This window comes from Rhodococcus coprophilus NBRC 100603 (assembly GCF_001895045.1).
Taxonomy (GTDB): domain Bacteria; phylum Actinomycetota; class Actinomycetes; order Mycobacteriales; family Mycobacteriaceae; genus Rhodococcus; species Rhodococcus coprophilus.
This window is the reverse complement of sequence record NZ_BDAM01000001.1, coordinates 229408-285089: the sequence shown is the minus strand read 5'-3', so window position 1 is coordinate 285089 and position 55682 is coordinate 229408. Positions and strand designations below refer to the sequence as shown.

At 67.2% G+C, this 55682-nt stretch carries 49 protein-coding genes, 2 tRNA genes and 2 pseudogenes (2 of these 53 only partly in view); 22 read left to right on the top strand and 31 right to left on the bottom strand.

Going from position 1 to position 55682, the window contains the following annotated elements; translation table 11 throughout:
- Window positions 1-1344 carry the 5' portion of an SDR family NAD(P)-dependent oxidoreductase gene (locus tag RDCOP1_RS01235; protein WP_072698250.1) on the bottom strand. It extends 129 nt beyond the left edge of the window, so 1344 of the gene's 1473 nt are visible here — the first part of the coding sequence; the start codon lies at window positions 1342-1344; its stop codon lies beyond the left edge, outside the window.
- Window positions 1345-1430: 86 nt separating this feature from the next.
- Here RDCOP1_RS01235 and RDCOP1_RS01230 point away from each other — a divergent pair, with 86 nt between their 5' ends.
- Window positions 1431-1673 (top strand): PLDc N-terminal domain-containing protein, encoded by a 243-nt coding sequence (locus tag RDCOP1_RS01230; RefSeq protein ID WP_072698249.1) that lies wholly within the window; start codon window positions 1431-1433, stop codon window positions 1671-1673.
- 96 nt (window positions 1674-1769) lie between these two features.
- Here the strand turns inward: RDCOP1_RS01230 and RDCOP1_RS01225 are convergent, their stop codons facing one another.
- Window positions 1770-2177 carry a YdeI/OmpD-associated family protein gene (locus RDCOP1_RS01225; protein WP_072698248.1) on the bottom strand — a complete coding sequence of 136 codons (408 nt, stop codon included), beginning with the start codon at window positions 2175-2177 and terminating at the stop codon, window positions 1770-1772.
- A 1-nt stretch (window position 2178) separates the two neighbouring features.
- Window positions 2179-2598, bottom strand: coding sequence for a VOC family protein (locus RDCOP1_RS01220; RefSeq protein ID WP_072698247.1), 420 nt, complete (start codon window positions 2596-2598; stop codon window positions 2179-2181).
- Window positions 2599-2691: 93 nt separating this feature from the next.
- Between RDCOP1_RS01220 and RDCOP1_RS01215 the strand changes: the two genes are divergently transcribed.
- On the top strand, window positions 2692-3636 hold the full coding sequence (locus RDCOP1_RS01215; RefSeq protein ID WP_072698246.1) for a helix-turn-helix transcriptional regulator: 945 nt from the start codon (window positions 2692-2694) through the stop codon (window positions 3634-3636).
- A 28-nt stretch (window positions 3637-3664) separates the two neighbouring features.
- Here the strand turns inward: RDCOP1_RS01215 and RDCOP1_RS01210 are convergent, their stop codons facing one another.
- From RDCOP1_RS01210 to RDCOP1_RS01190, 4 genes and pseudogenes are all read right to left on the bottom strand, one after another.
- A complete protein-coding gene (locus tag RDCOP1_RS01210) occupies window positions 3665-4078 on the bottom strand; it encodes a lipopolysaccharide assembly protein LapA domain-containing protein (RefSeq protein WP_084722360.1) in 414 nt (137 codons plus the stop codon).
- A 28-nt stretch (window positions 4079-4106) separates the two neighbouring features.
- Window positions 4107-4922 (bottom strand): annotated as a pseudogene (locus RDCOP1_RS01205) (aminoglycoside 6-adenylyltransferase).
- A 153-nt stretch (window positions 4923-5075) separates the two neighbouring features.
- A tRNA-Leu gene (locus tag RDCOP1_RS01195) sits at window positions 5076-5161 on the bottom strand.
- A 212-nt stretch (window positions 5162-5373) separates the two neighbouring features.
- Window positions 5374-5459, bottom strand: a tRNA-Leu gene (locus tag RDCOP1_RS01190).
- Between the two features lie 118 nt (window positions 5460-5577).
- Between RDCOP1_RS01190 and RDCOP1_RS01185 the strand changes: the two genes are divergently transcribed.
- Both RDCOP1_RS01185 and RDCOP1_RS01180 read left to right on the top strand, forming a co-directional pair.
- Window positions 5578-6930, top strand: a complete 1353-nt coding sequence (locus RDCOP1_RS01185; protein WP_072698243.1) for a M20/M25/M40 family metallo-hydrolase — start codon at window positions 5578-5580, stop codon at window positions 6928-6930.
- Window positions 6931-6962: 32 nt separating this feature from the next.
- A complete protein-coding gene (locus tag RDCOP1_RS01180) occupies window positions 6963-7505 on the top strand; it encodes a YbhB/YbcL family Raf kinase inhibitor-like protein (protein WP_072698242.1) in 543 nt (180 codons plus the stop codon).
- A 73-nt stretch (window positions 7506-7578) separates the two neighbouring features.
- Here the strand turns inward: RDCOP1_RS01180 and RDCOP1_RS01175 are convergent, their stop codons facing one another.
- The 8 genes from RDCOP1_RS01175 to RDCOP1_RS01140 form a co-directional block, all read right to left on the bottom strand.
- Window positions 7579-8652: a quinone-dependent dihydroorotate dehydrogenase gene (locus tag RDCOP1_RS01175; RefSeq protein ID WP_072698810.1), complete on the bottom strand. Its 1074-nt coding sequence runs from the start codon at window positions 8650-8652 to the stop codon at window positions 7579-7581.
- A gap of 40 nt (window positions 8653-8692) precedes the next feature.
- Window positions 8693-8947 (bottom strand): DUF5703 family protein, encoded by a 255-nt coding sequence (locus RDCOP1_RS01170; protein ID WP_072698241.1) that lies wholly within the window; start codon window positions 8945-8947, stop codon window positions 8693-8695.
- Window positions 8948-8949: 2 nt separating this feature from the next.
- On the bottom strand, window positions 8950-9951 hold the full coding sequence (locus tag RDCOP1_RS01165; RefSeq protein WP_072698240.1) for an NHL repeat-containing protein: 1002 nt from the start codon (window positions 9949-9951) through the stop codon (window positions 8950-8952).
- 182 nt (window positions 9952-10133) lie between these two features.
- Window positions 10134-10991: a heme ABC transporter ATP-binding protein gene (locus tag RDCOP1_RS01160; protein WP_072698239.1), complete on the bottom strand. Its 858-nt coding sequence runs from the start codon at window positions 10989-10991 to the stop codon at window positions 10134-10136.
- The gene (locus RDCOP1_RS01155; RefSeq protein ID WP_072698809.1) at window positions 10988-12034 is read right to left on the bottom strand and encodes a FecCD family ABC transporter permease; all 1047 of its coding nucleotides are present in this window, start codon (window positions 12032-12034) and stop codon (window positions 10988-10990) included. Before RDCOP1_RS01155 ends, RDCOP1_RS01160 begins: the two co-directional genes overlap by 4 nt.
- 62 nt (window positions 12035-12096) lie before the next feature.
- On the bottom strand, window positions 12097-13122 hold the full coding sequence (locus RDCOP1_RS01150; RefSeq protein WP_072698238.1) for a heme/hemin ABC transporter substrate-binding protein: 1026 nt from the start codon (window positions 13120-13122) through the stop codon (window positions 12097-12099).
- Window positions 13123-13125: 3 nt separating this feature from the next.
- Entirely contained in the window at window positions 13126-13791 is a 666-nt protein-coding gene (locus RDCOP1_RS01145; RefSeq protein WP_072698237.1) for a biliverdin-producing heme oxygenase, read from the bottom strand.
- Window positions 13792-13881: 90 nt separating this feature from the next.
- Window positions 13882-14820: an aldo/keto reductase gene (locus tag RDCOP1_RS01140; RefSeq protein WP_072698236.1), complete on the bottom strand. Its 939-nt coding sequence runs from the start codon at window positions 14818-14820 to the stop codon at window positions 13882-13884.
- A 193-nt stretch (window positions 14821-15013) separates the two neighbouring features.
- Here RDCOP1_RS01140 and RDCOP1_RS01135 point away from each other — a divergent pair, with 193 nt between their 5' ends.
- From RDCOP1_RS01135 to RDCOP1_RS01110, 6 genes are all read left to right on the top strand, one after another.
- Window positions 15014-15859 (top strand): undecaprenyl-diphosphate phosphatase, encoded by an 846-nt coding sequence (locus RDCOP1_RS01135; protein WP_174555759.1) that lies wholly within the window; start codon window positions 15014-15016, stop codon window positions 15857-15859.
- A gap of 64 nt (window positions 15860-15923) precedes the next feature.
- Window positions 15924-16652, top strand: a complete 729-nt coding sequence (locus RDCOP1_RS01130) for a histidine phosphatase family protein (RefSeq protein WP_072698235.1) — start codon at window positions 15924-15926, stop codon at window positions 16650-16652.
- 45 nt (window positions 16653-16697) lie between these two features.
- Complete coding sequence (locus RDCOP1_RS01125) at window positions 16698-17285, top strand: DUF3090 domain-containing protein (protein WP_072698234.1); 588 nt, start codon at window positions 16698-16700, stop codon at window positions 17283-17285.
- Window positions 17286-17289: 4 nt separating this feature from the next.
- A complete protein-coding gene (locus RDCOP1_RS01120) occupies window positions 17290-18096 on the top strand; it encodes an SCO1664 family protein (RefSeq protein ID WP_072698807.1) in 807 nt (268 codons plus the stop codon).
- Between the two features lie 60 nt (window positions 18097-18156).
- The gene (gene mshC, locus RDCOP1_RS01115; protein ID WP_072698233.1) at window positions 18157-19398 is read left to right on the top strand and encodes a cysteine--1-D-myo-inosityl 2-amino-2-deoxy-alpha-D-glucopyranoside ligase; all 1242 of its coding nucleotides are present in this window, start codon (window positions 18157-18159) and stop codon (window positions 19396-19398) included.
- A gap of 43 nt (window positions 19399-19441) precedes the next feature.
- A complete protein-coding gene (locus RDCOP1_RS01110) occupies window positions 19442-19948 on the top strand; it encodes a metallophosphoesterase family protein (RefSeq protein ID WP_072698806.1) in 507 nt (168 codons plus the stop codon).
- 17 nt (window positions 19949-19965) lie between these two features.
- Here the strand turns inward: RDCOP1_RS01110 and RDCOP1_RS01105 are convergent, their stop codons facing one another.
- Window positions 19966-20508 (bottom strand): TetR family transcriptional regulator, encoded by a 543-nt coding sequence (locus tag RDCOP1_RS01105; RefSeq protein WP_072698232.1) that lies wholly within the window; start codon window positions 20506-20508, stop codon window positions 19966-19968.
- 86 nt (window positions 20509-20594) lie between these two features.
- Here RDCOP1_RS01105 and RDCOP1_RS01100 point away from each other — a divergent pair, with 86 nt between their 5' ends.
- The gene (locus RDCOP1_RS01100; protein WP_072698231.1) at window positions 20595-22157 is read left to right on the top strand and encodes an MFS transporter; all 1563 of its coding nucleotides are present in this window, start codon (window positions 20595-20597) and stop codon (window positions 22155-22157) included.
- A 128-nt stretch (window positions 22158-22285) separates the two neighbouring features.
- Window positions 22286-23176: an alpha/beta fold hydrolase gene (locus RDCOP1_RS01095; protein WP_072698230.1), complete on the top strand. Its 891-nt coding sequence runs from the start codon at window positions 22286-22288 to the stop codon at window positions 23174-23176.
- A 15-nt stretch (window positions 23177-23191) separates the two neighbouring features.
- Here RDCOP1_RS01095 and RDCOP1_RS01090 read toward each other — a convergent pair.
- Window positions 23192-23395 (bottom strand): annotated as a pseudogene (locus tag RDCOP1_RS01090) (carboxymuconolactone decarboxylase family protein); the annotation flags it as partial.
- A 79-nt stretch (window positions 23396-23474) separates the two neighbouring features.
- On the opposite strand from RDCOP1_RS01090, the gene RDCOP1_RS01085 reads away from it, so the two are divergent.
- Window positions 23475-24218: a VIT1/CCC1 transporter family protein gene (locus RDCOP1_RS01085; RefSeq protein ID WP_072698229.1), complete on the top strand. Its 744-nt coding sequence runs from the start codon at window positions 23475-23477 to the stop codon at window positions 24216-24218.
- Between the two features lie 151 nt (window positions 24219-24369).
- Here the strand turns inward: RDCOP1_RS01085 and RDCOP1_RS01080 are convergent, their stop codons facing one another.
- Together RDCOP1_RS01080 and lplAB are read right to left on the bottom strand one after the other, a co-directional pair.
- Complete coding sequence (locus tag RDCOP1_RS01080; RefSeq protein WP_072698228.1) at window positions 24370-25215, bottom strand: glycoside hydrolase family 19 protein; 846 nt, start codon at window positions 25213-25215, stop codon at window positions 24370-24372.
- A gap of 1158 nt (window positions 25216-26373) precedes the next feature.
- On the bottom strand, window positions 26374-27423 hold the full coding sequence (gene lplAB, locus RDCOP1_RS01075; RefSeq protein ID WP_072698227.1) for a lipoate-protein ligase LplAB: 1050 nt from the start codon (window positions 27421-27423) through the stop codon (window positions 26374-26376).
- Between the two features lie 1325 nt (window positions 27424-28748).
- Between lplAB and RDCOP1_RS01070 the strand changes: the two genes are divergently transcribed.
- A complete protein-coding gene (locus tag RDCOP1_RS01070; protein ID WP_072698226.1) occupies window positions 28749-30257 on the top strand; it encodes a protein adenylyltransferase SelO in 1509 nt (502 codons plus the stop codon).
- A gap of 18 nt (window positions 30258-30275) precedes the next feature.
- Here the strand turns inward: RDCOP1_RS01070 and RDCOP1_RS01065 are convergent, their stop codons facing one another.
- Together RDCOP1_RS01065 and RDCOP1_RS01060 are read right to left on the bottom strand one after the other, a co-directional pair.
- Window positions 30276-30479 (bottom strand): zinc-ribbon domain-containing protein, encoded by a 204-nt coding sequence (locus tag RDCOP1_RS01065; protein ID WP_072698225.1) that lies wholly within the window; start codon window positions 30477-30479, stop codon window positions 30276-30278.
- Window positions 30480-30498: 19 nt separating this feature from the next.
- Entirely contained in the window at window positions 30499-31146 is a 648-nt protein-coding gene (locus tag RDCOP1_RS01060; protein WP_072698224.1) for a dihydrofolate reductase family protein, read from the bottom strand.
- A 123-nt stretch (window positions 31147-31269) separates the two neighbouring features.
- Between RDCOP1_RS01060 and RDCOP1_RS01055 the strand changes: the two genes are divergently transcribed.
- Window positions 31270-31827 carry a dihydrofolate reductase family protein gene (locus RDCOP1_RS01055; RefSeq protein ID WP_072698223.1) on the top strand — a complete coding sequence of 186 codons (558 nt, stop codon included), beginning with the start codon at window positions 31270-31272 and terminating at the stop codon, window positions 31825-31827.
- 453 nt (window positions 31828-32280) lie between these two features.
- Here the strand turns inward: RDCOP1_RS01055 and RDCOP1_RS01050 are convergent, their stop codons facing one another.
- Entirely contained in the window at window positions 32281-32619 is a 339-nt protein-coding gene (locus RDCOP1_RS01050; RefSeq protein ID WP_231922943.1) for a type II toxin-antitoxin system Phd/YefM family antitoxin, read from the bottom strand.
- Window positions 32620-33473: 854 nt separating this feature from the next.
- On the opposite strand from RDCOP1_RS01050, the gene RDCOP1_RS01045 reads away from it, so the two are divergent.
- Entirely contained in the window at window positions 33474-34073 is a 600-nt protein-coding gene (locus RDCOP1_RS01045) for a restriction endonuclease (protein WP_072698221.1), read from the top strand.
- 705 nt (window positions 34074-34778) lie between these two features.
- Here the strand turns inward: RDCOP1_RS01045 and RDCOP1_RS01040 are convergent.
- From RDCOP1_RS01040 to RDCOP1_RS01025, 4 genes are all read right to left on the bottom strand, one after another.
- Window positions 34779-35063, bottom strand: coding sequence for a hypothetical protein (locus tag RDCOP1_RS01040; protein WP_072698220.1), 285 nt, complete (start codon window positions 35061-35063; stop codon window positions 34779-34781).
- Between the two features lie 335 nt (window positions 35064-35398).
- Complete coding sequence (locus RDCOP1_RS01035) at window positions 35399-39559, bottom strand: TIGR02680 family protein (protein WP_072698219.1); 4161 nt, start codon at window positions 39557-39559, stop codon at window positions 35399-35401.
- Window positions 39552-40934: a DUF2398 family protein gene (locus RDCOP1_RS01030; RefSeq protein WP_072698218.1), complete on the bottom strand. Its 1383-nt coding sequence runs from the start codon at window positions 40932-40934 to the stop codon at window positions 39552-39554. The genes RDCOP1_RS01035 and RDCOP1_RS01030 overlap by 8 nt, the downstream gene beginning before the upstream one ends.
- Entirely contained in the window at window positions 40931-42400 is a 1470-nt protein-coding gene (locus RDCOP1_RS01025; protein ID WP_072698805.1) for a TIGR02677 family protein, read from the bottom strand. Before RDCOP1_RS01025 ends, RDCOP1_RS01030 begins: the two co-directional genes overlap by 4 nt.
- Window positions 42401-42556: 156 nt before the next feature.
- On the opposite strand from RDCOP1_RS01025, the gene RDCOP1_RS01020 reads away from it, so the two are divergent.
- A complete protein-coding gene (locus RDCOP1_RS01020) occupies window positions 42557-43009 on the top strand; it encodes a hypothetical protein (RefSeq protein ID WP_072698217.1) in 453 nt (150 codons plus the stop codon).
- 66 nt (window positions 43010-43075) lie between these two features.
- On the opposite strand, the gene otsB is transcribed toward RDCOP1_RS01020, so the two are convergent.
- Window positions 43076-46726, bottom strand: coding sequence for a trehalose-phosphatase (gene otsB / locus RDCOP1_RS01015; RefSeq protein WP_072698804.1), 3651 nt, complete (start codon window positions 46724-46726; stop codon window positions 43076-43078).
- 255 nt (window positions 46727-46981) lie between these two features.
- Between otsB and RDCOP1_RS01010 the strand changes: the two genes are divergently transcribed.
- On the top strand, window positions 46982-47260 hold the full coding sequence (locus tag RDCOP1_RS01010) for a hypothetical protein (protein ID WP_072698216.1): 279 nt from the start codon (window positions 46982-46984) through the stop codon (window positions 47258-47260).
- Window positions 47261-47375: 115 nt separating this feature from the next.
- Window positions 47376-47879: a class F sortase gene (locus RDCOP1_RS01005; protein WP_231922941.1), complete on the top strand. Its 504-nt coding sequence runs from the start codon at window positions 47376-47378 to the stop codon at window positions 47877-47879.
- Window positions 47880-47960: 81 nt separating this feature from the next.
- Here RDCOP1_RS01005 and RDCOP1_RS01000 read toward each other — a convergent pair whose 3' ends face one another.
- The 3 genes from RDCOP1_RS01000 to RDCOP1_RS00990 all read right to left on the bottom strand — a co-directional run bounded on the left by RDCOP1_RS01000 (window position 47961) and on the right by RDCOP1_RS00990 (window position 51787).
- Window positions 47961-49064: a coiled-coil domain-containing protein gene (locus RDCOP1_RS01000; protein ID WP_174555749.1), complete on the bottom strand. Its 1104-nt coding sequence runs from the start codon at window positions 49062-49064 to the stop codon at window positions 47961-47963.
- 807 nt (window positions 49065-49871) lie between these two features.
- Window positions 49872-51017 carry a sensor histidine kinase gene (locus RDCOP1_RS00995; RefSeq protein WP_072698215.1) on the bottom strand — a complete coding sequence of 382 codons (1146 nt, stop codon included), beginning with the start codon at window positions 51015-51017 and terminating at the stop codon, window positions 49872-49874.
- Window positions 51014-51787, bottom strand: coding sequence for a winged helix-turn-helix domain-containing protein (locus RDCOP1_RS00990; protein ID WP_174555757.1), 774 nt, complete (start codon window positions 51785-51787; stop codon window positions 51014-51016). Before RDCOP1_RS00990 ends, RDCOP1_RS00995 begins: the two co-directional genes overlap by 4 nt.
- Before the next feature lie 136 nt (window positions 51788-51923).
- Between RDCOP1_RS00990 and RDCOP1_RS00985 the strand changes: the two genes are divergently transcribed.
- The 3 genes from RDCOP1_RS00985 (at window position 51924) to RDCOP1_RS00975 (ending at window position 55280) form a co-directional block, all read left to right on the top strand.
- Window positions 51924-52205 carry an SHOCT domain-containing protein gene (locus tag RDCOP1_RS00985; protein WP_072698214.1) on the top strand — a complete coding sequence of 94 codons (282 nt, stop codon included), beginning with the start codon at window positions 51924-51926 and terminating at the stop codon, window positions 52203-52205.
- A 156-nt stretch (window positions 52206-52361) separates the two neighbouring features.
- Window positions 52362-53066 (top strand): DUF305 domain-containing protein, encoded by a 705-nt coding sequence (locus tag RDCOP1_RS00980; RefSeq protein ID WP_072698213.1) that lies wholly within the window; start codon window positions 52362-52364, stop codon window positions 53064-53066.
- A gap of 51 nt (window positions 53067-53117) precedes the next feature.
- Window positions 53118-55280: a heavy metal translocating P-type ATPase gene (locus RDCOP1_RS00975; protein WP_084722264.1), complete on the top strand. Its 2163-nt coding sequence runs from the start codon at window positions 53118-53120 to the stop codon at window positions 55278-55280.
- A gap of 147 nt (window positions 55281-55427) precedes the next feature.
- Here RDCOP1_RS00975 and RDCOP1_RS00970 read toward each other — a convergent pair whose 3' ends face one another.
- On the bottom strand, window positions 55428-55682 hold the end of the coding sequence (locus tag RDCOP1_RS00970) for a DJ-1/PfpI family protein (RefSeq protein ID WP_072698212.1). 354 nt of this gene lie beyond the right edge of the window; only the last 255 of its 609 coding nucleotides appear in the window; its start codon lies off the right edge, out of view — the gene reads right to left on this strand; it ends in the stop codon at window positions 55428-55430.

The window sequence follows — 55682 nt, the reverse complement described above, 5'->3', positions numbered from 1 at the left end:
TTCCGCCAGTCGCATCTTGGTGTGATGAGGACGCTCGTCGGTGATCCAGCCGGTGTCGACCGCCGTCATGAGGATGCCGTCGGCGAGCATCTCCTCGGCACTGGTCCGCGTGAGCATGTTCAACGCGGCTTTCGCCATGTTGGTGTGCGGATGGCCGGCGCCCTTGTACCGGCGACCGGCGAACTGGCCCTCCATCGCGGAGACGTTCACGACGTACTTGCGACGGGCAGGGGACGCCGCCATGGCCGGCCGCAAGCGGTTGACCAGGATGAACGGAGCAACCGAGTTGCAGAGTTGCACCTCGAGGAGTTCGAGGGGCTCGACCTCGCCCACGGTCTGGACCCAGCTGTTGGTGTGCACGAGGTCGGGGAGCAACCCGCCCGCGTCCACCGCGATACCGGCAGCGACCCGCTCGGGGGTCGCCGATCCGGCCACGAGTGCGAGCGAGGTCAGCGCGTCTCCGGACAACTCCGCGGGAAGCGCTCCGGTGAGCGCGGCCGGGTGTGCGTCGGAGGGCTTGCCGAAAGTGAGAACCTCCGGAAGCGGTCCCGCCGGCAAGGGGCCCGATTCGGCGTCGGCGAGCGCCGAGTACGCACCGGGGGAGCGACGCACCGTCTGAGCGGCATTGTTGATGAGGATGTCGAGGGGACCTTGGGCAGCGACCTCCTCGGCGAGGGCCACGACCTGGGCGGGGTCACGCAGGTCGATTCCGACCACACGCAACCGATGCAGCCAGTCGCCACTGTCCTCCATCGCGGAGAAACGGCGGATCGCATCGTTGGGGAAACGGGTCGTCACGGTGGTGTGGGCGCCGTCGCGGAGCAGTCGCAACGCGATGTACATGCCGATCTTGGCGCGACCGCCCGTGAGCAGCGCGCGGCGACCCGTCAGGTCGGTGCGGGCGTCGCGTCGGGCGTGGTTCTCGGCGGCGCACGACGGGCAGAGCTGGTGGTAGAAGGCATCCACCTGCGTGTAGCGGTCCTTGCAGATGTAGCAGGGGCGCGGGCGCAGCAGCGTCCCCGCACTCGCGCCGCTCGTCGAGGAGGTGATCGGGACCCCGGCGGTTTCGTCGTCGATCCGGTTGGGCGACCCGGTGGCCGTCGCGGCGATCACTTCGCGGTCCGCCGCGGCCTTGCGCCCGCGGGTTTCCTTCCGCCGCATCTGCTTGAACTTCTTGAACATGTGCCCGACCGCGCGCTGCACGGTAACGGCGTCCGGATGTTCGGCGTGAAGTTCGGAGGCCTGGTCGAGAACTCTCAGGCAGATTTCGAGGTCGGCGGGATCGATGCGATCGGTACCGAAGGTCTCGCTGGTCGAAGTCAGGGTGTCGCTTTGGGGGTTCATCTGCCTTTTCCGTGTGGTGCTGTACCAATAATGATATCGGGCGTGGTTGTCGCGCCCGTGATCGCTATGCCACACCAGGAGGAACGATGAGCCCGAGCGTGACGACACAGACGTCGAAGAAGTCCAGATTCGCCGAGATGCCTCCCTGGAAGCAGGCTCTGGTTCTGACACTCGCGTCGGTGCAGTTGTCGTTGGCGGCGACCGCCTGGGCGGACCTCGCGACGCGTCCGGCGGAGAAGGTCAACGGGAGCAAACTCAAGTGGGCTCTGATCATCGCGGTGAACTTCTTCGGACCCATCCGCTATTTCCGTAAGGGACGACGAGCCTGAACCGGTTGCCGCAGAAGCTGATCCGGGTGGCGTAAGGCCCCGAACCGAATGGTTCGGGGCCTTACTCTTCCGTGAATACTCTTCCGTGAAGTCGGCTCAGCGCCGACGGCCCCGGACGTGCGTCCGTTCGGGCGGAACGGCGGGCGCCTCATCGCGCGCTGCCTGCCAGGTACCCAGCTTTTTGGCGAGGTCGATCGCTGCCTGCCCTGCCTCGGTCATCATGCCTTGCGCGACCATTCGGTCGGCGCGTTCCCGGTTCGGCGCACTCCACGTGCTTTTCGGCCGCCGGGGCGTGAACCGCAGTCGCGAACTGTGAGCGTCGTGCTTGCGGTGCAGGCCGTCGATCCAGCCGTAGCAGAGGGCGTGCTCGACAGCCTCGTTGTATCGCAGGCTCTGCCTCCCGCTGTCTTGGTGCGCGATGATCAACCAGACCTCGGTTTCCGACCGGCCGTGGGTGTCCAGCCATTCGCGCCATTCCTCGGCACTGTTCGCCACGACATCCATGTCAGGAACCCTTCGCCGACTCGACGACATCGAGATAATGCTGGTTGTACATCACACCGAGGGCGTTGCCGAACGGATCGACGACCGACGCGGTGACGAAGCCCGGTCCGCGCTCGGTCACGTCCTCGTGCGGGGTGGCCCCCATCGACAGCAAGCGTTGGTATGCCGCCTGGACGTCGTCGACTGCCCAATAGGTCAGTGCCGAGCCGAGTTCCGTGCTGCCTCGGCCCGGAGGGGTGAATCGGCGGTCGATGAATCCGAGTTCGTGCTGGAAGTCGCCGATGCGGAATTCGGCGTACGCGGTCGCCCCCTCCGCTTCACGGACGAAGTAGGGCTCGATGCCGAGCAGTTCGGTGTACCAGGTCACGGCGGAGTCGAGGTCGTCGACGACGAAATTGGTGGTGGTCAGTCCTCGCAGCATGGCGCTTGTTCCTTTCTTGTTCCTGTCCGGTGAGATCCACTCTTCCCCTCGAAGTGCTCATCAACTGAGCACTTTTCCGGGGATAGTGGAGCCATGCGCGCAGACCGCCTCGTCGCGGCCTTGCTGTTTCTCCAGCAGCGGGGCCGGGTGACCGCCGCGCAGCTCGCCGAGGAACTCGAGGTGTCGGTGGCGACGGCGCGACGCGACCTCGAAGCGCTGTCGGTGGCGGGGATCCCCGTCTACCCGCAGCCTGGGCGTGGTGGCGGCTGGGCACTGGTCGGTGGTGCCCGCACCGATCTGAGTGGATTGTCGGCCACCGAAACGCAGGCGCTGTTTCTTCTGGTGGGGCCGTCTGCTGCGATCTCAGGGGAGGCCAGGACCGCTCTGCGCAAGCTAGTCCGTGCGCTTCCTCATACCTTTCGTGCCGACGCGGAAGCGGCGGCAGCCGCTGTCATGAGCGACCGCACCGGCTGGAGCGGACTCGGCCGGCCGCGGCCCGACTCCGTCGGCCTGTTGCAGAACGCCGTGGTGCGACGCCGGAAGGTGCGGCTGACCTACACCAACGCCTTTCGGGAACAGTCGGTGCGCCTGGTCGCGCCGTGGGGTCTCGTCGACAAGGACGACATCTGGTACTTGATCGCGGGCACCGAGCGCGGGCAGCGCACTTTTCGCGTCGACCGGATCGTCGAGGTCGAGGCGACCGAGGAGATCGCCGAGCGCCCCGACGACTTCGAGCTCGAACGGGCCTGGAACCACGTGGTCGGCGAAGTCGAGCAAAAGCGTTCCGGCACTTGGGCAACCGTCCTCATCGAGACTCGGTACGTCCCCATCCTGCGCGACCACTTCGGCCGCCACTGCCACGTCGACGCCGAGTTCGAGGACGCGCGCAGCCGGGTGCGAATCGCCGCGCCGACCCCACTCGACATCGCTCGCAACCTCGCCGGCTGGGGTTGGGCCGTCGAGGTGCTCGAGCCCGCCTCGGTGCAGCACGAACTCGCACGGATCGGGGACGAGCTCACGCGGCAGTACGGCGGCTGATCTTCTCGGCCGCCGTACCGCCGCTGTCCTACTGACCGGTGGTGAGTGTGCGCTGCCGGTTGGCGGCATGGCGGAGTTGCAGGATCCGCAGGCCCCCGGTGAGTCCGACGATCGCCGCTCCGGCGATCGCCGCGAACAGCAGTGCCACACCCAGCGGCAGCGAGAAATCCCACCCGAACAGTTCGAGCGTGATGCTGTCGAGGTTCTGCAGGATGAACACCAGCAACAACAGCAAGATCAGGACGCCGGCCAGTAGTGCAGTCCAGAGAGCACCGGTCCGGGTGCGCCTGATGCCTTTACGCCGCGCGAGGTCGGGGTGCAGACCGCCGGGGGAGTCGGGGTCCGGTGTCGTGCCCAACGAAGGGACGGATGCGCCGCTGCGCTGCGGGGAGGGCGAGTAGTCGGGGTTCGACTCGTCTGGGCCTCGGGAGCTGGTTGACATGCCGTCGGGTACCCCCGAATCGTTCCGATCACTCGGATTCCGGGCGGGCACTTCCCCCTTGTCGACCTTCCTTCTGCGCTGATCGGAGTGCGCACCCTTCGAACTCTTTATCGCAGCTGGGCAGTGGGTGAATACCGGATCGTACGGAAATGGTGGAAATGCAGAATTCCTTCCACACAAAACCCCGATCAACGATGACGCCCCTTCCGGGGGCGGCCTCGTGGATATGGCCGTTGTGCCAGGTATCCACCGGATCGGCGCTCGAAGACCTGGCATGCCACTCCAGCACGGCCAGCAGTAGTGACCGGATTCCCTCCAGCCTCGAGTGAGCCGGCCACAGGTCGCCGCGCGCGATGTAGATCGGGATCTGGGTAGCTTCGAACCAGAACTCTCGCTGATTCGACACGAACTCGGACTCGGTCGGCCGAGCGCCGGTCGGAGGTCCGGTGGGAGTAGGAAGCGCGGCGGCGACCCCGGTCTTGTCCGAGAGGACGCGGTAGCCGCGCTGATAGACCGGGTCCAGGCCGCAATCGATCATCCGGGTGATCCGCTCCGGACCTGCAAGGGTCAAGTCGATCTTCCGTCCACCAGCAAGGACCACGAGGTATGTCGGTCAGTCCGGTGCGTGGTCCTCCTCGTTGGCGAGATGAATGCTCACCAACTGGTCGCCGAGGGGTGCCGCCCAACTGTCGTCACCGGCCAAAGAAGAGACAGCGGGACCGATGAGTTCGATATCCAAATCGGAAAGGCGATCGACTCGCTGGTTGCGTGCGCGGGATCCGGTCTGGATCACAGCCTCGATGCCGTCGTGGGCGGACGCGAACGCGACGATGCGTTCGAGGATTCCGGTGGGGGACTCCCTGGCCTACAGCTACCACGGGCCACCACGATCGATCTTTCACCGGAAGGCAAGGCGCGCTGGAACGAACGAAAACGAGGCCACAATCTCTTTCGAGTTCGTGACCTCGTGTGGTTGCAGTTCATGAACTGCAGGGAGTGTCCGAGGGGGGACTTGAACCCCCACGTCCGTTAATAGGACACTAGCACCTCAAGCTAGCGCGTCTGCCATTCCGCCACTCGGACCGACGTCCACGAGGGACATGCCGGTAGCACCCGCTCCCGCGGGCGCTGAAGAAAACACTAGCGCATACGGGGTGCAATCCCCAAAACGCCTCGACATCGCTTCGTCGGTGTCCTGAGGGGCGCGACGGGCAGGACGAGCGCACCCTGCCGCACCACGAAAAAAGGCCCCGAACCTTGCGATTCGGGGCCTTTTCGTCTGTCTCAACGCAGAGTGTCCGAGGGGGGACTTGAACCCCCACGTCCGTTAATAGGACACTAGCACCTCAAGCTAGCGCGTCTGCCATTCCGCCACTCGGACTAATGCTTGCGCCCGCTCCGGCGGGTGCTGTGAAAGACTATCCCACCGAGGCGCGCACCCCAAATCGGCACCCTTACCTGCAGTGATCCGCGCCGCACGCAATGGTAGACATGCAGGCATGGCCACACACTCCAGCGCCCACCGTCCCTCCCGGGCCGAGTCGGAGGTCGTCGACCTCGTCTCCCGGCTGATCCGATTCGACACGTCCAACACCGGCGATCCCGCCACCACCCGTGGCGAGCGCGAGTGTGCCGAATGGGTCGCCGCGCTACTAGAAGAGGTGGGGTACGACACCGTCTACGTCGAGTCCGGCGCACCCGGTCGTGGCAACGTCTTCGCCCGCCTTGCGGGCTCCGACCCGTCCCGCGGTGCGCTGCTGCTGCACGGGCACCTCGACGTCGTGCCGGCCGAACCCGCCGACTGGAGCGTGCATCCGTTCTCCGGGGCAGTGGAGAACGGCTACGTCTGGGGACGCGGCGCGGTCGACATGAAAGACATGGTCGGCATGATGATCGCGGTCGCACGCTACTTCAAGGCCGAGAACATCGTCCCGCCGCGCGATCTCGTCTTCGCATTCCTCGCCGACGAGGAAGCCGGCGGCAAATACGGGTCGCAGTGGCTCGTCGACCACCGGCCCGATCTGTTCGACGGCGTCACCGAGGCAGTCGGAGAGGTGGGCGGGTTCTCGCTCACCGTGCCGCGCCCGGACGGCAGCGAACGCCGCCTCTACATGGTCGAAACGGCAGAGAAGGGAATGGGCTGGCTGCGGTTGACCGCGACGGGCGTCGCGGGCCACGGCTCGTTCCTGCACGAGTACAACGCCGTCACCGTGCTGTCGCAGGCGGTCGCGCGACTCGGCTCTCATACCTTCCCTCTCGTCGTCAACGACTCGGTCGCGGAATTCCTGGCCGTCGTCGGCGAGGAGACGGGACTCGATCTCGATCCGTCCTCCCCGGATCTCGATGGCACGCTCGCCAAACTCGGCTCGATCGCCCGCATCGTCGGCGCGACCCTGCGCGACACCGCGAACCCGACCATGCTGGACGCGGGTTACAAGGCCAACGTGATCCCCCGCACCGCCCACGCGATGGTCGACTGCAGGATTCTCCCCGGCCGGCTCGCCGAATTCGAGCGCACCGTGGACGAATTGATCGGCCCGAACGTCACGCGCGAATGGGTCACGAGCCTCGAGTCGTACGAAACCACGTTCGACGGAGATCTCGTGGACGCGATGAACGCGGCGATCCTCGCGCACGACCCCATCGGACGCACCGTGCCGTACATGCTCTCCGCCGGTACCGACGCAAAGGCGTTCGCGCGACTGGGAATCCGCTGCTTCGGCTTCGCGCCGCTGCAACTGCCGCCGGAACTCGACTTCGCGGCCTTGTTCCACGGAGTCGACGAGCGTGTCCCCGTCGACGCGCTGCACTTCGGTACCCGTGTCATGGAACACTTCCTCATGCACGCCTGAATCAGTTGTATCCCGATCACGAAAGGACCAGTATGGCCTTCGATTACGACCCGTACAAGTTCCTGCCCGAGTTGCCGACGTTCGAGGTCACCAGCGCGGACTTCGCCGAAGGCGAGGAGTGGAAGCTTCCCCAGGCGAGCGGAGCTTTCGGCATCCCCGGTGGCGGTGACGTGTCACCGCAGCTGTCCTGGTCCGGTTTCCCGGCGGAGACGAAGAGCTTCGTCGTCACGGTGTTCGACCCGGATGCTCCCACCGCTTCGGGATTCTGGCATTGGGCCGTCGCGAACATTCCGGCCACCGTCACCGAGGTGCCCAGCGGCGCCGGGACCCCCGGGGCTCCGGGCCTGCCCGAGTCCGCAGTGACGCTGCGTCACGACGGCGGCGCGCACGGCTTCATCGGCGCTGCGCCCCCCGCCGGCCACGGCTACCACCGCTACATCGTCGCGGTACACGCACTCGACGTCGACGTTCTCGACGGAGTCACACCCGATTCGAGCCCGGCCTTCCTCGGTTTCAACGTGTTCGGGCATGCCATCGCGCGCGGACTTCTCACCGGGACCTACGAGGTCGCCTAGAGCACCACAACGGCGGGTGACGTCGAGGCCATGCGGCTCCGACGTCACCCGCCGTATCGGGCCGGGGCGGAAGTTACCGCGCCCGGGTTCCGGCACCGACAGCGTCGGCGATCGAACGGTAGCCGTGGGCGCGAAGTTTGCGCGCGATGCCCTTGTTGATCCGCCGTGCCCAGAGTGCGCCGCCGTAGATGAAACCGGTGTAGCCCTGCACCAGCGACGCGCCCGCCAGGATTCGCTCCCACGCCTGTTCCGCGGTCTCGATGCCGCCGACCGACACGATCGCCAGACGCCCACCGACGCGATCGTGGAGTCGTTGCAGAACTTCGAGCGAGCGCGCCGCGACCGGCGGACCCGACAGCCCGCCTGCCCCGATCTCCTCGATTCGCGCCGGATCGGTGCGGAGGCCGTCGCGGCGGATCGTCGTATTGGTGGCGACGATGCCGGCGAGTCCCAGTTCGAGTGCGAGGTCGGCGACCGCGTCGATGTCGTCGTCCGACAGATCCGGTGCGATCTTCACGAACACGGGCACCGTCACGGTGTCGAGCACCGCCGCGAGCAGCGGGCGCAATGATTCGACTGCTTGCAGGTCCCGCAGGCCGGGCGTGTTCGGTGAGGACACGTTGACCACCAGGAAGTCGGCGAGTGGTCCGAGCAGACGAGCGCTCTCGGTGTAGTCGGCGGTCGCGTCGGTCGCGGGCACGACCTTCGTCTTGCCGATGTTCGCGCCGATCGGCACGGTGCGACGGCGCTGCCGCAGCCGATTGGCCGCCTCACCTGCGCCGTGGTTGTTGAAGCCCATCCGGTTGACCAGGGCGCGATCCTCCGGAAGCCGGAACAGGCGCGGTGCGGGGTTGCCGGGTTGCGCCTGCGCGGTGACGGTGCCGATCTCGGCGAACCCGAAACCCAGAGGGCCCCACACGTCCACCCCGGTGGCGTCCTTGTCGAAGCCCGCTGCGAGTCCGAGCGGCGCGGGGAAGTCCACCCCGCCGACGGTGTTGCGCAGGATCGGGTCGTCGGTGACGAGCACCTTCGAGACGAGCGCCCGCGTGGGGGCGAACCGGGTCACGAGACGCATCACGAAGAATGCGAGGTGGTGAGCCCGCTCCGGCGGGAGAAGGAACATCAGCCGAAGAAGCAAGCGGTACACGGACATCTCCCTGCAGGCCCGGCGGCGGCCGGGGGTCGGATCAGCGGACGGTGGGGTGGGGAACTGGTTGGCCGGTCTTGCGCCGGCGCAGCAACACCCGGCGGCTGCCGTCGGGATAGAGCCGCAGGCGTGTCAACTCCCAGCCGTGGAATTCGGCGGAGATCGCCAGTCGAAGCGACGCACTCACCCGGGAGACGTCGCGCGGCAGGCGCAACGGCGCGTATTCGTACTCGTCGTTGCTGGTGTCCCAGTCGACGGGAAGTCGGGTGAACCGGCTGAATCGCTCGCTTGCCATCTCTACCCTTCGATCGGGATCCTCTGCAGTCCGTCGCCGGTCGCCGAGGCGATCACCAGCGTCCCATCCGCCGGGTCGACGGCAACCGAATTCGGCTGCCGTACGGTCGCGAAACGATGGCGTTCCTCCGCGGTCCCGGTCGACAGATCGTAGCCCACAACCTCGTTGCTTCCGGTCAGCGTGACCCACACCAGATCCCGCTGATCGTCGTACGCAACAGCGTACGGAGCCGGACCGACGGGGTAGCGCTGCCGCAGGATCAGTTCGTCGATCGTGTAGACCAGCAGCTCGTCGCCGGTCGTGTCGGTCACGATGACCCGCCCGTAGGGATCGGTGGTCAACTGGGTCGCGCCGCGTCCGGCACGCAGTGCCGCGCCGAGATGCGCGTCCGCGATGTCGATCGAGGTCAGCGACGTCTGCCGCCGGTCGAGGGCCGCGACCGAATCCCCGCTCACGGCGATCAAGTCCGCCGAGGCGAGCCCGCCGATGGTTTCGGCCACCTCGCTGGTGCCCGGATCGACGATCAGTACCCGGCCGTCGGAGGTGCCGACCGCCCACCGGCCGTCGCCGAGCACGGCAGCGGAGACGGCATCGGCGTCGACGGGAACTTCGGCGACCGTGCCGTCGGAGGTGTCGATCTGCGCCACGACACCCGACGCGGGAGCAAGTATGGTGCCGCCGGGTCCGGCTACGAGTGTGGCTGCCTCGGCCGGGAGGGTCACGACCTGCGGCTCGGCAGCGGGATCGTCGAGAAGCAGCAGGCGGGTCCCCTCGTCGGCGAGAGCGGCCAGGGTGCCGGTTTCCCCGACAATCAGGTCGTCGACGCGATAGTCGAGCGGACGCACCGTGCCCGCAGGGGTGGGGGTCACGCTGGGCGCGACGGCAGGGGTGGCAGGTTCGATGGTCTGGATGGTCTCGGACGCGTCTTCCGCCGAGCACCCGGTGAGGACAGCCACCGCGACCCCCAACACCAATGCGGTCCCACGGATACCCGGTCTGTCCATCGTTCTCGCTCCTCGTTGTCGCGCCGACTCGCGCGCCGGCCCGATCCGCGTCGGCGCGTCAGGTTCCAGTGTTCCTGATCGGCGTCGCATCGCCGCACCCGGCTCGGGCACACCGCAGCGTGCGGCCCAGGCACACCGCCGCGTCCGGCCCAGGGCCCCCTTCGGTGGGTGTGACGACCCGCTCACTCGCCGGAGGACGGTGACTCGGGCGTCGCGCGTCGCGGGAGGACGAGGGGAGTGCCGGTTTCCGGGTGCCGGGTGATCCGGATCGGATACTGGTAGACGCTCGCCAGAAGCTCTTCGGTCAGGACCGAGGTGGGCGGACCGTCGGCGACGATCAGGCCGCGTTCGAGTACACAGATCCGGTCGGCGTACGCAGCTGCCAGGCCCAGGTCGTGCAGCACCACCACCACGGCGTGACCGCGGTCGGCGCGATCCCGCACGACCTGCATCACCGACTCCTGGTGACCGATGTCGAGAGCCGCGGTTGGCTCGTCGAGCAGCAGTGTTTCGGTGTCCTGCGCGAGAACTCGTGCGAGTGCCACCCTTGCCCGCTCACCGCCGGACAGCGCGGGGAAGGGCCTGTCGGCGAGGTGGCCGACATCGCAGGTGGCGAATGCGTCTGCGACGACGCGGTCGTCCTCGTCCGCGCGCTGGGTGCGTGACCACGCGGCGCGGCCCATCTGCACGACCTGCCGGGCGGTGAAGGGGAATCCGACGGCGTGCTGCTGCGGCAGCACTGCGCGTCTGCGTGCCAGCGCCAGGGGAGACCAGTCGCCGAGCGGCCGGCCGTCGACCTCGACGCTTCCCCGGGTGATGGGGAGGTCGCCGGTCAGCGCGGCCAGCAGGGTTGATTTGCCGGCACCGTTGGGACCGACGAGCGCGACCACCTCACCGACTCGCACCTCGAGGTTCACGCCGCGGAGAATCTCCCGGGGGCCCCGGCTCAGCTCCACGCCGACAGCTCGCATCGTGGTGGTGCCGTGGCCGGATCGCCGGGGGATTGCGACGCCCTGGCGTCGGTGCAGGAGCCGGTTCATGCCCAGCCTCCCTGCTGCGCACGGGTACGACGAAGCATCCAGAAGAACGCGGGGCCACCGATCAGGGCGGTGATCATGCCCAACGGCAGGTCGGCGTTGTCGACGAGGGTGCGCGCTCCGAGGTCGGCGGCGAGGAGAACCAGGGCACCCGCGAGGGCGCTCGCGCACAACAGCACCCGATGAGCGGGGCCGAGGAGCATGCGCATCAGGTGCGGGACCACCAGCCCCACGAACATGATGATTCCGGTGAAGGCCACCGCAGCGCTGACGAGTACCGCCACGACGACGATCGAGGCCTGCCGAACCCGCTCCACGTCGACACCGAGGTGGCGGGCAACGCTTTCTCCGAGCGCGAGGAGGTCGAGCTTGGGGGCGAGCACGATGGCAGCCGCGATCCCGACGGCGGTCAGTGGGGCCACGACGGCGACGGTGTCCCATGTGGCGCCTCCGAGACTGCCGAGCTGCCAGAAGACGATCTGATCGCGTGCGGCGGGATCGGCGACGAACGTGAAGAGCGCGATGAGTCCGCCGGCGACCGCGTTGACGGCGACGCCGGTCAGGATGACCGTGACGACCTCGGTCCGTCCGTCGGAGCGCGACAACATGTAGACGAGCGCTGTGGTGACCAGTCCGGATACGAGCGCAGCCCACGCGAGCGACCAGCCCGAGGTGAACGCGCCGCCGAGCACGATGACTGCGGACGCGCCGACCGCGGCACCCGAGGACACCCCGATCACGCCGGGTTCGGCGAGCGGGTTGGCGAAGATGCCCTGCAGGAGCGCGCCGGAGCAACCGAGTGCGGCTCCGACGAGCATTGCGAGCACGGCGCGTGGGAACCGCACCTCCCACAGCGTCACTTCACCGGCGGGATGGGCGGGCATCGGCCCGATCTCGAGTCCGGCGCGGTGCAACAGGCTGCTGACTACTTCCGCCGGACTCGTCGGCACCTGTCCGAGGCACGCGGACACGACGGCCAGGATCATCAGCGCCGCGCCGAGCCCCGCGAAGACGACAGTGGTGCGCCCGAGTCCGGCCCTGCGCATACCGCGGTCGCGGGCCGGGTCGCCGGAGGAGGCGGTCAGGGTTCCGCCGGGGCGACCCGCGGTCATGCGGTGTCCGTCCGGTACAGCGCGTCGACCAGGGCCGCGAGCACTTTCCCGGTGTCGGGGCCGAAACTCAGCAACATCGAGTCGTCCATGTCGACGATGTTCTCTGTTTTTCCGGCGGGGGTCTGTGCGACGCCCGGGAGGGCGGCCAATCCGTCCGGTCCGCCGACGGATTCGAGGCTGTGGGTCATGATCAGGATCACGTCGGGTGCGGACGCGATCATCGCTTCGCTGGTGATCGGGACGAACTGGGATTCGAGACCGGCGAGGATGCCCGCATCGCGTGCGCCGGCGGCGGCGAGCAGGGCGTCTGCGCCCGAGCCCGGTCCACCGAGCATTTTGATGGCAGAACCGCGCAGGTACAGGAAGGCGACGGTCAGTTCGGGGTGATCTGCGGGTACGGATTCGCGCGCGGCGGTGATCTCGTCGAGCGTGCGCCGGACCAGCGCTGCGCCGGCCGCGGGGACGCCGAGTGCCGCCGCCACCGTCTCGATTCCGGGGGCGACGGTGTCGAGGGTGCGTTCGGGGTCCACGAACACCACCGGGACCCCGGTGGCGCGGATCTGTTCCTGCACCGCGAGGGGGCCGACGGAGGTGTCGGTGAGCACGACCGTCGGATTCAGCGCGAGGATGGCTTCCGCGTTGAGGCCGTGGCCGCCCGGCGTCACGTTGGGGATGTGTTCACCGGCCGGGTAGATCGCGGTGGACCGTCCGACGATGTTGTTGCCGAGCCCGAGCGAGTACACCGTCTGGGCGAGGGTTCCCGACCGATCGGCGACCACGATCCGGGAGACGTCGGTGACGGTGACGTCGACGCCGTCGGCACCGCGCACGGTGGCCGGCAGACGAGGCGACGGGGTGGTGCCGATGGGGCGGGGATTGCGGTCGTCGACCACTGCGGTGCGGTGCCCCGTCGCCACGGCGAGCGACGGGTCTTCGCTGCCGGGAGCGCTGCACGCACCGACGAAAACGGTGGTCAGGGCCAGGAACAGAACGGTCAGGGCGGTGCGAGGCGAGACGGACATCGGTCAGGCCCGGACCCGGTAGCGGTCGATGTTGCCGGCGAGGTCCTGGAACAACGCCCGGTTGAGCCCGTAGACGAGGATCGCTTCGTCGATCACTGCCTGCTGCTGCGCGGCGTCGAGGGGCGCGGCATCGAGCTTGGCGCGGTATTCGTCCTTGAACGGCTTGGGCTTGGGGATGCCGTCGAAGATGTAGAACCGCAGGCCGTCGCGCTGGTAGCCGTATGCGCGCTCGAGCATCCGCCGGATGATCTGCCCGCCGGACAGGTCGCCGAGATACCGCAGGTAATGGTGGGCGAGAAAGGCTTCCGGCGACGACGCGGCGACCTGTTCGAGTCGCTGCACGTATGCCTCGGTGGCGGGGAGCGGGCTGATCCGGTTGCGCCAGTCGTCGCCGATCAGGAACTCGAGGTCGGCTTCGAGAGCTGGGATCCGCAGCAGATCGTCCGAGAGAACCGGGCCGACGATCGGGTCGTCGGCATAGGTCCGCCCGATGCGCTCGAGTGCGTCGTAGATGAACCACGACTGCGCGATCAGTTCGGCGTGTGCTTCGACGGTGAGCTTGCCTTCGAGCAGTTCGGAGACGAACACCGAGTTCTCGGTCTCGTTGTGGGCTTGTTGCGTATCGATCCTGATGCGCTCGGCAAACCCGGCGATCTCGACAGCGGCCATCGGCCGACCTCCCTGAATTCCGAACGAGCTCGAATCTACATAGGGGAGGGTAGCCTAACCTTTGCCGCGTGACGAGTGAGAGTCCGGTCTCTACGCACTCACGTCGTCGAGCGCGGCAGCGATCGCCGGGGGCAAAGCCAGTTCCTCCGCGACGAGCACACCGGTCAGCTGAGCCAGATCGCGCGCGCCCACCAGGGTGGAAGCCACCTGTGGCCGGTCCCGCACCCAGGCCAGGGCCACCGCAAGGGGAGAAGTGCCCAGGCCGTCGGCGGCCGTCGCCACCGCATCGACCACCCGCACCGCGGATTCGGTGAGGTACCGGCGTACCTCTTCCGCGTGTACCTCGTCGGCGCCGCGCGAGTCCGCCGGCACACCCGACCGGTACTTGCCGGTGAGAACACCGCCGGCGAGCGGAACCGCCGCGAACACTCCCACACCGTGGTGGCCGGCGGCCGGAACGAGTTCCTCCTCGACACCGCGTGCGAGCAACGAATATTCGACCTGCGTACACACCATCGGCGCTGGTCGCTGCGCCACTGTGGCGGCGGTAGCGAGTTGCCACCCGAGGAAACCGCGCACCCCGACGTAGCGGACACGGCCGCTCGCAACCGCGAACTCGAGTGCGGAGGCGACCTCTTCGATCGGTGTGTGCGGATCCCACGTGGCGACCTGCCACACGTCGAGATGGTCGGTGCCGAGCTCGCGCAGCGTCGTGTCGAGCTGTGTCAGCAATCCGCCACGCGAACAGTCGACGCGCCCGGCTCCGATCTTCGTCGTGTCGATACCCGAACTTCCGGAAAGGACGAGTTCGTCGCGCGGGACGACGTCGTCGAGCAGTTCCGCGAGGATGCGCTGCGAAACCCCGTCCCCGTAGGCAGGGGAGGTGTCGACGAGCGTGCCGCCCGCATCCACGAACGCCGACAGTTGCGCCGCCGCCTCGTCGCCGTCGGTGCCACGACCCCACGTCAGAGTGCCCAAGCCGAGTCGCGACACGCGCAACCCGCTCGCACCCACAGTCCTGTATTCCATACCGGCCGCGCTACCTCCCCGCATCGGGATCGTGCGGTACCGCACCGCTGTCCCCGGGGCGCCAGCCTAGTGCCGGCGCACACTCGCCGCCGTCCGGCGCGCCGATGACACCGGTACCACGTACCCTTCCGCGGGTGACGACACAGTCCTGTGCTCTCTGCATCTCGGCCGACGCCGCGGAGGTTTTCGCGTGATCGGCGAATCGATGACCTGGCTGCAGACGATCGTCCTCGGCGTCGTGCAAGGGCTGACCGAATTTCTGCCGATCTCCTCGTCCGGCCACCTGCGGATCGTCTCCGAGGTCTTCTTCGGGGAGGACGCGGGTGCGTCGTTCACCGCGGTCACCCAGCTCGGCACCGAAGCAGCAGTGTTCGTGTACTTCGCCCGCGACATCGCGCGCATCGTGACGGCCTGGTTCCGAGGGCTTTTCGATTCCGGCCGGCGCCGCGACCACGACTACAAGATGGGGTGGTACGTCATTCTCGGCACCATCCCCATCGGCATCCTCGGCATCGTGTTCAAGGACGACATCCGCACGGTCGCGCGCAACCTCTGGCTCGTCGCGACGATGCTCATCGTCTTCTCGATCGTGATCGCGGCTGCCGAATACTTCGGCAAGCAGCGTCGCAGCGTCGAGCAGCTCACCCTCAAGGACGGGCTGATCATGGGTTCGGCGCAGGCGCTCGCCCTGATTCCCGGTGTCTCGCGCTCCGGCGGCACCATTTCCGCTGGTCTGTTCCTCGGCCTGACACGCGAGGCCGCGGCACGCTATTCGTTTCTTCTCGCGATTCCCGCTGTTGTCGCCTCCGGGTTGTTCAGCCTTCCCGACGCATTCGAACCGGTCGGGGAGGGCCTCAATGCGTCCGGACCGCAGTTGCTCGTCGCCACGGTGATCGCGTTCGCCGTCGGTTACGCCGCGATCGCCTGGTTGCTCCGATTCGTCGTCAACCACTCCATGTACTGGTTCGTCGGCTACCGGGTGGCGCTCGGGGTGGTGGTACTGGTGCTGCTCGCAACCGGTGTGGTCCCCGCGACGTGACCCTGCCCCCGACCCACGGCACGTCTGCGGCGACGCCGCGTGTGGTGGCCTCTAGGCTGGATCCATGACGGTAATCCTGCTTCGCCACGGCCGGTCGACGGCGAACACCTCGCACGTCCTGGCCGGCCGCACCCCCGGTGTCGAACTCGACGAGGTCGGCAACATCCAGGCGAAGAACCTCGTCACCCGGCTGTCCGGACTCGAGATCGCCGAGATCGTTCGGTCGCCGCTGCTGCGTTGCCGCCAGACCGTGGAACCGCTCGTGCAGGACCGCGGCTTGACGCCTGTCGTCGAGGATCGGCTCGCAGAGGTCGACTACGGCGACTGGACCGGCCGCGCGCTGAAGGACCTGCTGGAGGAACCGCTGTGGAAGGTCGTGCAGCAGCATGCGTCCGCTGCGGTGTTCCCCGGCGGTGAAGGTCTCGCCGAAGTGCAGCAGCGGGCGGTCGCGGCGATCCGGGAGCACGACCGGCGTCTCGCCGCCGCTCACGGCAAAGATGTCGTGTGGGTGGCGTGCACCCACGGTGACGTGATCAAGTCGATTCTCGCCGATGCTCTGGCCACGCACCTCGACGGTTTCCAGCGCATCGTCGCGGAACCCGCATCGATCAGCGTCATCCGGTACACCGATACGCGACCCTTCGTGTTGCGCGTCAACGACACGGGTTCCGACCTGTCGGGACTCGCCGGGCCCGCCGCCCCGAAGTCGGTACCCGGCGGAGAGGTGCCGGGCGGCGCACAGGACGAGGACTCCGACCCGGCTGAGAAGCCCGCGGAGAAGACGGGCGGATAATGAGAGTGTCGGGCATGGCAGAGTGGATTGACTGGAGGAGGTGCGATGGCTCGCGCGATACACGTGTTTCGTACTCCGGACCGGTTCATTGCCGGCACCGTCGGTGAGCCCGGAGACCGGGTGTTCTATCTGCAGGCCGTGCACGATTCCCGGATCGTGAGTGTGATGCTGGAAAAGCAGCAGGTGCAGATCCTTGCCGACCGGATGGGACTGCTGCTCGAAGAGGTGCACCGCAGGTTCGGCACCGCGCTTCCTGACGAACCGTCGGTCGACACCGACCCGCTGGTGACCCCGATCGAAGCCGAATTCCGGGTCGGCACCATGGGCCTGGGGTGGGACTCCGATTCCGGGGCGGTGGTCGTCGAACTGCTCGCCGTCACCGAGACCGAACTCGACGAGTCCGTGGTTCTCGACGACACCGAAGAAGGCCCCGACGCGGTCCGGGTGTTCCTCACGCCGGTGCAGGCCCGTGAGTTCGCTGCGCGCTCGGACATGGTGATCGCCGCAGGGCGGGCGCCGTGCCCACTGTGCGGCGAGCCGATCGGCGGCGACGGTCACATCTGCATCCGGACCAACGGCTACCTGCGCACCCCCGGTTTCGACCCGGCGTCCTGGTTCGGTGAGGAGAGCTGAGTTGGTGCCCGTCGCCGACCTGCGCACCGTACTGACCGAGGGCGACCTGACCGTCGTCGGCCAGGTGGCGCATGCCAGCAACGCGACGCTGGTGTGCGACGCGCGGTTCGGCGAGACCGTCGTCAGCTGTGTCTACAAGCCGGTCCGCGGGGAACGGCCCCTGTGGGACTTCCCGGACGGCACCCTCGCCGGCCGCGAGGTCGCGTCGTACCTGATCTGTGAAGCGCTCGGGTGGGGTGTCATCCCGCTCACCGTGTTGCGCGACGGTCCGTTCGGGCCCGGAATGGTGCAGCGCTGGATCGACACCCCCGACCCCTCCGAAGGACCCGCAGACCGTCTCGATCTCGTCGACCTCTATCCGGCCGGACAGCTTCCGGAAGGGTGGCTGCCGATTCTCCGTGCCCGCGACCTCGACGGCGACGACGTCGTGCTCATCCACGCGGACGACCCTCGCCTGCAGCGGATGGCGGTGCTCGACATCGTGCTCAACAACGCCGACCGCAAGGGCGGTCACGCCCTCGAAGGGCTCGACGGCGGTGTGTACGGCATCGACCACGGCATCTGCCTGCACCAGGACGACAAACTGCGCACCGTGCTGTGGGGCTGGGCCGGCAACCCGGTCGACCCGGCACTGCTCACCGACCTCGACAAACTCGCTCGTCGCCTCGAGGGCGAGTTCGCCGACGTGCTGCGGGAGCACATCACCGCCGACGAAGTCGAGGCGCTGCGCCGACGGATCGAGGACCTTCTCGAGCATCCGGTCATGCCGCGACCGTACGGCGAGCGCCGTATTCCGTGGCCGGCGTTCTGACGTTCTGACCTCCGGGTGCCCCGAGGAGAAGCGTCGCGTGGCTCCACTACTCTCGTAGCCATGCAGTCTTGGTCCGACGTCGCGATCCCGTCCGTCCCCGGTGAAGGCCCCCCCTTGCGGTTGTTCGACACCGCGGATCGCGCGGTGCGCCCCGTCACACCCGGCGCGACCGCCACGATGTACGTCTGCGGCATCACCCCGTACGACGCCACCCACCTCGGGCACGCGGCCACCTACCTGGCCTTCGACCTCGTCAATCGCATCTGGCGCGACGCCGGGCACGACGTCCACTACGTCCAGAACGTCACCGACGTCGACGACCCGCTGTTCGAACGCGCGGAACGTGACGGCGAAGACTGGATGGTCCTCGGCATGCGGGAGACCGCGCTGTTCCGGGAAGACATGGAAGCGCTGCGGGTACTGCCGCCCCGCGACTACATCGGCGCCGTCGAATCGGTGAACGAGGTCGTCGAACTCGTCGAAAAACTCGTCGCTTCCGGTGCTGCTTACATCGTGGACGACCCCGAGTACCCGGATGTGTACTTCCGGGTGGACGCCACCGAGCAGTTCGGCTACGAATCCGGGTACGACCACGAGACGATGATGCGGTTCTTCGCCGAACGCGGCGGCGATCCGGATCGTGCCGGTAAGCGCAACCCGCTCGACGCGCTGCTGTGGCGCGCGCAGCGACCGGGGGAGCCGGCGTGGCCGTCTCCGTTCGGTGACGGCCGCCCCGGCTGGCACATCGAGTGCGCCGCGATCGCCCTCAACCGCATCGGTAGCGGTTTCGACGTGCAGGGCGGGGGCAGCGACCTGATCTTCCCGCACCACGAGTTCTCGTCCGCACACGCCGAAGCCGTCACGGGCGAGCGCCGCTTCGCGCGGCACTATGTCCACACCGGCATGATCGGGCTCGACGGTGAGAAGATGTCGAAGTCGCGCGGCAACCTGGTGTTCGTCTCCAAGCTGCGCGCGAAAGGCGTCGATCCCTCCGCGATCCGCCTCGGCCTGCTCTCCGGTCACTACCGCACCGATCGGGCCTGGACCGACGAGGTGCTTGCAGACGCGCACACCCGGCTCGCGCTCTGGCGTCAGGCGGCGGCGCTGGAGTCGGCGCAGTCCGCCGACGACACCATCGCGCGGTTGCGCCAGCACCTCGCCGACGACCTCGACACTCCGAAGGCTCTTGCCGCCCTCGACGGGTGGGCACGCTTCGCGGTCGAGCGGGGTGGCGACGATGCGTCGGCGCCCGGTTTGTTCGCTGACGCTGCCGACGCGCTGCTGGGTGTGCCGCTGCGGTAGGACGCTCCGCTCGATGCGAGCGGTGGACGGCACACTGGACGCCATGAGGTTGTTGCTGCTGGCCGACACCCACGTTCCCGCGCGTGCGCGCACGCTCCCTGAGCTTGTGTGGGACGAGGTGGACCGCGCCGACGTCGTCGTCCACGCAGGCGATTGGATCGACATCGGGTTGTTGGATGCTCTCGAAGAACGTGCACGGCGCCTGGTCGCATGCTGGGGTAACAACGACGGACCCGCCGTGCGGGAGAGGCTTTCGGAGGTCGCGCGGGTGACACTTGACGGGGTTCGTCTCGCGGTGGTGCACGAGACCGGCGCCTCGGCCGGGCGGGAGAAGCGCATGGCGTCGGCCTATCCCGACACGGACGTGCTGATCTTCGGCCACTCCCATATCCCTTGGTATACAACAACTCCCAGCGGTCTGCGCCTACTCAATCCCGGTTCGCCGACGGATCGGCGTCGCCAGCCGCAGTGCACGTACATGACCGCGACGATCGAGGGCGGCGCCCTGGGTGACGTCCAGTTGCACCGACTCCCGGAAAAGAAGAGCTGATCGCTTCGGCGCGCTGATCAGCCCTGCCCGTCGGTCATGCGACGCACCACCTCGAGAAGTTCGTCGACGTCTTCGGGTGCTGTCTTGTTCGTCTCTCCCGACATCGCTGCGCCGTAGTACAGGCCGTCGCCGATCAGCATCACCGCCCGCGCGACGGCGGGGTCGGTGAGGGCATCGGTCAGAACGTCCAGCCAACCCTGCCGGATGCGGTGCAGCGCCTGCCGCGCGCGTTCGTTCGCGACTTGGCTCAGACGCGTGGTCGCGACGATGGCGCGGTCGATCGGCGTGTCGGCGTAGACGGACGTGTGGATGTAGTACGCGGCAGGACCTTCCGGCGCTGTGCGCATGAGTTCGGCGTCCTCGGCGGCCAGATGCTCGACGTACTCCGCCAGCCCCTCGACGAGGGCGGCTTTCGACGGAAAGTGGTAGAGGAGGCCCCCTTTCGATACGCCGGCGGCGGCGGCTACGGCGTCGAGGGTGGCGGCTCGTTCCCCCTGCTCGAGCAGGATCGTCACGAACGCGTCCAGGAGTTTGGTGCGGGCGGCGGGTGGGGGTGGCACCAGGCGATCGTACGACGTTCGTTACTGTACCGTCCAGCTGGTACAGTAACGAACGTTCCGACCTTGACCCGAAAGTCCGATAATCCATGGCGACCGCACCTGTCTTCCCGCCGCATCACCCGTCCGCCACCAAGGCCGGTCCTCGTGAATGGGCCGCGCTCGCCGTCCTCATGCTTCCGGTGCTGCTCGTCTCCGTCGACAACACCGTCCTCGCCTTCGCGTTGCCCGAGATCTCGTCGGCGCTGCAACCCACCGGCGCGCAGCAGTTGTGGATCATCGATGCCTATCCACTGGTCCTTGCCGGTCTGCTCGTCGCGATGGGCAGCCTCGGTGACCGGATCGGGCGTCGACGTCTGCTCCTGATCGGCTCGACAGGATTCGCGGCAGTCTCCGTTGCGGCCGCCTACGCACCGTCCGCCGAACTGCTGATCGCCGCCCGCGGTGCACTCGGGTTCTTCGGAGCGATGCTCATGCCGTCCACACTGTCGTTGTTGCGCAACATCTTCCTCGACGGCGACCAGCGACGGTTCGCCATCGCGATCTGGGCGTCGTGCTTCGCCGCCGGCGCCGCCCTCGGCCCGATCGTGGGCGGTTTCCTGCTCGAGCACGCATGGTGGGGCGCGGTGTTCCTGCTCGCCGTACCTGTCCTGCTCCCGCTGCTCGTGCTCGCCCCGATATTCGTACCCGAGTCGAAGGACCCGAGTCCCGGCCGGATCGATGTCGTGAGCATTGCGCTGTCCATGCTCGCGCTCGCACCGCTGGTGTATGCGATCAAACGATTGGCAGGCGACGGTCCGGGTCTCACCGCGCTCGTCCCCGCAGGTGTGGGCGTCGTCGCGCTGGTGCTCTTCGTCCGTCGGCAGTTGCGCCGACCCGACCCGATGCTCGACGTGCGGCTGTTCCGGGTCTCGGCATTCTCGGGCGCCGTCATCGTCAACTTGCTGTCGGTGTTCTCACTGGTCGGCTTTCTGTTCTTCGTCTCGCAGCATCTCCAGCTCGTCATCGGGAAGAGCCCGATGCAAGCCGGCATCGCTCTTGTTCCCGGGCTCGCCGTCATGGTCGTCGCGGGGATGTCCGTGGTGTTGTTGGTGCGGTGGATTCGGCCGGCATCGATCATCGTCGCGGCGCTTCTGTTGTCGGCGATGGGCTACGGACTCGTGCTCATGCTGGCCTCACCGTCCGCGGTCACACCGATCATCGTCGCGTTCGCGGTACTCGGTGCGGGTATCGGTGCGGCGGAAACCCTGTCGAACGATCTGATCGTCTCGAGTGTTCCCGCATCCAAGGCCGGTGCAGCCTCGGCGGTTTCGGAGACCGCCTACGAGATGGGCGCCGTACTCGGAACCGCCGTGCTCGGCTCGATTCTCACCGCTTCGTATGCGTCCCACCTCGTCGTTCCTGCGGGAATCGATGCGGCGCAGGCGACAGCCGCGCAACAGACTCTCGGCGGCGCGCATGCGGTGGCCGAGACGCTGCCTCCGGCGCAAGCGGAAGCGCTGCTCGCCGCTGCCGGATCCGCGTTCGACAGCGGTGTGGCGATCACGTCGGCGATCGGTGCCACGCTCACGGTCGTGTCTGCGGTCATCGCCTGGAGGATGCTCCGGCCCCGGCAGAACCAGGATCTCGGAAAGCCAGCCGCCCTCGTCTGAGGTGCGCACGGGTCCACCGTACTTACATATTACTCAAGGTTACGTTAATCTGACCCGATGCGTATCCTCAGCGCTTTCGACGGTGCCACGACGTCCCGCCGCTCCGCGGCTCGCACTTTGGCGACGGCATGACCACCCGCGCCGTTACCAACGGCCCGGTGCGACTCCACGTCGTCGAGGAGGGCAACCAGGACGGGCCGACCCTCGTCCTCGTCCACGGCTGGCCCGACACGCACGCACTGTGGGATCGCGTGACACCGCTACTCTCCGATACCTTTCGGATCATCCGGTTCGACAATCGCGGGGCGGGGAAGTCCACCGTTCCGCGCGCGGTCGCGGACTACCGGCTCGAGCACCTCGCGGCCGATCTGTTCGCAGTGATCGACGCGGTAAGACCGGCGGAACCGGTGCACCTGCTCGGCCACGACTGGGGTGCGGTCTTGTGCTGGGAGGCCGTATGCGAGGCGGACGCTCCAGGACGGATCGCGTCGTACACCTCGGTGTCGGGGCCGAACCTCGATCATCTGGGGCTGTGGATGCGGCGGCGGGTACGGGAGTTACGCCTCCTCGGGCCGGGCGAGCAGGCGCTCGCCTCGGCGTACACAGTCCTGTTTCAGATCCCCGGGTTGCCGGTACCGGTACTGCGAAGGTGGTTGTCCCGGCACTGGCCTGCCTTCGTCGGGGTGTTCGACCGTACAGATCCCGCGCTCATCGGGCCGGTCGCACCGACGCTGGCCGATGACATGGTGCACGGCCTGAAGCTGTACCGCGCCAATCTGCGCAGGCGCCTTGCCGATCCGCGCCCGCGGCGGACAGATATTCCCGTCCAGCTCGTTCAGAATCTGCGAGACCGAGCGGTTCGGCCGGTCGGCTACGAAGACACCTCGAGATGGGTGACCGACCTGCGCGTCGAACCGCTCGACGCGGGCCACTGGTCGCCGCGTTCGCACCCGGCCGAACTCGCCGCCGCGACAGCCCGATTCGTCCTCGATATCGCGGCCACCACCCGTCCGGCGTAGGTGGAATTCGCCGCCTCACGGTCCGACGGGATGACCGCTGGTGATCGCGGCCCGGTTCCACGCGTTCATCACGATTGCGAGCCCGCGGACAGCGGAAACCTGCGGGGACGTCAGGGAACCGTCGTCCCAGGCGCGTGAGTCCGGTACCGACAGCCGGGTGATCTGCTCGGCCAGTGCAAGGGCCGCGCGCTCTTGTGGTGTGAAGTACTGCGATTCCCACACGTTACAGGTGAGAAGGGGCGTGGTTCCGAAGAGGCAATACCCGACGGGTGCTGAGGGGGCGGTGTAGCTTGACGCCATGACGATGCCGGAACCGCGGTCGCAGGGCCCCGGGCCTGGAGGCCACGAGAGAGCCGAGCCGCACAGTGGCTCCTTGGCCGGAAAGCTCAACTGGCTGCGCGCAGGGGTACTCGGCGCAAACGACGGCATCGTGTCGACTGCGGGCCTGGTGGTGGGTGTCGCGGCCGCTACGACGACGGAACAGACGATCCTCACTGCCGGGGTTGCGGGCCTCGCCGCCGGCGCTGTCTCGATGGCACTCGGCGAGTACGTGTCGGTGAGTACCCAGCGCGACACAGAGCAAGCTGCGCTGATCGCGGAACGCCGTGAGCTCGACACGATGCCGGAAGCCGAACTGTCCGAGCTCGAGGACCTACTCGCGAGCTGGGGATTGTCGGAGACCACAGCCCGGACTGCGGCGGAGGAAATGACGGCCCGGAACCCACTCGCCGCACATGCGCAGGTCGAACTGCGGATCGACCCCACGGATCTGGCAAACCCCTGGCTCGCGGCCCTGTCCTCGGCGGTGTCGTTCACACTGGGGGCTCTGGTGCCGCTGCTTGTGATCATTCTGGCCCCGGACGGGGTGCGGATTGCGGTGACGTTCGGTGCTGTGCTTCTCGCCCTGGCCGTCACGGGGTCGACCAGCGCGTGGCTCGGGGGAGCCCGACGAGGCCGGGCCGTCGTGCGGGTCGTGCTGGGAGGTGCCCTAGCGATGTTGGTGACGTACGGGATCGGGCAGATCTTCGACGTAGCCGTCTAGCTCCAGTGATCGGACCCGCGCGGCACGGGGCACATCCGAGATTGCACGGAAGACTCGGGGCCGGGTCGGCCACGAGGCGCCGGGGGAGTGACGTGCGGTGGAGCGTCCGCGAATGCCACTCCCCGCGGCACGACCGTGCGCTGCCAGACAGCTACGGCTGCAGCAGCACGTTCAGGCCACGCTCGAAGTCGGCGATGCGCCGCTGCAGAGCGTGATGGCCACCGTTGACGAGCTCCGACACCCGGACGATTCCTGCGTTTTCGGCAACATCGTTGAGGTTGCGGGAGGTCCAGTACCAGGCGGCCGTGGTGAAAGCGTTCTCGGGCGCTGCGAGCCACTCGGGGTTCGACACGAAGTCGACTCCGGTGTGCTGGCTCACCTTTTCGTAGTTGTGGCGGCCGGTGATCTGGATGGCGCCACGTCCTTTGTAGCGCTCGCCGTCACCCGGGTGGACGTTGCCGAGGTCGGCGCGGCCCTCATAGGCGCGTCCCGATGCGTATTCCTCGAAGGTCCGGAACGAGTCGGACTCGACGGCGAGCTGTGCGATGAACGCAGCCTGACGAACAGGCGTGTCGATGCCGTGGCGGATCATCGCGTCGTTCAGAGGGTTGATCACCTCTGCGATCTTCTCCGGCGCGATTCCCGGAACGATGCGTGCCAGCTCGTCCGGGGTCACGACGGGGGGTGCGGGGGCCGGAGCCGGCTCGACCACCTCGGGGGCGGCCTCTGCAGGCTCGGTGGCCTCTGTGGACCCTTCAGTGGATCCCTCGGGCTCCTCTGAGTCGACGGATGCGGTAGCGTCCGCCGTGGCCCACCCGGCGGTGGAGAGGCCCTCGAGGTCCAACGACTTCAGCAGTCCGGTCGGCTCCTCGTACCGAGTCGATACGGAGGGGGCCGGAGAGGCGTCGGCAGTAGCGGTACCGACTCCGGCAGCGGTAGTGATGACAGCCGCAGCGGCGATGGCAGCGCGCAGACGGCGCGAAGATGAAACGGACATGAGTTCTTGCTTGCTCCAAGATTCGGCCGAGAGTTCGCTCGGCCTCTGACGGGGAACCGCGGGCGTTATCGAACGGAGATCATTTCTCCCGTTATCGATGCCCATCGAGCGGTTTTAAGGTCACAACCAGGTAACGTCGCAGCTAGGGACCTTTTCAAGGCATCGTGGCGAAGGCCATTCCCGTGTCCTTCTCGTGACGGCCGACGCATCCAGCCTCGTTACCGTCGTTCCGAGCGCGCTTCGATCTTGCTCGACCGCTGGGGCGCCAAAAGTGGAAACCTCCGGATCGACATCGCGATCCAGAGTGCTCTGTGCATCGAATATGTTGCGCCGCAACATAATTGCGAAACCGTCGCGAGTCGGTCATGGATGTCGGATCAGCGCGCTTCCGGAGGGATGTCCGGGTGCGCCGCGAGCGGACAATGCCTACCCTTACTCGCCGAGGAAAGCTCCCCGTCGTTACCGAATGTCGAACCGGATCGTGCTGGAGGACACATCGGCGACACCTTTTCGTGACCAATGGTTGATCTTCGGAGAGCGTTACAGAGCCTGTGACCGGTGGGGACGAAGAGGCAGCGATTGGTATCGGGTGCGTGATGTGAAAGATGTTGTGCGAGTACACGGGATGCGCGCCTGATCCGTGCTTGAACCCCTGTGGCCCTGCCCGCACCCGATCACGCCTGCACGGTCTACGTGATCACGTTGGAAACGGTCATTGCTCAGGACGTGTCGATACTCCACTCCCGATGTGGTGACCGCGTGTCGATCGTGGTGCAGGTCCTGATCAGTGATCGCGCCACTTTCTCTGCCGTGTGCACCGGCAACCCGACCACAACTTGTCGCAGCTGACGCGCGTTGGGCAGCTCGATCGAGCCGCCGCTGCCGCCTCCGCGAACCTGTGGCTCAGGAGAACGGTGAAGACGATCGCGAGTTTCCATTCATCGCTCATGCCAGGCGTGCGGGTTCTGCTCGCGACCTCGGTAAACGGCGAGGAGAAGGCGTTGGACCGCAGCCTGCTCGATGCCACCCGAGTTGTCGGCAGCGAAGTCGGCAGACACGGGCCGCAGCCGAGCGTCGAAGGCGTCGCAGATGAGCCCACCGCCGTGGCAGGTCAGGGTGTACGGCTAGGTGTCGCCGTGGGGCGGGTGTGGAGTGTGTTCACGGCACGCGGTAGGTCCACTCGGGATTGGTGAATTTGGTGTCGACGAGGTCTCGTGCCGCGGTGAGTTCGGTGTCGGTGTAGGCGCTGGTGTGGGTGTTGTAGTGGGTTCGGAAGTGGGTGAGGAAGGCGGCGATGATGTCGTCGCGTGTCATACCGGTTTGTGAGCGCATGGGGTCGACTCGCTTGCCGGAGCTGGTGATGCCTTTGTCGGAGATTTTTTCGCGTCCGATGCGGAGCACGTCGGTCATCTTGTCGACGTCGATGTCGTAGGCCATCGTGACGTGGTGGAGCACTGCGCCGGCGGCGAAACGCTTCTGCGCGGCGCCGGCGATCTTGCCGTGTTCGGAGGCGATGTCGTTGAGTGGTACGTACCGAGCCTTGATGCCGACGTCGGCGAGTGCGCCCATTACCCACTGGTCGAGGAAGGCGTAGGAGCGTTCGAAGCTCAGTCCGTCGACCAGGGAGGTGGGTACCGACAGCGAGTAGGTGATGCAGTTGCCGGGTTCCATGAACATCGCGCCGCCACCGGAGATGCGGCGGACGACGCCGATGCCGTGGCGCGCCGCGGCTTCCTCGTCGACTTCGTTGCGCACGGATTGGAAGGAGCCGAGGACGACGAGCGGTGCGTTCCAGTCCCAGAACCGGAGGGTCGGGGGGCGGTTGCCGGAGGCGACTTCGCGGGTGATCACCTCGTCGAGGGCGACGTGTAGCGCAGGGTCGAGGCTCACCGGTTCGATCACATCGAAGGTGTGGTCGTGCCAGGTGGTGGCGTGGCCCAGGGCGCGGCGGATCGCGATGCCGACGGATTCGGGGGTGAAGCCGATCATCGACACGTCGTCGTCGAGCGCGTCGGCGATAGCTTTGCCGAGCGTGTCGGCGCTCGCGGTGGTCGGCATGCCGGTCACCGCCGCGACGATGTCCTCGAGTGCCTCGTCGGGTTCGAGGAAGAAGTCCCCGAAGAGGGACACCTTTGCCAGCTGTTCGTCCTCGACCTCGACGTCGACCGCCACGAGTTTGCCGTCGGGGACTTTGTACTCACCACGCATTCCAGCAGCCTATCGACCCGGCGTCGGCGCCTGGACCACGTGTGGTGACAGCGCACCGGGTCGACACGCGGTGATCGTTGCGGGAGCCTCGATTTCGCTCCTCCGCGGGGACAGGAGCGCGGTATGAACGTAACGAGGATCACCACCGATCTACCGGTCGCGGATTCCGGCCTGGATCGCCGACAAGTTCGACGCGTTCAGCGATGACGTCGACCCCGAGGACGTCGTGGGCATCACGGCGCTGACCTGGTTGACGGGAACCGCGTGGTCGGGACTCCGCCCGTACTCCGACCGGGCCGGCGGAGACGATTCGGACTGGCGGGCGGACGAAGCCGCAGACGATACATCGCAGGATGTGGAAGGCGCAGGCCAAGGCGTTCGCCGCGGCCGCGAAAGCGACGAATGGAGCACTCCCGCTGAGAGTGGGAAACTCCAAGCCGCGTCCTTGATCTTTCCTCGGGATACCGGCGTGCCCCCGGAGTCGCTGGCGAGGCGGTTCTATGACGTCGCGCAATGGAGCACGCACGACAGGGGCGGGCACTTCGCGGCGACCGAGCGTCCGGAGGCCGTTGCTCGAGACCTTCTGCAGGCTGCACGCGTGTTCGGCGGGGGGAGAGGGTCGGACCGCTCGAACATAGGGTGCACGGGAGACTCGTGCTCCCGCACCGCATCTACATCGGGCTATCGCTCAGGACCCTTGGGTAGTGGGGGCCGCACCGGTTTTCCCGATCTATTTTCGTATGCGGGGGAGCGGGGTCGCTGAACGTCGCGTGATGCCCAGCGCGGGAGAAGGATTGAGCACCGGGTCGTCCTGTTACGACAGCGTCCGCCGATACCTGTAGGAATGAGACGTTCGCCCGTCGAACGAAAACCCGGATAGGAGTGAGTCACCTCAGACGAGAAAGTATTCTGGACTGGACGGAAAAGCTAGAAATACCGAACAACTCATTCCACAAAAACAGCCTTGAACAGCCCTGGCACATCACTTTCGGGACTCGTCGCTGGATACACCCACACCGTATCCACTCGCTTGGGGCTCAACGCGCGCTCCGATAGGCGGTTGTCCTCGGCGTCGTGGAGCATGCCGCACACGAGCCGGACCGCAGGACCGCGCCGGAGCTCGCGGGATTCTCGAAAACGACCTGCTGACCTACACCCTGCTGCACCGAAGCCGGCTCACTCGCCGGGCGACCTTTTGGCAGCGTCGGGAGAGCGGCTGGACGATTCTCTACCACCAGGGCACTCCGGTTGCTGAACCGTCGGCGCAGGACACTGGCCGCGCGGTGCACGCGGTGAGTGAGGTTGCGGGTGGTTACCCTCGAATCATGACTGCACTTCCCGATTCCACCTCGGACACGAACACAGCGGTGGCCGGACTCGAGAACACCTTCGCCGAGGAGTTGGGCGAGCTCACCGTTCCGTGGAAGGGCGTCCCCGCTCCCGCTCCCGCACTCCTTGTGCTCAACGAACAATTGGCGGCTGATCTCGGGTTGAGTGCCGAGGCACTGCGCAGTGAGGACGGGGTCGCGGTTCTGTCCGGCTCCGCTGTGCCCGCCGGATCCACGCCGGTGGCGATGGCATACGCCGGTCATCAGTTCGGCGGCTACGCGCCGCTTCTCGGTGACGGGCGGGCGATGCTGCTCGGCGAACTCGTCGATGCCGGCGGCAGGCGAGTCGATCTGCATCTCAAGGGATCCGGGCCTACCCCGTTCTCCCGCGGCGGTGACGGCTTCGCAGTTGTAGGGCCGATGCTGCGGGAGTACCTGGTCAGCGAAGCCATGTCAGCACTCGGTATTCCGACGACGCGCGCACTTTCGGTGGTGGCGACGGGCCGAGATGTCCGCCGTAACGGTGCCGAGCCGGGCGCCGTGCTGGCGCGGGTGGCGTCCAGCCATCTTCGGGTGGGCACGTTCGAGTACGCGGCGCGACAGGGAGAGGTGCTGCCCAGGCTCGCCGACTACGCGATCGCCCGTCACTATCCGGAGCTTGCCGATCTGCCCGCAACGGGCGACGACAACCGTTATCTGAGGTTCTTCGACGCAGTCGTCGAGGCACAGGCGTCTCTGGTGGCGAAGTGGATGCTCATCGGCTTCGTTCACGGCGTGATGAACACCGACAACACGACCGTCTCCGGGGAGACCATCGACTACGGCCCGTGTGCTTTCGTGGACGCCTTCGATCCGGGAGCTGTGTTCAGTTCGATCGACCGCGGCGGACGATACGCATTCGGTAACCAGCCTGCCGTTCTGACATGGAACCTGGCCCGTTTCGCCGAGACACTGTTGCCCTTGCTCGCGTCGACACCCGACGACGCAATCACCGCGGCGTCGGCAGTGCTCGACACCTTCGACGACCGTTACGACGGCCACCTCACAACGGGAATCGCAGCCAAACTCGGGGTCGCCGGCATCCGCATCGAGCGAGCGCTGGTCGACGACCTGCTGACCGTGATGGAAGAATCCGGTGCCGATTGGACGGGCAGCTTCCGCGCTTTGGCGGATGAGCTTCGCGGGGACTCCGCCCCTCTCGATCGCCTCGTGCCGCGCGCGGCCATCGGTCCGTGGCTGGAACGATGGAATGCACTCTTGGCGCGACAGGGGAGGAGCCCAGCGGAGATCGCGGACGCGATGGACCGCGTCAATCCGCTCTATATCCCGCGAAATCACTTGGTCGACGCGGCATTGCGGGCTGCCACGGAGGGAGACCTCTCACTCTTCGGCAAGTTGCTCGAAGTCGTCACGCAGCCGTTCGAGCGGCGCGACGAATGGTCGGACTACGCGGTCCCCGCACCACGACTGTTCAACGAGTCCTTCCAGACGTTCTGCGGAACCTGATCCGGCAATCGATCCAGGTCAGCCCTCGACGACGGTGCCGCAAATACCGCATTCCTCGAACTGCCGACGATTCCAGCGCGCGACGGGAACGAAGAACACCGTGACCTGTTTGGATTCGCGCAGCCTTCTCCACTGGGTCGTGTTGTGGCAGCGCGGGCACGTGCGAGTGTGTCCGTCGCCGAGGTATTGCCGTTTGGTGCCGTAGCCGAACAGAAAGAACATCGCGTCAGCATAGGCGGATTCATTCGTCCCGCCCGACACCACGATCGGGCGCGCTCATGTCGCCGGTTCCCGGGGTGCCTTCGCCGAGTCCGTAACGCAGGTACACGGTGCCCTTGGGATCGGCGACCGGTGGTGCGAGCAGCGTGACGTTGGTGGGTACTTCGCCGCCGTCGAACACCTTCTTTCCGACGCCCAGCACTATCGGATGTATCCAGAGGTCCAGACGATCGAAGAGTTGCTCACGCAGCAGGGTCTTCACGAAGTTGAGACTCCCGACCACCTTTGTGTGCTCGTGCCGCTCGCGGATCTCGCGCACGGAACCGGCCAGATCCGCCCCGAGTTGTGTGCTCCCGGCCCACGACAGGTCGGGGGTGCCTCGGGAGGCCACGTACTTCGGGACCCTGTTGAACAGTGTGGCGATCGCGTTGTCCTCGCCACCTTCCTGGTGGGGCCAGTACGCGGCGAAGATGTCGTAGGTACGCCTGCCGAGGAGCAGCGCGTCCGTCCCTTCGTACGCCGCGCCGATCTGAGCCTCGGTGACCTTGTCCAGTAGGGGTGCTTGCCAGCCGCCGAAGGGGAAGCTGTCGTCCGGATCCTCGTCCGGTCCGCCGGGCGCTTGCCCGACGAGGTCGAGGGTCGCGAACAGTTCGATCTCGATGAGGCCCATGCCCTACCTCCGCGCTGTGGTTCCGTTGTCGACGGGACAGACCCGGTCGGGCAGAAGAACTCATCGCATATCGGCGCAGCCGAAGCGCCACAACGGAACTTGCCCCCGACGTACGCTGGCCCGATGGGATTGCTCCGGTACTCCATCAACATCACTCTGGACGGATGCTGCGATCATCGCGCGGTGCCTGCGGAGGAAGAGCTACAGGAATTGCACCGCCACCACACCGCGAATCTCGAGCGGGCGGACGCGCTGCTCTTCGGCCGCGTGACGTACGAACTGATGGAGTCGGCGTGGCGACAGTCGCCGTCGTCGGCAGAGAATCCCGACTGGACGGACCCGTTCGCCCGGACGATCGACGCAGCGAAGAAGTACGTCGTGTCGAGCACGCTCCCGAGTGTCGACTGGAATGCGGAACTTGTACAGGGGGACCTTGCCGAAGCCGTTCGGAAACTCAAACAGGACGCGCCCAACGGTCTGTTCGTCGGAGGGGTGCAACTCCCGCTCGCGTTGGCGGAGTTGGGGCTGATCGACGAGTACGAATTCGTGGTGCAGCCCAGGATCGCCGGCCACGGGCCGACGTTGTTCGCGGGGTTGTCGAAGCCCCTCGAGCTGCGCTTCCTGGACCGGCACGAGTTCGGTGCGGGAACGGTGGCGATGCGGTACGAACCGCGACGGTAGCGGCCTGCGATGCTGTTGTCGTGACCCGTTCGTGTGGTTCGGTCGTCGACGAACCACACGAACTGTGGAGGACCGATGCCGAACCGAGAGAACCCGATGCCGAACCGAGAGAACCCGATGCCGCGCGCCGTGCGCGCACGCGCCGCCGCGACCGCTATCGGGTTGGTTACCTCCGGAGGGTTGCTGGCGATATGTGGCGTCTTGCTCGCGTCTGCGCACGACGTGCCTGGGGTTCTGTCCGGATCGATGGTCGTTTCAGGGTTGATCTGCAGTGTCGTCTTCGGCTACCGAGCGCGAATGAACAACCCGGTAGCGAATCCTGTTTCCGATCCTCATCGGTGACCGCTTCGTCGATCAGGGTTCCGCAGCGGAAGGGTTGATCGGACCGGGGCATCGGGGAGTTCGCGTGGTGAGCGGGTGCCGAAGGTGGATCTGGCGCCGGCCCACGCACGATTACGCCTTCTTCTGCTTCTTCTTTCGTTGCTTGCGGGAGCGTTTCGCGGGGCGCCGTCCGGGTTTTGCCGGCTTCTCGGACGTGTCGGCGGGACCATCCGAAGAATCGTCCGATTGCGCTTCGAGAAGTGCGCGCGCCATCTCCCTCCGGAGACTGTCCATCAGTTCGGGTGAACGGAGGAGGAAGGTCGCTTCCTGGAGCGCGATGTACCGCTCTTTCGAGATCAGCACAGCCTCATGGTGTTTGCCCGTGATCTCCACCGCGACGGTATCGTCGTTGACTTCCCGCACCAGCGCACCCAACTGCTCGCGAGCGAACTTGACCGTGGTTGCTCGCACTCCCGTGGACTCCATTCCCCTGCTCGACCGACCCCCGGCATCTTCGCACCGCCCGGCCGGAAACAGCCCGGGGACACGACGCGGCGCATCACACAGTTTCAGCGCCACCGTATAGATAGGCAGGCGAGTGACAGGGCGGGGTTAGAGGGCGCGCGACAGTCACGATCGAGTGCTGTCACCGATCGCGGCAATTGGCTTCGCAGCACCGGTGTTCCTCGGTCGCAGAAATCTGGGAGCCGATTTCTGTTTCCCCGATGATGCTGAGTACGACGAGCTCCTGAACGTGGTGGTTTTCGGCTCGCAGTCCATCCTGGGTAGTTGCGGTGATTTCCGCGCAGTCCGTGGAGGCATTTATTGCCCGGGAAGTGGTCAGACATGTTGCCTGGGGCGCATCCGCGGCCAAGATCGACCTTGGCCACAAGCTCAGTATCCCGACATCTCGGTCGGGAAGATTTCTCCTGCAGTGGATCTGGGTCGAAGGCCATACAGAGGCACGGTGGTGCTGCCGAACTGCGGGGAAACAGACGCACACTTCATCGGGGGACGCTGGATCCGGCGCGGAGTACGGGCGAACCGGTTTGAACTTCAAGCAGGAAGGGTCGCACCCAGAAGGAGTGGTCACCGAGGCAGTCTTAGACGTAGGCGAAGTCAGCCTGTGCGCGGTACCGACCATCGCGGGCCGGACCAAAGATCACGAGTTCATCCGCTCTCATCCGGATGGCCCCGGGCGCTAACGGCGGTCTGGACCGCAACCACCGCCGGAATTCAGTGGCCAGTCGTCTATGCCGATGATCCGGCCAGTGACGGGGCGGTAGACAGCTATAGTGTCGACAGACCCGAGATCGGGAGGTCGAATGATGGATTCTCGGTCCCGATACATTACGTCTCCCGAGGACGCCGAGCACTTTGCGGCTGCACGGATGAGGGAGATGGGGTTTCCCGACGCGAGGGTGACCCGGCGCGGTGCCGATGGGGGCATCGATGTTGTTGCCCGGCGTGCAGTCGCGCAGGTGAAGTGGATGCATTCAAAGGTCGGGCGGCCGGATCTTCAACGTCTGTACGGCGCACGAGGCACGGAACATTCCATCGCCATGCTGTTCTTCGCGGAGTTGATCTCCCCTTCGCCGTACACCCCGCATGCCGTCGAGTATGCAAACGAACACGAGATCGGCCTGTTCGCCTACACCACTGACGGCACGCTGTTCCCTCAGAACCGACACGCCAGAGACTTCGCAGCCGGCATCGATCGAGTCCGAGCCGCACGCGCCGCAAAGCAAGCGCGCCTGAAGGCTGCTCATACTCTGGTGTGGGCGGCTCTGCTGATTTGCTCGATCTGTGGGCTGCTTGTTTCCGCGTTGGTGGACATGTCCGCCATCAGGCTGTGGATCGTCTTCACCGTGTTGTCTTTGTTGGGACTGGCGCTCGCCCGGATCTATCGGCCAATGGTGGATTAAGGCTTACATCCGGCACGTTCAGTTCCACTTACCTGACCTCTCCGTATAACAACTGGGGTCAAGATGGTGGATAATCTATTCACATGCTGCTGGGGCGCAATTGGTTTATGTAACGCGTACGTGGTCGGACTCGGGGCGTGGGATGCGGTCAAGACCACATCCGAATACTAGATGTTCCGGCCGAGATAAGATTCGGCGATCTGTGACGTCAATCCGCGAGCAGGGGGTCGTCCCCGCCGACTAGCTGCTGGTCTGAACAGTCAGGTGGGTGCGAGTGCGGTTCCTTCTCGAACGCGACGCGGGGTCGCGTAAACCGCGCAGTGCCACAGCCTGCTGATTTCGCAGCGTTGGCCGCGCTGTAGTCGCCGGATTCGTAGTCGGCGGGAAGACATGTGCGCAAGAGGGCGGATAGCATCGGTTACTTGCGGTTGACCGGCCTCGCCTGTGCGGACACTGTCGACAAATCGACTCTAGTGCCACATAGCCATTCAGACCACGTTGATCACTTCCGATCTGTTTTCACGGTGCGGTGGAACGTCCCGACCGGATCGGATTATGTACGCACTAGGATTCGCCCCATGCTGCGCCGACTCGACCCGATGACCGCATACGGCTCGCTAAGCAAAGACTTTTGGCCCACCACGCTTCCCTTGGGCAGGCTCAGTCGTCTACGGCCACAACGGCAGCGGCAAGTCCTCCTTCGCGTCACTTCTGCTTGAGATTGCCTACCGCCTCACTGCCACGGGTGACGAGAACCTGCGTCACGCGGAGTTCGATGGAATGGGTGGCACCCGGAAAGCTGCTGTACTCGTAGAGCGGTCCGAACGCGACCCCGGCGGAATTGAGGATGCCGACGCAGATTCCGTCACCGACCGTCAACACTGGGGGAGGACGGAATTCGGTGGTGGCGCACGATCGTGGTCCGGTGTTCGAGACCCCGAGTCGGCAGGGATCGGCGGCGCTCGCGGCGCCCGGTGCGACGACGAACATGGCAGCCCGACCAGTCCGATGACTGCCGCGGAAACTGATCCGTGTTGGTATTCATGCCTCGATCATCGTGGGGTAACCGACGTTGATCACACGATTTCGGCATTGTTGGTGAATTCTTCGAAAAGGAAGCCGATTCGAGTACTCAGTCGGCTTCGGTACTCGGTTGTGGGAATCGACGCTGGAATTCCTATTGTTCGCGCAACTAATGGGTAAGGTGTATCCGGCGCCGAATCCGCAACGGGCACCACCGGATCGGTGCGTCGCAAGGCACCTCAGCACTCGACGCCACCCCGATATCGGAGCGACACGGGATGGCCGAGGGCACCACCGAGTGTTCACGCGAATTCGAATGCGCCCTCCACCGTTTGTGCCACCTTCCGAGTCCCCGGAGACCCCAGCGCGGTGGCGAGATCCGAACCGTCGTGCTCGGCGAGCAGTTCCCCGCCGGACCACACCAGCAAGGTCGCCGCAACCGTGTGTTCGGCGACCGAGTGCGACAGGTCGTAGTGCGCGCAGCCGGGTACTCCCGAATACGTGATCCACAGGTCGAATCCCGTCATGAACAGATCCAGATCGAATTGCACACACAGACTGAGCAATTCGCTCCGACCTGTGTCGTCGACTCCCGCGAACGCTTCGTCGAGCGCCAGCAGACGTGGGGCATGCGGATCCGCCGAATCCAGCATCACGTGCGCCGCCGCGAACAACGGCAGGTGCAGCGACACCGACTGTTCACCACCCGAGAGCGCCGAATGCCGCGCGGGGGTCAGCTTGTCGTCGCTGCCGTCCGCGCCGATCAGGCTGAACGAGAACACCCGCCACCGCCGGTAATCCAAGGTTGCGGCAAGGATCTCCGGATACGAACGCTCCGGGTGCGCCGCCCGCTCCGCGCGAATCCGCGACGCGAAGTGCGCCCGCACCGCTGCCAGATCCTCCGCGGACAGCGCCGACGTGTCGCGGTCGAGCAATTTGCACACCGCCCGGGCCTGATCGTCGAGATGGTCGGCGAGCACCCAGTGCACCCCGATCGTGTTGCCCGACGACATGTGCCGCGCTCGCATCTCGGCACCCATGCGTGCGATGAGATCGCGGGCATCGACGGTACGTTCGTGGATCTGCTGGGCGAGCCCCGCCAGCAGCGCATCTTCGAGGATGCGGCGTTCGGAGTCGGTGAGCAGCAATTCCTGGTCGCGTCGGGCTTGCCCGATCCGCACCGCGAACTGGCCGACCGACGAGAACCCGTGTTCGTCCTGTACCTGAACCACCGTCAGTCCGTCGGGCGCATCCCACCGCAGCCGATAGTCCTGTGTCCTCGCAAGTTCCGTATCGAACTCCTGCACGGCGACCGTGAGTGCGGTCCGCGCCGCTTTGCGAGCCGATTCGCTCGCTCGGACCGTCTCCGTCGCGCCTGCCAGCGACCGGAACAGCGCATGTACCTCCGCGGGCAGCACGGGAACGTCGGTATCCGGTTCCGCCTGCCGGATCCGGTACAGCAACTGATCCGGTTCCAGCCATGCGGCGGAGCTCGCCGGCCACGCGTGCGGTTGCGCTGTCCCCAGCAACGCCAGCAGGTCCGGGCGGGCGAACGGTGCCAGTTTCTCGGCGTCGGCGCGGGATTCGACGAGCGCGGACCGTAACGTCTCCTCGGCGGCCGTCTGTGCGGCCTCCGACTTGCCGATGCGCCCGAGCGCCACCTCGTGCGCCTTCCGGGCGGTCCGCTGAGCAGCCCTGGCCGCCTCGATCCGTGCACGAGCCTGCGCGAGTTGCGCATCGATCTTGTCCGCGCCGGCGCCGAGCGCGTCCCGTAGTGTTTCCAGCTTCTGCTGCTGAGCGGCGAACGACTCTTCGGAAACGGCCGACTGTTCCGCGGCTTCTTCGGCGACGCGGTGTGCCTCCTCGAGCCGGGACTGTGCCTCCCGCGCACGTTCGGTGTTCGTCGCGTGCTCCCGCAGTGCTCGCAGCAGCGCCTGCCCCTGCGAGCGGAAATGCCGGACTGCAGCGTCCAGGCTGTCGAGCTCGCGTCCCTCGTGGGGGGTGCGGTGGCGGGCGGCGGTCGACCGCAGCTGTTGCTGCCCGGTGGCGAACTCGGTGAGTGCCTGATCGAGTTCGCGGTCCGCGGCCGCTGCCGATTCCGTGGACGTACGGAGCGCGCCGGCGCACTCGGTGACCTTCCGCAACGCGGCGAGCACCGTACCGGTGCGGGGCAGCGAAGCGGCGGCGTCCGCGAGCCCGTCCAGCCGGTCGCCGAGGCTGCGATGCTGTTCTTCAAATGCCTGCACCGTGGAATGCGCTTCGGCTATTGCGCGTTCGAGTTCGGTGACGCGCAGTCGGCGTCGACGGGCACGGGCGGTGGCGCCGATGAACTCTGCGTGCTGTTTGGTGTGCCTGCCCATCTGCGTGCCCTGCCGGAAACCGCCGGTGGGGTCCACGGACACGGCGACCCCACCGGCCGGTGCGGACGTCAGCGCGATGGACTCGAGCACCTCGCTGACCTCGCGCTCGGGAACCTCCGTGTCGGGTTCGGGTACCAGCACATCGGCGAGCGTCGGACCCGGCGGGCGGTGTTGGGCGGGCACCGCGACGAGGAACTGCTCCGACTCGACCTCCGGCAGCTCACCTCCCGTACAGATCCACCCGTCGAGCAGGTTCGCTGCCTGCAGCGCCGCTTCGATGCCGGCTGCGTCCTGTGCGGCGACGTCGTCGCGGAACCGCACCAGCCGCCACAGAGGCGCACCGGGCAGCGACTCCCGGCTTCCCGTCCTGGCGGAGAACGGCGGGGGAGCGTCGTTGTGTTCGGCGACCACTTCTTCCCGTTCGGCTTCGAACTGCGCGATCTGCACTCGGAACGCCGCGATGTCGGAGGTGAGTGCGCGTCGCCGGAACCGGAGTTCTTCGACGGCGGGCGCCGTGTGTGCGCTGAGCACGGCGGCCGGTGCCGGGGCGTCGTCCTGCCCGGCGATCGTGATCGCCGCGTCCAGTGTCTCGAACAGATCCGACGAAATTTCTTCCCGGGCATAGCGTTCGGCGTGTTCTTCCCACCAGGTCCGCAGCTCGTCCGTCGTCTGTGCCCGCGCGAGTTCGACGACGGTTTCCGCCGCTTCCACGGCTGCGGTGGCCGACTCGCGCTGGGTGCGGCTGCGTGTCGCGGCCGCCTCGGCCCGCGCCCGGGATGCTGCCGCGCCGTCCAGGTGTCGCGACGCCGCGCGCACCGCGCGGATGTCGGCGTCGCGTTCCTCCGCGCGTGCCTCGAGAGCGGCGACCAGCCGATCGCCGCGCTCCGAGTAATCTGCTGTGTGCCAAGCGATGCCCGCGTCTGCCGCGGCCTCCTGGAGGGCGTCTTCACAGCGGGTCCGCGCGGACACCGCGGCGGCGAGAGCGGCCTGGGCCCGCTCGAGGTCGTCGGCGCGCTGCGCGACGGCACTGCGGGCCCGTGCCGCCTGCTCGGCCTGCGCCACGGTGGTGCGTTCGAGATTGGCCACAGCCTGGGCGAGGTCGTCGAGTTGCTGTTTGCCTTCGTAGGCACTCGAGCGCTGAAGGGCTTCGAGATTCGCGCGGGCCTGTTCGAGGTTTCGTTCTGTCGCGGCGAGGGCTTCTTCGGCGCGGGTTCGTTCGGTGGCGGAGGTTTCCTTGTCGGCGGTGGTCGACCGCAGCGACACGATCGCAGCGTCGACGGTCGTCAGCCGCGCGCCCACCTGGTCGACTTCCGCGCGTGCCTGCTGCCGGAGATATGTCGTGTACACCGCGACGAAACTCTGCGCCGCGTCATCCGCGGCCGCCAGCGACTCGAGGGTGCGCGCGACCTCCTCCATGTCGGAGAAGGAGCGAGCAGCCTCGACCAAGAGTTGATCGTCGAGGGGGCGCAGACCGTCGGTCAGCGCCTGCGACAGTCCTTTCGGATCGAGATTCTTCGCCAGCTGGGGTCGTCGCAGGGTGAGGATCAGATTGATCAACTGGTCGTACCGCTGGGCGCCGAGCCCGAACATGCGCGAGTCGATCGCCGCCCGGTAGTCCGCCGCGCGGTCGGTCACGCATTCGCCGCCGATCTGTTCGATCAGCTGTTTACGGGTGAGCGGGCGGTCCTCGGCGTCGAGCAACGAGAAATCGACGCCGACGCGTCCGTCGACCACGAAATACCAGCGGGTGACCTTGTCGGTTCCCCGGGTGGCGCGCATGCCCACTCCGACGGTCACGGCCTCCGGTTCGTCGGCCCGCCCGCGGCAGAACTCCATCCAGACATACGAATACGCGCTGTCCTGTCCCTGGTAGAGCAGGTTCGAGCGCATCGTGCGTTCCTCACCCGCGAACGGGTTCAGCCGACGCGGTTCGATGCGGCCGTCGAACACGAACGGGAACAGCACCTCGAGAGCCTTGGTCTTTCCCGACCCGTTGGGGCCGCGCAGCACGAGGCGTCCGTCCGCGAACGAGAACTCCTGGTCCCGGTAGTCCCACAGATTGATGATTCCGGCGCGGGTGGGCCGGAAACGGGCACTACTCATGACTCTCCGTCTCGCTCGTCTCGTCCGGGAACAGCTCGATCCGGGGATCGCGTTTGCGCACACTGACCGTCGCGCCCCGGAACCGTGCCAGCGCGGGCAGGGCGAGCACCCCGCCCGGAATCCGGGCCACCAGTCCCAGTTTCGCCAGCAGGCCCACCGCAGCGTCGGCGAGACCGGCGGGGTCGGCCTGCCATTGCGCGGCGAAGGTCCGCCCGTAGGTGTCGACGAGCCCGCCGATGGTGCTTGCCAGCCAAGCGTCGTCGACCATCGGGTGTCCCGGCTGGTCGCTCTCCCCGGAGGGAACGTCCGGTGGCGGGGCGTCGGGGTCTTCGGTGGTCGCCAGGGTCGCGAACACCGAAGACCGGGGCAGGGCGGCATCGATCGCCGCGAGGAGCGTGTCGTGCTCGTCGCGTGGGATCCGGTGCCGGGGCGGCGGAGCCGAATCCGGGTCGAGCACCCGGTCGCAGATCTCTCCGGCGAGCAGCAACGCGACCTGCGCGACGGTACCGGTGCCGGGGAACCGCAGGTCCGACATCCGGGCCGACGTGTCCACCAGAGCGACTCCCTCGGCGCGTCGCTCGGCGACCAGCCCGGTGAGCAGTTCCAGATCGGCGGTGGTGCGCGGCAACGCGAGTTGCAGCGCTTCGGCGTCGTCGAGGCCCTCCGCGTAGACCACGGGACGCTGGATCAGTGCGTGTCGGATCCGTTGTGCTGCCTCGGCGCGCCCACCGTCGGAGGCACCCGAACTACCGTCCTGCCCGGCGAGCAGACCGCGCACCGAGTGCAGATGCTGGAGCGCTTGCGCGGGGCGGAACAGCGCGGCCACGACCGACCGGTCGATGTCGTAGAGGGCTTCACCGATGTCGGGATCGGTCGCCCACGCGCCCGCGTCACCGTCGGCGAGGGCAATGGCCCCGCGCGTGGCGAGCCACGCCACCGCGTCGACGAAGGCGTCGCGATCCACGGCGCGATCGGTGACGAGATCCACCCCGTCGACCTGTGCGGCATCCGCGGCGACGTGGTCGGCGAGCTCCGACAGGCTGATCTGTCCGCCGGCGCGGCCCAGCGCGGCAAGAGCCAGCGCCAGGTAGGCATAGCGGCGCCGATCGAAGGGACGGTCGGTGTGCGTGGCGGTACCGGCACCCGGATCGAGCCGGTCTGCGACGGTGAACAACCGGGCGGTGGTCTCGGTGACCTCGAGCCGGTAGCCGAGGAGTTCGCGAAGGTCGTCGCGCAATTCGGTCGCCCAGCGCCGCAGCAACGGCAGGGCGTTGCCGTCCGGATACGTCGAGGTCACCAGGTGGTGGGAGAGGATCAGACGCGCCGCCCGCTGATACGAATCGAGCTCGAGCGGCGCGATGGCGTGGGCCCTCACTGCACGTCGACCGTGAGGCCGTCGAGGTACAACCGGCCACGTGCGGTGCGCACCACCGTCGATTCGGTACTCGGTCGCAGCGTGAGCTTCACCCCGTTCTGTGTGCCGGACGTCTCGTCGCGCACGCGTCCGGCCACCGGCACGCGCGCCGACAACGCCGCGTCGATCAGGCTGAGCAGTACCTCGGTTTCCGGCTCGGTCAGCTCCCGGTCCCGTACACCACCGGCGCCGAGCGACCGCGCGGCATCGGCACGGCGACGCTGCGTGTCGAGCTGCACTTCGCGTAGCCGGCGGATCGCGGAGTCGTTGCGCTGCACCCGACTCGGCGCTCCGGCAGCCGGCGTCCGGCCGGTCTCGGCGAGCGTGCGCGAGATCTCCACCGGCGGTGCGTCCCACCACGAGCGGCTGGACGGCACGATATCGGCGTCGGGGTGCGGCATCGAGAAGTGCCGGGGGCGGCCCAGATCGAACACGGCCCCGAACAGCCCGTGGGCGGCCTCCTCGCTGGGGGCGGCGGCGAACCATCCCGCCAGGTGCCGCAACTGTGATTCGCGGCTGACTCCGCCTCGGCGGTTCTCGGTCAGCCGGCGCAGCAACGCCAGCACCGCCGCGATCGCGTTCATCGTGCCCTCTCGCAGTCGCTCCGATTCGCTCGGCGCCGACCCCATCCCGGCGAACCAGTGCTCGACTCCGCGCCACCGCTGACGCCAGTCGGCTTCTCGTTCTTCGAAGGAGAGCAGCACCCGCTCGTCGTGCGCCGCCGCGAGAGCGGGCAACCTCTCGGCGCCGGTCGCCTCGACGCGGGCGAGTGCCGCGGTGAGCTTCGGTGCGTACCGGGCGAGATCGGAACTGAACTCGCGCATGTGGGAGAGCAATGCGTCCTTGTGGGTGAGAAAGACCTCGGGGGTGATCTCGGTGGTGCGCACCAGATCGCCGAGCGCCAGGTAGAAGCGGGCGGCGCGTTCGGCCATGTCCGAGAGGGTGGCGTCGAGCCGGTTCAGTTTCCGGTACACCAGCTCGCCGTCGCCGGACTCGTTGGCGGCGGCGAGTTCGGTCAGATCTGCGAGAAGATCGGCGAGCGCGAGGCGGGAGAGCGCCACGTCGTGTCCCCGCCCGGTCAGCACGTCGTCGACGGCGCGGAACGCCTGGAATCCGGCCTGCCCGAACTGGTAGACGAAGTGCCGGTTGCGGTACTCGGCGAGGGTGACGGCACGGGTGCCGTCGTAGCTGCGCTCGAGCACGCCCCACGCGTGCAACTGTTCGAGCAGAGGAGCGACCTGCGCGGAGGTCAGCGCGGCCGCGGGATCGTCACCGCCGATGCGGTCCAGTACCGACGCGACGTCGGCGGCGTGCAGCAGCACGACGTAACTGGCCCGGGCATGATCGAACGCTCGCAGCACCCACAGATACTCACTGCGCTTTTCGGCGGTCGCGAACGCGAACAACCGTAACCGGTCGTCCCGCACCGTCGGGTCCTCGACCGTCCGGGTGCCGGACCGACCTGTTTCGCTCACCGTGACAGGGTAGGCGGACGACCCGCCGGAACCCGCATCACCCGTGGCCCGTGTCGGTCCGCCTCTCTATTCTGGTTCCCGCAACAAGGCGCGACCGTAGGAGGGGTGATGCCGGATCCCGGGACCGGTTCGGGTGCCGCGACGTGGGACGAGATGGCCGAACGGCTGCTCGGATCGCTCGCCGGCAGGCCCACCGGATTCGTCCTAGAGATCGGCCCGCGCGACTACGTCCCGGTCGACGACGAACCCGGCGACGTGGTGTGTGCCCAGATCCATGTGCTCGCCGACGGTGTGCTGATGGTTCGTCGTTCCCGCCGGGAACTCGCTCGTCTGATGTTGGTCGACCACTCTCCGGCGGGCCTGGCACTCGACCTGTGGCACTTCGACGATCACTTCGACGATTGCACCGACGGCTATCTGTTCAGCCGCGACGTCCGTCTCGTCGTCGACACCTGTGTCACCTGGTTCCGCGACGCCGAAAACATGTCGTCGGCCGACGAACTGGGCTGCAGCTTCCGGTTTCCCGACGAGCTTCCGCGCACCGACACGACGATGCCGTAGCGCGCCGCTGGGCGAGCGCGGCGTGTCGGGGTCGGGACGGGACGCGTCGACGCGGTCCGCGGACGCTCAATCCAGGGCGACCGTGCTTCCGGGGTGCAAGGTGACGGTCCGGTCGCGGCACATCACCTTGATCGGGCGGTGATCTCCCGGTCCGGCGGTCACCTCCACCTTCCGGCCGTGGACCGACACGTCGAGGTAGTGCCCGCGGTAGCGCATCGGAAACTTCAGGGGGCCCAGGTGTTCCGGCCACTGCGGGTTCAGGATGAGACGGTTGCCCCGTGTTTCGAGTCCGGTGAAGCACCGCTGCAGCAGGTCGATGCTCCCTGCCATGGCTGCCAGGTGGATGCCCTCCGGCGTGGTGCCGCCCTGGATGTCGGTGACGTCGGAGACGAGGACTCTCTCGAAGTACTCCACGGCCTCCTCGCGATGGCCGCGCGCGAGTACCCACGAGTGGACCACGGCGCTGAGCGTCGAACCGTGGGAGGTGCGCGCGAGGTAGTAGTCGATGGTCCGGGGGATCGCGTCCGGTTCGAATCGGTAGCCTGCTCGCCCGAGCAGATCTCGCAACTCGTCGGCCGAGAGCAGATAGAACAGCATCACCACGTCGGCTTGTTTCGAGGCGCGATACCGGTTGACGTCGTCGCCTTCCGCCTCGAGTATCCGGTCGAGGCGCGCAATGTCGCCGTACCGCTGGCGATAGCCGTCCCAGTCGAGTTCGGCCAGGTCGCCGTATCCCTCGAACTGGCTGAGCACCCCGTCGTGGAACGGAACGAAGATCCGCCGGGTGACATCCGTCCACCGGGCGAGTTCGTCCGCGTCGAGGTGGAGACGGTCCATCAGGTCGGTACGATCCGGATCGGCTAGGGCGGCGAGCGCTTCGACGGCGCGAAGAATGACCCATACCGCCATGACGTTGGTGTAGGCGTTGTTGTCGATCCCGTCGTACGGAGCCTCGGGGTAGCCGGAGTGGAACTCGTCCGGCCCCACCACGCCACGGATGACGTAGCGGGACCGAACCCCGTCGTACGACGCGAGACTCGCGAAGAACCGTGCGATCTCGACCAGCATCTCGGCGCCGCACTCACCGAGGAAGGCGAGGTCGCCGGTGACCTGGTAGTACTGCCAGACGTTGAATGCCACGGCGATGCCGATGTGGTGTTGCCGACGGCTGGGGTCCGGCAGCCACCGGCCGGACCGCGGATTGAGGTGCCACTGCTGGCTTTCCTCGCGGCCGTCGCTCCCGGACTGCCACGGGAACATCGCGCCTCGGAGCCCGGCGGCACCGGCGGCGCGCCGAGCCTCCGGCAGTCTGCGGTACCTGTACATCAACAGCGAGCGGGTCAGCGAGGGTTTCCTCAGATTGAGCACCGGAAAGACGAACAACTCGTCCCAGAAGACGTGCCCGCGGTAGGCCTCGCCGTGCAGGCCGCGGGCCGGGACACCCGCGTCGATATCGGTGGTGTTCCGCGACAGGGTCTGCAGCAGATGCAGCATGTGCAACCGCAGGATGCGAGACGAATCCTCCCGATCGGCGAGAGTGATGTGCGTCCGGCCCCACAAGTGATCCCACACCCGGACGTGATCGCCCAAGATCTCGTCGAACGTCCCCAACGTGGACAACAGTCGGGTGGCCCCGTCGGCGGGGTCGGAGACCGCAGAATCGCGTCCGGTGAACACGGTCACCGTTTTCTCCGCCGTGACCGTTCGGCCTTCGTCGACGTGGACACTGACGAAATGGCCGATGCTTCCGTCGTTTTCGAACAGGCGATGGGTGCTGTCGTATCCGTTTCCGTTCGAACGGATCGTGGTGCGCGCTGCCGTGGCCAGCGGGATGTGCGACTGGTTCGTCTGCATGCTCAGCACCACCGAGTCGGATGTCACCTCGTGGGCGTCGACCGGCACGAGGTGGTGATCGGCCAACTCGCGGTAGCGGTCGACCAGCGTGTTGCGGACCGAACCGTCGAGAGACGACCGGAATTCCACGACACCCGTCCAGTCGTGCGCCACCACGGTCGTCTGGAGCGCCCCGACATGCGCGAGGTGCATCGCGACGAACCGGCGCTGGAGCACCGTGGTCGTCCGCCCGGCGCTGTCGCGGAACCGCACCCGGCGCGTGAGGACAGCACGCCGCAGATCCAGGTACTGGCGGTAGTCGAGCAGGTCGACGGTGTCCACATCGAACCACGGACCACCGTCGATCCGGAACGTCAGCGGCAGCCAGTTGGGCGCGTTCACCAGACTCTCGTTCACGAGCGTCATGTCCGGCCGGTCGTCGCGCAACCGGTTGTAGAGTCCGGCGATGTAGGTGCCCGGATAGTGCGCTCGGCCCGCCACGGCTTCGGGTGCGCACCCGCGCGTGGCGAAGAACCCGTTTCCCAAGGTGCAGAGCGCTTCCCGGAGTTTTTCGGAGGCGGGGTCGTAGTGGTCGTAGAACAGACTCCAGCCGCCTGCCCGGGAGGCATCCGACGGGTTGCGGTCGAGTACGTCGGCCACCAGGTCGAGCAGTTCCGTCACTCCGGACGTGCCGTTCACCGCGAAGCGCGCCGCGGACCGTCTGTCCTCGGCTGCGCGGTGCCGCACGACGATTCCGACGCCGTCGTGCGGCAGCACGTCGAAGGCATCCTCGTCGAAGGGTTCACCCCCGATGTACAGGGGCGCGACCGAATCCCCGTCGCCGACGACGCCGAGCACCCAGCGCAGTGCCGTGCCCTTGTCCCATCCCGGCCCGGGTTGCAGTTCCCAGAAGTCCTGGCCCCGCGCGACCCGGAGGTCGCCGTCGTCGCGGGCGTCGTAGACGGCTGCGGTGACCTCGCCGATGTAGTCGTCGGGTGTGTTCGCGTCGTGCACGACCACGGTGGACGGTGTCGGGTCGACCCGCACAGCCGGCACGTCCTGCAGTCGCTCGGTGAGAAACCGGGAAACTCGTTCCATGATGGGTTTCACCGTGCGGACGCCGGGGTGTTCGTGGGTGGCACCGTCCGGCGCGCCGAGTTCGAATCCACGATTTCCGGCGTACCAGAGGCCCGGAATTCCGATCAGGTCCTGCACATCGGCGAGGTCGCGGCCGCTGAGCACCACCACGGGACAGGCGTGCGCCAGCCGGGCGAGTGCGTCCCGCAGGTCCGAGGTCGGTGCGGTCTCCGCGGTGGCACTGTCGAGGTCCAGAACCACGACGGGCTCGTGAACCCGCAGCAGCGCCGCCAGGTCGGCCTCGGATTCGAGCGGGTCGGGGATCTCCGACAGGTGGTGATCCCTTGTTCTCAGGTCGATGTCGTCGAGATCCTGCACGACGGCGTCGGTGACCCCTACCGGGAACTCGCCCGCGCGGTCCTTCCGTTCCATTCCGATCACGAGCGCGAATCCCGCGCCGCGCGCCATCGCGATCATCTGTCCGTCGGCCGTGACGAGCACCGCCGACGACGACGGGATACGGAGTCGGGCGAGGGCTTCCTGCGGTGTCGGTTCGTCCACCGCGACCGACAGCGCCTCGTCGAGGCCCGCGTCGGCGAGCATTTCCTTGGCGTCTCCGCGCGGCGAGAAGACCGTCACCCCCACACCGGCACGTTCGAGACGGTGGAGCAGTCTGCGCAGCGACTCCGCCGGGTGCTCCTCGGAATGCCGGTTATCGGGCGTGGCGGGCCGAGAAAAGTCCGGGACGATGCCGAGGTCGACGACGACTGCGCTGTGCCGTCGCAGATCGACCCGCGGCCGAATCATGTCACCGTTGTCGTGCTGCACTGTGGCCTCCCCGATACGAACGGACCCGAATTTCGTGTTGCATCAACAGGCGGCAGGAGGGACGCTCGAATGTGGCTGTCCGCCTGTCCGTGACAGCCGTTGGGGACGAACTACACAACGGACACTATCCGGGCGATGGGGCGCACGACGTCGAAAAGGGCAAGACCCGTGCGGCGCACGGACCGACGACGTCTGTGTCGGGGCAACCCGTCCGCTTCGAATCGAGGGACCCACATGCGTTATGCATCCCGTTTTCTTGCTCTGCTGTTCGGAATAGCGCTCATCGTGTTCGCCGCCGGTGGAGCGGGCGCCCAACTCACCGTGACGGACAGCCCCGGGGTGACCACACCGCCGGCCGCATCAGAACCGGAGGATCCGCCGTCCACGACGCAGCCACCCGCCACCACGGGCACCCCGCTGCACAACAATCCGTATACGTACCCGGTGCCGCGCAATCCGGAGTCGCGGGTTCCGATCCAGTCCGTTCCCGCCGGATCGATCTTCAGGCGCTGACGTGAGAAAACGACCGGGCGTCGCGGCGCTGGGGATCGCCGCGATCCTGTTCCTGGGGGGCTGCGCCGACTCTCCCTCGGAATCGGGTCCTTCGGAATCGGCTACGTCGTCATCCGTGACGCAGGGCAAAAAGGATATGCCGCTGCCGGTCGCGGCGAGCACCGACGACCCCGCCGCACCGGTGGCGCTGACGCTCGACGGCGGGAGCGCTCCCATCGATCCGGTCGCCACCGACGCAGACGGCAGCTTGCTGCCTCCGCGGGACGTCTCCCGACTCGGGTGGTGGGTGGACTCCGCGCTGCCCGGGGAAGGGAGCGGTGCCATCGTGATGACCGGGCACATCGACGATGTCGATCAGGGGGAGGGATTCGCGGCGCGATTCGCCGGACTGCGCGAGGGCGCCGAGATCGCTGTGACGACAGCGGACGGTAGTTCACGGCAGTATCGCGTCGACCGTCTGCTCAGCGTCAGCAAAGACGGTCGACTGCCGCTCGACGAACTCAATCGGCTCGACGGCCCCGAAACGTTGGTGCTCGCCACCTGCGGAGGGGACTTCGTCGGTCCACCACTGGGCTATGCGAACAACGACTTCGTGTTCGCCACTCCGACGGGCGAGTAGGTCGGCGACCCTAAACACGGTCCGCACCGGCGTCCCGTGGATCGCCGTGCCGCCGGTGGGTGCAGAGCGGAGCGTCGTCCGTCAGTCGTCCGAATCGGGGCGTGGTGAGTCGTTGCCGGCGTCCGGGCGGGCAACGGATCCCGCTGCCGTTCGTGCACGGCCGAGTTCGGCGCGCACGGCGTCGAGTTCGGTCCGGCATCCGGTGAGTTCGGCGCGCAAGTCACCGATCTCCGCTCGCAACTCGTCGCCGCGTTCGCGGGAGGCCGTCTCCGCAGCGCGAGCGGCGGCCGCCGCCACCCGCGCCTGCTCGAGATGGTCCCGAAGGTCGGCATTGCGATCGCGTTCGGCGCCGAGTTCGGATTCGAGGCGGGCGACGGTCGCGGCGTCGCGTTCGAGTGCCGCGCGAGCACGGGCGAGATCGTCGCGGGCTCCGGATAGTTCCGTTGCCACCCGGTCGCGTTCGGTGGTGGCGTCCTCGAGATCCCGCCGGCAGGTGGCGAGGCTGTCGTTCAGTTCGGTGATGGTCCGATGCAGGTCGGAGACGACGCGGTCGTGTTCGGTCTCTGCGTCGGCAAGGCGGCCCTGCAGGTGTTGCAGGGTGTCGGCGTGGTCGTCGCTCGCGCGAGAGATCTCTTCGTCGTGAGTTTGCTGCAGCCGGCGGATCTGCTCGGCGTGGGCGGCCCGGGCGTCGGCGAGTTCGGCATCGACCGCTGCGACGGCCGCGTCGGCGTTGTCGCGGTCCTCGGTGGCCTGCGCGAGTTGTTCCCGGAGTCGCGCGATCTTCGCGTCCGCGTCGGCGCGCACCTTCGCCAGTTCCGTGGCGGCCCGGGTCATCTGTGCTTCGACGGCGTCGGCGTCGGTGAGTTTGTCGACGGCATCGGTGATGCGCGTGGTGATGGTGGCGTACTGCTCGAGGGTGGTGGTCGCGAGCGTCCGTAACGCCGCGGTGGTCGTGGCGAGCGTCGAGATCGCGTCGTCGGGTGTCGCGGACTCCGCGGCGGCAGGGGAGAGAGCGGCTGCCTTCTTGGCGCGTTCGCGCGCGCGGTGGGCGCGCACCCGATCGGCCGCCGACGCGTACTTCCGGGGCCGGCCGACGCGAGCGGGTGCCGCGTCGGACGCCGGGTCGGGGGAGTCGGCGGTGTCGCCGTTGTCCGGGCGGGAGTTGTCGGGGGAGGGGCTGGTCATGGAGTCCTCGTTGTCTCGCATCGCGTCCGCACGCCCGATTTCCGGGCTTACGTCACGCTATCGGATATTTTGTATCGATACAAGAGACGAAACGGATTACGAAATGAAACGTAACGTTATCGATTGAACTGGCGATTTGACCGAAATAATGCGCAACGAAACTGATGACGTTACGTTTGGCGGCTCGTTCGGAACGCTTCAAAGCGTGCAAAAACGGCCAGAGGTCGGTTCTGCTCTGATCGTCATAATTCCCTCTTATGGTGAGTTGCTCCCCGGATGGAGAGAAAAACTGTGCACCCCTTTGCGGGAAGCCTTTTGTGGGCCGACCGGGACACGGGGAAACCCGCCGCGCATGAGATGGGGCCGATCGCGTCGAGATCGGTTTGTCCCTACGCCGGTGGCGATCGGGAACTTGTTCAAGGTGCTCGTCGTCACAACGATCGGGTGGGCGGGATTCTGGTGGACTCGGTTGATCGGACCGCGTATCTGTCGGCGACGCTCGAAATAAGGCCATTGCGACGCCGGAGATGACGTCACCCGGACAGATTGGATGGGTGATCTCAGTGGAGGATCGACCCGGCCGACCGCCTGGTGCGGGAACCCGGTGACGTCGCCCGATGCGACCTCTGGTTCCCGCCCCGAAAGATCCCGCTCGAAGACGGCACGTCGAAACTGCTTCCGGTGCTGGTGATGACCGCCGCGTACTCCCGATTCGTCGTTGGCCGGGTGATCCCGACCCGCACGACCGAGGACCTGCTGCTGGGTTCGTGGGAGCTGATCCCTGTCCCTTCGACGCGGAATCCTGGGTCAATTCCCGATCGTAGGAAGTTCGACAGTGAAGCAGGCGCCGTGGCCGGGTCCGTCACTGTGGGCCCGGATACGGCCATGGTGAGCCTCGACGAGGGCTCGGGTGATGGTCAGGCCGATGCCGCTGCCACCGTGCCCGCGGTCGCGGGCGGTGTCGGCGCGATAGAACCGGTCGAAGAGATGCTCGAGGTGCTCGGAGGCGATACCCGCGCCGGTGTCGGCGACGGTGATCTCCACCCGATCGGGACCGGATCGCCTGCTGATGACGGTGACGACACCGCCGCAAGGGGTGTGTCGCAGGGCGTTGTCGAGCAGGTTGCCCAGTACCTGACCGATCCTGTCGGGATCGACCGTCACGGCCATCGAATCGTCGATGAAGCTGTTCAGCGTGACGCCTCGGCTGTCGTACTGTTCGCGGACGGCACCGACGGCAGAAGCGACGAGTGCACCGGTAGTGGTGGGCACCGGACGGATGCGGGTGAGGTGTTCCTCGGCGCCGGATACGGCGGTGATGTCCTGAGCAAGACGGCCCAACCGGTGGGTGGCAGCCCGCAACACCTGCCGGGTGTCGTCGTCGAAGGTGCGTACGCCGTCATCGAGGGCTTCGAGATAGGAGTCGAGGGTGGCGATCGGGGTGCGCATCTCGTGGCCGAGATCAGCGAGCATCCGGCGGCGGGTGGCCTCGGTGGCGTCGAGGCGGCGGGCGAGTTCGTTGACGGTGACGGCGAGTTCGTCGAATTCGCGGCCGAGTCCGGGGCTGTACACGCGGGTGTCGTAATCGCCGCCGGCGATCCGGGCGGCCGATGCGGTCACCGCCGTCAGCGAGCTTTGGACGCGTCGGGTGATGTACAAGCTCACCGCCAGCGCCAGCAGCACCGCGAGCGCAACCGCCAGACCCCAGGCCAGGATGATCGCCCAGGTGAACGCCTGCTCGACGTGGCCGGCCTGACTCGAGTTGTGGTCGATACCGGCCCGACCGAGATGATCGTGGAAGATTCCGGGCGCGAGAGCGGAAGCGACCAGCCAGGCACAGACCGCGCACCCGACCACCACCACCGTCAATGCCAGGAACAGTCGGGTGCCGAAGCTCGACCCGGAGAAGTTGAGCCGCACCGACTCTCGCCGAGCAGCAATCGATTCGGTCATGCTCCGGTACCCATCTTGTAACCGACCCCGCGCACGGTGCGTACATAGCGGCCGCGGACGGCATCGTCGCCGAGTTTGCGACGCAGATGACCGATGTGCACGTCCACCAGGTGCTCGTCCCCGATCCAGCTCGGCCCCCACACTGTTTCGATCAGCTGAGCTCGGGTGACCACCACCCCGGGATCACGCGCCAGGGCGGCGAGGACATCGAATTCGGTGCGGGTGAGCGCCACCGGCGCGCCGTCGACGGTGACCTCACGTCCGTCGATGTCGAGGGCCAGCTCACCGAAGCCGCGCGTCTGCGGGGCGGCCGCAGGTTCGGTTCGCGCGGTGGTGGTGTGGGTGCGGGGTCGCCGCAACATGGCCTGGATACGGGCGATCAGCTCCCGGGGGCTGAACGGTTTGCTCATGTAGTCGTCGGCCCCGACCGACAGCCCGATGAGGGTGTCGATCTCTTCGGTGCGCGCGGTGAGCATCACGACATAGGCATCGGAGAAGGTTCGCAGTTGGCGGCACACCTCGATCCCGTCCAGACGGGGCAACCCCAGATCGAGGACCACGACATCGGGGTCGACCTGCCGGGCCAAAGTGACCGCGCCGGCGCCGTCGCCGGTGATCGACGTCTCGAACCCGTCGCGTTCGAGATACGAGCCGATCAGGTTCGCCAACGGCGGCTCGTCCTCGACGACCATCGCCCGCAACCCGGTCGGTGGACGCTGCTGCGCCACCGCGTCGCCGGCTGCGGTGGGGGTGCGGGCGAAGGTGTCCATGGTGTCCATCTTCACCAGCGCGCACCATTGCGGCCGCTGCCGTACGGCTTCTTGAGCAAATCTTCATACAACCTGCACAGGAATCGCGGGGTACACACGCCAGGCTGAAGACACGAACCGGGGAAAGGAGACGACCATGATGGGCTGGGCAGGTGAGCTGACCTGGAGCGGATGGATCGTCATGGCCGTGTGCATGGTCGCGTTCTGGGTCGTGGTGATCTACCTGATGGCCATGATGTTCCGCACCGACCGCGGCACCGGGCCAGCCGGCACCGCGCAGGACACCGATCCGCTGCGGCTGCTCGAAGAACGTTTTGCCCGCGGCGACATCGACTCCGGCGAATTCGAGGCCCGCCGGCAGATGTTGATCCATGGCGGTGAGGTCCCCACGACCGACCCCCTCGGAAGGGACAAGTGAGTGGCTAGGCTGACCCCTCGATCCTTCCTCGTCGGATCGGCCCTCGAGCAGAAGCGCCGCCGCCCGGGCAGCGAGCCCGGATCCGATTCATCGACGCCGGCGCAGACGCCGCGTTCCGCGCCGCCCCGTGACCGTTCGAGGAAAGGACGACTCTCGATGAACAGGAAGACCCTCGCCGTCGGCGCCACCGCACTCGCGTTGGTCGTCGCTGCGGCGGCGTGCAGCGACTCCGACACCGGCACCACTGCCGCAACCTCGGGCGCCACCATCTCGGCGACCGCCTCCCCTGCCGAAGAGACCCCAGCGCACAACCAGTCCGATGTGATGTTCGCCCGGATGATGATTCCGCACCATGCCCAGGCGATCGAAATGAGCGAAACGCTCCTCTCCAAGAATGGTGTTCCCGAGCCGGTGACCGTGCTGGCCGAACAGATCAAGGCTGCCCAAGGCCCGGAGATCGATGAGATGACCTCCTGGCTCGAGCAGTGGGACGAACCGCAGATGCCGGGCGGCATGCCCGGGGCAGGGCACAACATGCCCGGAATGACCTCTACGCCCATGACTTCCATTCCCGGGATGGGCCGCGGCATGCCCGATACGGATGACATGCCCGGCATGAACGGCATGATGAACGGCATGATGAGCGCGCAGGAGATGCAGGCGCTGTCCGACGCGCAGGGCACCGAGGCCACCCGCCTGTTCCTGACCCGCATGATCGCCCACCACGAAGGCGCGATCGACATGGCCCAGGCCGAAATCCGACACGGGCAATACCCCGACGCCATAGAAATGAGCCGCACCATCGTCGACGCCCAGCAGCGGGAGATCGACACCATGCGCCAGTTGCTGACCACCCTGTAGCCGGCACTCACCGCGTCCCTGCCGACCCGCCACCGTCAGGAGCTTTTCTCGATGCCGCACCCCGAGTACGGACACCCCCACCCGGACCCGGCATCCGCCGGGCACGATCCCGGCGCCGATGTCCACAGCCTGCCCCCTCCGCAGCCCGCTGTTCGCGCCGGGCACCCCGCCGACCTCCGGCCGAGCGAGCACACCGGGCACGAACAGCATGATCGGCACGCCGGGCACGGGGCACACGGGGAGATGTTCCGCCGGCGGTTCTGGGTGTCGCTGGTGCTGGCGATACCGGTGGTGCTCTTCAGCCACATGGTCGCCGAGCTGCTCGGCTACACCATGCCGGATTTCCCCGGCGCCATGTGGATTCCGCCGGTGCTGGGCACGGCGATCTTCGTCTACGGCGGTGCCCCGTTCCTCACCGGCGGCTGGACCGAACTACGCTCACGCCGCCCCGGGATGATGCTGCTGATCGCCATGGCGATCAGCGTCGCATTCATCGCATCCTGGATCACCACCCTCGGCCTCGGCGGGTTCGACCTGGACTTCTGGTGGGAACTGGCCCTGCTGATCGTGATCATGCTGCTCGGCCACTGGCTCGAAATGCGCGCCCTCGGCTCTGCGTCCGGCGCCCTCGAGGCGCTCGCCGCGATGCTGCCGGACACCGCGGAGAAGATCACCGACGACGGTCACCGCGAGGTGCCGATCTCGGACCTGACCCGCGGTGATCTGGTGCTCGTGCGCGCCGGAGCGCGAGTACCCGCGGACGGCACGGTCACCGACGGCCGCGCCGAGGTCGACGAATCGATGATCACCGGCGAATCCAAAGCCGTGACACGTCAGGTCGGCGACAGGGTGGTCGCCGGCACCGTGGCCACCGACAGTGCCCTGCGGGTGCAGGTCACCGCGGTCGGCGAGGACACCGCCCTGGCCGGCATCCAGCGGATGGTCGCCGCCGCCCAGGCCTCCTCGTCCCGCGCCCAGGCACTGGCGGACAAGGCCGCAGCGTTCCTGTTCTACTTCGCCACCATCGCCGCCATCCTCACCTTCGCGATCTGGTCGCTTCTCGGCAACCTCGACGAAGCGGTGGTCCGCACCGTCACCGTGCTCGTCATCGCCTGCCCCCACGCCCTGGGTCTGGCGATTCCGCTGGTAATCGCGATTTCCACCGAACGCGCCGCCATGGCCGGGGTGCTGGTCAAAGACCGGCTCGCGCTCGAACGCATGCGCACCGTCGATGTGGTGCTGTTCGACAAGACCGGCACCTTGACCCAGGGCCGACACCAGGTCACCGGCGTGGTCGCCACCACCGGTACCAGCGAAGAGGAGTTGCTGGCGCTGGCCGCGGCGGTCGAAGCCGACAGTGAGCACCCCGTCGCCCGAGCCATCGTCGCCGCCACCGACGATCGGGTGCCCGCAACCGAGCGGATCGCCGCCACCGACTTCCGGTCGGTGCCCGGCCGCGGGGTGCGCGCCCTCGTCGGCGGCACCGAGGTCACCGTCGGCGGCCCGGCCATGCTCGGCGACCTGCGGTCGTCGGTGCCCGCCGACATCACCGCCGTGACCGAGCGGTGGGTGGCACGCGGGGCGTCGGTGCTGCATGTCGCCGAAGCCGATCGGGTCCTCGGCGCAGTGGCGCTCGAGGACGCCGTCCGCGAGGAATCCCGTCAGGCCGTCGACGCGTTGCATGCCCGTGGGGTGAAGGTCGCGATGATCACCGGTGATGCCCGGCAGGTCGCCGATGCGGTGGCCGCCGACCTCGGGATCGACGAGGTGTTCGCCGAGGTGCTGCCCGAACACAAGGACGCCAAGGTCACCGAACTGCAGCAGCGGGGCCACACGGTGGCGATGGTCGGCGACGGCGTCAACGACGCCCCGGCCCTGGCCCGCGCCGACGTCGGTGTCGCGATCGGCGCCGGGACCGATGTCGCCATCGAATCGGCCGGGGTCGTGCTGGCGGCGAACGATCCGCGGGCGGTGCTCTCGATCATCGAGCTCTCGCATGCCAGCTACCGGAAGATGTGGCAGAACCTGCTGTGGGCCACCGGCTACAACATCATCGCCGTGCCCCTGGCGGGCGGGGTGCTCGCCTTCGCCGGCGTCGCGATCTCGCCGGCCGTTGCCGCGATCCTCATGTCCGTCTCGACCATCGTCGTCGCGCTCAACGCGCAGCTGTTGCGCCGCCTCGACCTCGACCCTACTTACCTGGCTCGCACCTGAGACGGCACCCGACCGATCCGAAACCAGCGTCCGCAACCGGACCCCTGCCGTGCCGGGTGCGAGGACGGCGCCGGCGACGACCAGCCGGTATCGATGCGCACGGGGGCGGGGGTCGGCGCCGGCGACCGGCTCGCGTCGACTCGAAGGTCACGCCGAACCCGGGTCCCCTGATCGGCGGTAGTCCATCTGCCGGGCCACGCGGCGCGCGAGGTCGTCGTCGATAAAAGAGACCAGGTGCAGGGCGAGGTCGATGCCCGCCGAAATACCGGCGGAGGTGTAGATGCCTCGATCGTGCACCCAACGGGGCCCGTCCAGCACCGTCAACTGGGGAAAGCGACGGGCGAGTTCGTCCAGGTCGTCCCAGTGCGTGGTGACGCGGTGGTCGGTCAGCACACCCGCCGC

Excerpts from the sequence above, each read along its gene's own strand:
- RDCOP1_RS01130 (WP_072698235.1), top strand. The coding sequence starts at position 15,924 with ATGACGGTAATCCTGCTTCGCCACGGCCGGTCGACGGCGAACACCTCG.
- RDCOP1_RS00980 (WP_072698213.1), top strand. The coding sequence starts at position 52,362 with ATGAACAGGAAGACCCTCGCCGTCGGCGCCACCGCACTCGCGTTGGTC.
- RDCOP1_RS01010 (WP_072698216.1), top strand. The coding sequence starts at position 46,982 with ATGCGTTATGCATCCCGTTTTCTTGCTCTGCTGTTCGGAATAGCGCTC.
- RDCOP1_RS01060 (WP_072698224.1), bottom strand. The coding sequence starts at position 31,146 with ATGGGCCTCATCGAGATCGAACTGTTCGCGACCCTCGACCTCGTCGGG.
- RDCOP1_RS01160 (WP_072698239.1), bottom strand. The coding sequence starts at position 10,991 with ATGAACCGGCTCCTGCACCGACGCCAGGGCGTCGCAATCCCCCGGCGA.
- RDCOP1_RS00985 (WP_072698214.1), top strand. The coding sequence starts at position 51,924 with ATGATGGGCTGGGCAGGTGAGCTGACCTGGAGCGGATGGATCGTCATG.
- RDCOP1_RS01065 (WP_072698225.1), bottom strand. The coding sequence starts at position 30,479 with ATGTTCTTTCTGTTCGGCTACGGCACCAAACGGCAATACCTCGGCGAC.
- RDCOP1_RS01145 (WP_072698237.1), bottom strand. The coding sequence starts at position 13,791 with ATGGCCGCTGTCGAGATCGCCGGGTTTGCCGAGCGCATCAGGATCGAT.
- RDCOP1_RS01085 (WP_072698229.1), top strand. The coding sequence starts at position 23,475 with ATGACGATGCCGGAACCGCGGTCGCAGGGCCCCGGGCCTGGAGGCCAC.
- otsB (WP_072698804.1), bottom strand. The coding sequence starts at position 46,726 with ATGATTCGGCCGCGGGTCGATCTGCGACGGCACAGCGCAGTCGTCGTC.
- RDCOP1_RS01110 (WP_072698806.1), top strand. The coding sequence starts at position 19,442 with ATGAGGTTGTTGCTGCTGGCCGACACCCACGTTCCCGCGCGTGCGCGC.
- RDCOP1_RS01185 (WP_072698243.1), top strand. The coding sequence starts at position 5,578 with ATGGCCACACACTCCAGCGCCCACCGTCCCTCCCGGGCCGAGTCGGAG.
- RDCOP1_RS00990 (WP_174555757.1), bottom strand. The coding sequence starts at position 51,787 with ATGGACACCTTCGCCCGCACCCCCACCGCAGCCGGCGACGCGGTGGCG.
- RDCOP1_RS00975 (WP_084722264.1), top strand. The coding sequence starts at position 53,118 with ATGCCGCACCCCGAGTACGGACACCCCCACCCGGACCCGGCATCCGCC.
- RDCOP1_RS01000 (WP_174555749.1), bottom strand. The coding sequence starts at position 49,064 with ATGACCAGCCCCTCCCCCGACAACTCCCGCCCGGACAACGGCGACACC.
- RDCOP1_RS01080 (WP_072698228.1), bottom strand. The coding sequence starts at position 25,215 with ATGTCCGTTTCATCTTCGCGCCGTCTGCGCGCTGCCATCGCCGCTGCG.
- RDCOP1_RS01150 (WP_072698238.1), bottom strand. The coding sequence starts at position 13,122 with ATGTCCGTCTCGCCTCGCACCGCCCTGACCGTTCTGTTCCTGGCCCTG.
- RDCOP1_RS00995 (WP_072698215.1), bottom strand. The coding sequence starts at position 51,017 with ATGACCGAATCGATTGCTGCTCGGCGAGAGTCGGTGCGGCTCAACTTC.
- RDCOP1_RS01155 (WP_072698809.1), bottom strand. The coding sequence starts at position 12,034 with ATGCGCAGGGCCGGACTCGGGCGCACCACTGTCGTCTTCGCGGGGCTC.
- RDCOP1_RS01055 (WP_072698223.1), top strand. The coding sequence starts at position 31,270 with ATGGGATTGCTCCGGTACTCCATCAACATCACTCTGGACGGATGCTGC.
- RDCOP1_RS01095 (WP_072698230.1), top strand. The coding sequence starts at position 22,286 with ATGACCACCCGCGCCGTTACCAACGGCCCGGTGCGACTCCACGTCGTC.
- RDCOP1_RS01020 (WP_072698217.1), top strand. The coding sequence starts at position 42,557 with ATGCCGGATCCCGGGACCGGTTCGGGTGCCGCGACGTGGGACGAGATG.
- RDCOP1_RS01215 (WP_072698246.1), top strand. The coding sequence starts at position 2,692 with ATGCGCGCAGACCGCCTCGTCGCGGCCTTGCTGTTTCTCCAGCAGCGG.
- RDCOP1_RS01230 (WP_072698249.1), top strand. The coding sequence starts at position 1,431 with ATGAGCCCGAGCGTGACGACACAGACGTCGAAGAAGTCCAGATTCGCC.
- RDCOP1_RS01035 (WP_072698219.1), bottom strand. The coding sequence starts at position 39,559 with ATGAGTAGTGCCCGTTTCCGGCCCACCCGCGCCGGAATCATCAATCTG.
- RDCOP1_RS01180 (WP_072698242.1), top strand. The coding sequence starts at position 6,963 with ATGGCCTTCGATTACGACCCGTACAAGTTCCTGCCCGAGTTGCCGACG.
- RDCOP1_RS01140 (WP_072698236.1), bottom strand. The coding sequence starts at position 14,820 with ATGGAATACAGGACTGTGGGTGCGAGCGGGTTGCGCGTGTCGCGACTC.
- lplAB (WP_072698227.1), bottom strand. The coding sequence starts at position 27,423 with ATGCGTGGTGAGTACAAAGTCCCCGACGGCAAACTCGTGGCGGTCGAC.
- RDCOP1_RS01170 (WP_072698241.1), bottom strand. The coding sequence starts at position 8,947 with ATGGCAAGCGAGCGATTCAGCCGGTTCACCCGACTTCCCGTCGACTGG.
- RDCOP1_RS01210 (WP_084722360.1), bottom strand. The coding sequence starts at position 4,078 with ATGTCAACCAGCTCCCGAGGCCCAGACGAGTCGAACCCCGACTACTCG.
- RDCOP1_RS01045 (WP_072698221.1), top strand. The coding sequence starts at position 33,474 with ATGATGGATTCTCGGTCCCGATACATTACGTCTCCCGAGGACGCCGAG.
- RDCOP1_RS01125 (WP_072698234.1), top strand. The coding sequence starts at position 16,698 with ATGGCTCGCGCGATACACGTGTTTCGTACTCCGGACCGGTTCATTGCC.
- RDCOP1_RS01100 (WP_072698231.1), top strand. The coding sequence starts at position 20,595 with ATGGCGACCGCACCTGTCTTCCCGCCGCATCACCCGTCCGCCACCAAG.
- mshC (WP_072698233.1), top strand. The coding sequence starts at position 18,157 with ATGCAGTCTTGGTCCGACGTCGCGATCCCGTCCGTCCCCGGTGAAGGC.
- RDCOP1_RS01040 (WP_072698220.1), bottom strand. The coding sequence starts at position 35,063 with ATGTTCGTCGTCGCACCGGGCGCCGCGAGCGCCGCCGATCCCTGCCGA.
- RDCOP1_RS01070 (WP_072698226.1), top strand. The coding sequence starts at position 28,749 with ATGACTGCACTTCCCGATTCCACCTCGGACACGAACACAGCGGTGGCC.
- RDCOP1_RS01220 (WP_072698247.1), bottom strand. The coding sequence starts at position 2,598 with ATGCTGCGAGGACTGACCACCACCAATTTCGTCGTCGACGACCTCGAC.
- RDCOP1_RS01165 (WP_072698240.1), bottom strand. The coding sequence starts at position 9,951 with ATGGACAGACCGGGTATCCGTGGGACCGCATTGGTGTTGGGGGTCGCG.
- RDCOP1_RS01225 (WP_072698248.1), bottom strand. The coding sequence starts at position 2,177 with ATGGATGTCGTGGCGAACAGTGCCGAGGAATGGCGCGAATGGCTGGAC.